Source organism: Mesorhizobium sp. C432A (genome assembly GCF_030323145.1).
Classification (GTDB): domain Bacteria; phylum Pseudomonadota; class Alphaproteobacteria; order Rhizobiales; family Rhizobiaceae; genus Mesorhizobium.
Genome location: NZ_CP100470.1, coordinates 4,720,661 through 4,774,924 on the forward strand (window position 1 = coordinate 4,720,661; position 54,264 = coordinate 4,774,924).

General features: G+C 62.7%; 62 protein-coding genes, 1 tRNA gene and 1 pseudogene (2 of these 64 only partly in view). 23 read left to right on the forward strand and 41 right to left on the reverse strand.

Annotation, left to right across the window (positions count from 1 at the left end):
- The 3 genes in view from NLY33_RS23120 to NLY33_RS23130 are tightly spaced (at most 5 nt apart) and all read left to right on the forward strand, a layout consistent with a single transcriptional unit that may run on beyond the window.
- Positions 1-551, forward strand: partial view of an ABC transporter permease gene (locus NLY33_RS23120; protein WP_023705047.1) — the 3' portion only. It extends 268 nt beyond the left edge of the window; only the last 551 of its 819 coding nucleotides appear in the window; its start codon lies off the left edge, out of view; its stop codon occupies positions 549-551.
- Between the two features lie 2 nt (positions 552-553).
- The gene (locus NLY33_RS23125; protein WP_023669393.1) at positions 554-1,300 is read left to right on the forward strand and encodes an aspartate/glutamate racemase family protein; all 747 of its coding nucleotides are present in this window, start codon (positions 554-556) and stop codon (positions 1,298-1,300) included.
- Between the two features lie 5 nt (positions 1,301-1,305).
- A complete protein-coding gene (locus NLY33_RS23130; protein ID WP_023705048.1) occupies positions 1,306-2,142 on the forward strand; it encodes a GNAT family N-acetyltransferase in 837 nt (278 codons plus the stop codon).
- 98 nt (positions 2,143-2,240) lie between these two features.
- On the opposite strand, the gene NLY33_RS23135 is transcribed toward NLY33_RS23130, so the two are convergent.
- Positions 2,241-4,457: a GumC family protein gene (locus tag NLY33_RS23135; protein ID WP_023705049.1), complete on the reverse strand. Its 2,217-nt coding sequence runs from the start codon at positions 4,455-4,457 to the stop codon at positions 2,241-2,243.
- A gap of 264 nt (positions 4,458-4,721) precedes the next feature.
- Here NLY33_RS23135 and NLY33_RS23140 point away from each other — a divergent pair, with 264 nt between their 5' ends.
- The 4 genes from NLY33_RS23140 to NLY33_RS23155 all read left to right on the forward strand — a co-directional run bounded on the left by NLY33_RS23140 (position 4,722) and on the right by NLY33_RS23155 (position 9,307).
- Complete coding sequence (locus NLY33_RS23140; protein ID WP_023682330.1) at positions 4,722-5,285, forward strand: polysaccharide biosynthesis/export family protein; 564 nt, start codon at positions 4,722-4,724, stop codon at positions 5,283-5,285.
- Between the two features lie 7 nt (positions 5,286-5,292).
- The gene (locus NLY33_RS23145) at positions 5,293-6,423 is read left to right on the forward strand and encodes a glycosyltransferase (RefSeq protein WP_023705050.1); all 1,131 of its coding nucleotides are present in this window, start codon (positions 5,293-5,295) and stop codon (positions 6,421-6,423) included.
- A gap of 86 nt (positions 6,424-6,509) precedes the next feature.
- The gene (locus NLY33_RS23150; RefSeq protein ID WP_023708658.1) at positions 6,510-8,045 is read left to right on the forward strand and encodes an undecaprenyl-phosphate glucose phosphotransferase; all 1,536 of its coding nucleotides are present in this window, start codon (positions 6,510-6,512) and stop codon (positions 8,043-8,045) included.
- A complete protein-coding gene (locus NLY33_RS23155) occupies positions 8,042-9,307 on the forward strand; it encodes an O-antigen ligase family protein (protein WP_023705051.1) in 1,266 nt (421 codons plus the stop codon). The genes NLY33_RS23150 and NLY33_RS23155 overlap by 4 nt, the downstream gene beginning before the upstream one ends.
- 63 nt (positions 9,308-9,370) lie before the next feature.
- On the opposite strand, the gene NLY33_RS23160 is transcribed toward NLY33_RS23155, so the two are convergent.
- Complete coding sequence (locus tag NLY33_RS23160; protein ID WP_023705052.1) at positions 9,371-10,354, reverse strand: glycosyltransferase family 8 protein; 984 nt, start codon at positions 10,352-10,354, stop codon at positions 9,371-9,373.
- A gap of 48 nt (positions 10,355-10,402) precedes the next feature.
- Positions 10,403-11,371 carry a glycosyltransferase family 8 protein gene (locus NLY33_RS23165; RefSeq protein ID WP_084626323.1) on the reverse strand — a complete coding sequence of 323 codons (969 nt, stop codon included), beginning with the start codon at positions 11,369-11,371 and terminating at the stop codon, positions 10,403-10,405.
- 170 nt (positions 11,372-11,541) lie between these two features.
- Here NLY33_RS23165 and NLY33_RS23170 point away from each other — a divergent pair.
- Positions 11,542-11,618: transfer RNA gene (locus tag NLY33_RS23170), tRNA-Pro, on the forward strand.
- Positions 11,619-11,687: 69 nt separating this feature from the next.
- On the opposite strand, the gene NLY33_RS29700 is transcribed toward NLY33_RS23170, so the two are convergent.
- The 3 genes from NLY33_RS29700 to NLY33_RS23185 form a co-directional block, all read right to left on the reverse strand.
- Positions 11,688-12,263: a CatB-related O-acetyltransferase gene (locus tag NLY33_RS29700; RefSeq protein ID WP_280790704.1), complete on the reverse strand. Its 576-nt coding sequence runs from the start codon at positions 12,261-12,263 to the stop codon at positions 11,688-11,690.
- The gene (locus tag NLY33_RS23180; protein ID WP_023705056.1) at positions 12,260-13,048 is read right to left on the reverse strand and encodes a hypothetical protein; all 789 of its coding nucleotides are present in this window, start codon (positions 13,046-13,048) and stop codon (positions 12,260-12,262) included. The genes NLY33_RS29700 and NLY33_RS23180 overlap by 4 nt, the downstream gene beginning before the upstream one ends.
- A 94-nt stretch (positions 13,049-13,142) precedes the next feature.
- On the reverse strand, positions 13,143-13,601 hold the full coding sequence (locus NLY33_RS23185) for a YbaK/EbsC family protein (RefSeq protein ID WP_023705057.1): 459 nt from the start codon (positions 13,599-13,601) through the stop codon (positions 13,143-13,145).
- A 247-nt stretch (positions 13,602-13,848) separates the two neighbouring features.
- On the opposite strand from NLY33_RS23185, the gene NLY33_RS23190 reads away from it, so the two are divergent.
- Complete coding sequence (locus NLY33_RS23190) at positions 13,849-14,301, forward strand: cupin domain-containing protein (RefSeq protein ID WP_023708661.1); 453 nt, start codon at positions 13,849-13,851, stop codon at positions 14,299-14,301.
- Between the two features lie 77 nt (positions 14,302-14,378).
- Here NLY33_RS23190 and NLY33_RS23195 read toward each other — a convergent pair whose 3' ends face one another.
- Complete coding sequence (locus NLY33_RS23195) at positions 14,379-14,825, reverse strand: helix-turn-helix domain-containing protein (RefSeq protein ID WP_245262868.1); 447 nt, start codon at positions 14,823-14,825, stop codon at positions 14,379-14,381.
- Between the two features lie 143 nt (positions 14,826-14,968).
- On the opposite strand from NLY33_RS23195, the gene NLY33_RS23200 reads away from it, so the two are divergent.
- Both NLY33_RS23200 and NLY33_RS23205 read left to right on the forward strand, forming a co-directional pair.
- The gene (locus NLY33_RS23200; RefSeq protein WP_023705058.1) at positions 14,969-15,583 is read left to right on the forward strand and encodes a hypothetical protein; all 615 of its coding nucleotides are present in this window, start codon (positions 14,969-14,971) and stop codon (positions 15,581-15,583) included.
- 161 nt (positions 15,584-15,744) lie between these two features.
- Positions 15,745-15,942, forward strand: coding sequence for a hypothetical protein (locus tag NLY33_RS23205; RefSeq protein ID WP_084013643.1), 198 nt, complete (start codon positions 15,745-15,747; stop codon positions 15,940-15,942).
- A 234-nt stretch (positions 15,943-16,176) separates the two neighbouring features.
- On the opposite strand, the gene NLY33_RS23210 is transcribed toward NLY33_RS23205, so the two are convergent.
- Positions 16,177-16,380 carry a hypothetical protein gene (locus tag NLY33_RS23210; RefSeq protein ID WP_023669377.1) on the reverse strand — a complete coding sequence of 68 codons (204 nt, stop codon included), beginning with the start codon at positions 16,378-16,380 and terminating at the stop codon, positions 16,177-16,179.
- Between the two features lie 413 nt (positions 16,381-16,793).
- Between NLY33_RS23210 and NLY33_RS23215 the strand changes: the two genes are divergently transcribed.
- Positions 16,794-17,063 carry a hypothetical protein gene (locus tag NLY33_RS23215; RefSeq protein ID WP_023669376.1) on the forward strand — a complete coding sequence of 90 codons (270 nt, stop codon included), beginning with the start codon at positions 16,794-16,796 and terminating at the stop codon, positions 17,061-17,063.
- A 72-nt stretch (positions 17,064-17,135) separates the two neighbouring features.
- On the opposite strand, the gene NLY33_RS23220 is transcribed toward NLY33_RS23215, so the two are convergent.
- The 7 genes from NLY33_RS23220 to NLY33_RS23250 form a co-directional block, all read right to left on the reverse strand.
- A complete protein-coding gene (locus NLY33_RS23220; protein WP_023705060.1) occupies positions 17,136-17,438 on the reverse strand; it encodes a hypothetical protein in 303 nt (100 codons plus the stop codon).
- An 84-nt stretch (positions 17,439-17,522) separates the two neighbouring features.
- Complete coding sequence (locus NLY33_RS23225) at positions 17,523-18,065, reverse strand: MerR family transcriptional regulator (protein ID WP_023669374.1); 543 nt, start codon at positions 18,063-18,065, stop codon at positions 17,523-17,525.
- 134 nt (positions 18,066-18,199) lie between these two features.
- Positions 18,200-18,523, reverse strand: a complete 324-nt coding sequence (locus tag NLY33_RS23230) for an integration host factor subunit alpha (protein ID WP_006201891.1) — start codon at positions 18,521-18,523, stop codon at positions 18,200-18,202.
- Positions 18,524-18,627: 104 nt separating this feature from the next.
- Entirely contained in the window at positions 18,628-19,599 is a 972-nt protein-coding gene (locus tag NLY33_RS23235) for a beta-ketoacyl-ACP synthase III (RefSeq protein ID WP_023705061.1), read from the reverse strand.
- Between the two features lie 9 nt (positions 19,600-19,608).
- A complete protein-coding gene (gene plsX / locus NLY33_RS23240) occupies positions 19,609-20,679 on the reverse strand; it encodes a phosphate acyltransferase PlsX (RefSeq protein ID WP_023689496.1) in 1,071 nt (356 codons plus the stop codon).
- A gap of 147 nt (positions 20,680-20,826) precedes the next feature.
- Positions 20,827-21,375 (reverse strand): YceD family protein, encoded by a 549-nt coding sequence (locus NLY33_RS23245; RefSeq protein ID WP_023669370.1) that lies wholly within the window; start codon positions 21,373-21,375, stop codon positions 20,827-20,829.
- 15 nt (positions 21,376-21,390) lie between these two features.
- Positions 21,391-21,933, reverse strand: a complete 543-nt coding sequence (locus NLY33_RS23250) for a ubiquinol-cytochrome C chaperone family protein (RefSeq protein ID WP_023689497.1) — start codon at positions 21,931-21,933, stop codon at positions 21,391-21,393.
- 115 nt (positions 21,934-22,048) lie between these two features.
- Between NLY33_RS23250 and NLY33_RS23255 the strand changes: the two genes are divergently transcribed.
- Positions 22,049-22,561, forward strand: a complete 513-nt coding sequence (locus tag NLY33_RS23255) for an outer membrane protein assembly factor BamE (protein ID WP_023669368.1) — start codon at positions 22,049-22,051, stop codon at positions 22,559-22,561.
- 100 nt (positions 22,562-22,661) lie between these two features.
- Here the strand turns inward: NLY33_RS23255 and NLY33_RS23260 are convergent, their stop codons facing one another.
- On the reverse strand, positions 22,662-23,702 hold the full coding sequence (locus NLY33_RS23260; protein WP_023705062.1) for a helix-turn-helix domain-containing protein: 1,041 nt from the start codon (positions 23,700-23,702) through the stop codon (positions 22,662-22,664).
- Positions 23,703-23,911: 209 nt separating this feature from the next.
- Between NLY33_RS23260 and NLY33_RS23265 the strand changes: the two genes are divergently transcribed.
- Complete coding sequence (locus NLY33_RS23265; RefSeq protein WP_023669366.1) at positions 23,912-24,826, forward strand: LysR substrate-binding domain-containing protein; 915 nt, start codon at positions 23,912-23,914, stop codon at positions 24,824-24,826.
- A gap of 58 nt (positions 24,827-24,884) precedes the next feature.
- Here the strand turns inward: NLY33_RS23265 and NLY33_RS23270 are convergent, their stop codons facing one another.
- Entirely contained in the window at positions 24,885-25,442 is a 558-nt protein-coding gene (locus tag NLY33_RS23270; protein ID WP_023705063.1) for a hypothetical protein, read from the reverse strand.
- A 74-nt stretch (positions 25,443-25,516) separates the two neighbouring features.
- The gene (locus NLY33_RS23275) at positions 25,517-25,978 is read right to left on the reverse strand and encodes an anthrone oxygenase family protein (RefSeq protein WP_023705064.1); all 462 of its coding nucleotides are present in this window, start codon (positions 25,976-25,978) and stop codon (positions 25,517-25,519) included.
- A 296-nt stretch (positions 25,979-26,274) separates the two neighbouring features.
- Here NLY33_RS23275 and NLY33_RS23280 point away from each other — a divergent pair, with 296 nt between their 5' ends.
- Together NLY33_RS23280 and NLY33_RS23285 are read left to right on the forward strand one after the other, a co-directional pair.
- Entirely contained in the window at positions 26,275-26,820 is a 546-nt protein-coding gene (locus tag NLY33_RS23280; RefSeq protein ID WP_245261196.1) for a dTDP-4-dehydrorhamnose 3,5-epimerase family protein, read from the forward strand.
- Between the two features lies 1 nt (position 26,821).
- The gene (locus tag NLY33_RS23285; protein ID WP_023705066.1) at positions 26,822-27,820 is read left to right on the forward strand and encodes a glycosyltransferase family 2 protein; all 999 of its coding nucleotides are present in this window, start codon (positions 26,822-26,824) and stop codon (positions 27,818-27,820) included.
- A 77-nt stretch (positions 27,821-27,897) separates the two neighbouring features.
- Here NLY33_RS23285 and NLY33_RS23290 read toward each other — a convergent pair whose 3' ends face one another.
- The 18 genes and pseudogenes from NLY33_RS23290 to NLY33_RS23375 form a co-directional block, all read right to left on the reverse strand.
- A complete protein-coding gene (locus NLY33_RS23290) occupies positions 27,898-30,039 on the reverse strand; it encodes a sodium-translocating pyrophosphatase (protein WP_023689501.1) in 2,142 nt (713 codons plus the stop codon).
- 260 nt (positions 30,040-30,299) lie between these two features.
- Entirely contained in the window at positions 30,300-31,067 is a 768-nt protein-coding gene (locus NLY33_RS23295; RefSeq protein ID WP_031196635.1) for an ABC transporter permease, read from the reverse strand.
- Complete coding sequence (locus tag NLY33_RS23300; RefSeq protein WP_023705068.1) at positions 31,064-32,002, reverse strand: ABC transporter ATP-binding protein; 939 nt, start codon at positions 32,000-32,002, stop codon at positions 31,064-31,066. The genes NLY33_RS23295 and NLY33_RS23300 overlap by 4 nt, the downstream gene beginning before the upstream one ends.
- The gene (locus tag NLY33_RS23305) at positions 31,999-33,162 is read right to left on the reverse strand and encodes an ABC transporter permease (RefSeq protein ID WP_023689504.1); all 1,164 of its coding nucleotides are present in this window, start codon (positions 33,160-33,162) and stop codon (positions 31,999-32,001) included. The genes NLY33_RS23300 and NLY33_RS23305 overlap by 4 nt, the downstream gene beginning before the upstream one ends.
- A 316-nt stretch (positions 33,163-33,478) precedes the next feature.
- Entirely contained in the window at positions 33,479-34,390 is a 912-nt protein-coding gene (gene osmF, locus NLY33_RS23310; protein ID WP_023689505.1) for a glycine betaine ABC transporter substrate-binding protein OsmF, read from the reverse strand.
- A gap of 178 nt (positions 34,391-34,568) precedes the next feature.
- Positions 34,569-35,785: pseudogene (locus NLY33_RS23315) on the reverse strand (MFS transporter).
- Positions 35,782-36,282: a transcription antitermination factor NusB gene (gene nusB, locus NLY33_RS23320; protein ID WP_023682390.1), complete on the reverse strand. Its 501-nt coding sequence runs from the start codon at positions 36,280-36,282 to the stop codon at positions 35,782-35,784. Before nusB ends, NLY33_RS23315 begins: the two are co-directional and overlap by 4 nt.
- On the reverse strand, positions 36,279-36,773 hold the full coding sequence (ribH, locus tag NLY33_RS23325; RefSeq protein ID WP_023693260.1) for a 6,7-dimethyl-8-ribityllumazine synthase: 495 nt from the start codon (positions 36,771-36,773) through the stop codon (positions 36,279-36,281). Before ribH ends, nusB begins: the two co-directional genes overlap by 4 nt.
- 78 nt (positions 36,774-36,851) lie before the next feature.
- Positions 36,852-37,031, reverse strand: coding sequence for a hypothetical protein (locus NLY33_RS23330; RefSeq protein ID WP_033002371.1), 180 nt, complete (start codon positions 37,029-37,031; stop codon positions 36,852-36,854).
- Entirely contained in the window at positions 37,031-37,648 is a 618-nt protein-coding gene (locus NLY33_RS23335) for a riboflavin synthase (protein ID WP_023708666.1), read from the reverse strand. The genes NLY33_RS23330 and NLY33_RS23335 overlap by 1 nt, the downstream gene beginning before the upstream one ends.
- Position 37,649: 1 nt before the next feature.
- Positions 37,650-38,780: a bifunctional diaminohydroxyphosphoribosylaminopyrimidine deaminase/5-amino-6-(5-phosphoribosylamino)uracil reductase RibD gene (gene ribD, locus NLY33_RS23340; RefSeq protein ID WP_023708667.1), complete on the reverse strand. Its 1,131-nt coding sequence runs from the start codon at positions 38,778-38,780 to the stop codon at positions 37,650-37,652.
- Positions 38,781-38,782: 2 nt separating this feature from the next.
- Positions 38,783-39,277 carry a transcriptional regulator NrdR gene (gene nrdR / locus NLY33_RS23345; RefSeq protein WP_023669351.1) on the reverse strand — a complete coding sequence of 165 codons (495 nt, stop codon included), beginning with the start codon at positions 39,275-39,277 and terminating at the stop codon, positions 38,783-38,785.
- Positions 39,278-39,415: 138 nt separating this feature from the next.
- Positions 39,416-40,000 carry an invasion associated locus B family protein gene (locus NLY33_RS23350; RefSeq protein WP_023708668.1) on the reverse strand — a complete coding sequence of 195 codons (585 nt, stop codon included), beginning with the start codon at positions 39,998-40,000 and terminating at the stop codon, positions 39,416-39,418.
- Between the two features lie 80 nt (positions 40,001-40,080).
- The gene (gene glyA / locus NLY33_RS23355) at positions 40,081-41,394 is read right to left on the reverse strand and encodes a serine hydroxymethyltransferase (protein ID WP_023708669.1); all 1,314 of its coding nucleotides are present in this window, start codon (positions 41,392-41,394) and stop codon (positions 40,081-40,083) included.
- Between the two features lie 359 nt (positions 41,395-41,753).
- Positions 41,754-43,007 carry a L,D-transpeptidase family protein gene (locus tag NLY33_RS23360; RefSeq protein ID WP_023708671.1) on the reverse strand — a complete coding sequence of 418 codons (1,254 nt, stop codon included), beginning with the start codon at positions 43,005-43,007 and terminating at the stop codon, positions 41,754-41,756.
- 378 nt (positions 43,008-43,385) lie between these two features.
- Positions 43,386-43,901, reverse strand: a complete 516-nt coding sequence (gene ldtR / locus NLY33_RS23365; protein WP_023672997.1) for a transcriptional regulator LdtR — start codon at positions 43,899-43,901, stop codon at positions 43,386-43,388.
- Between the two features lie 203 nt (positions 43,902-44,104).
- Positions 44,105-44,527 carry a DUF6163 family protein gene (locus tag NLY33_RS23370; RefSeq protein ID WP_023682398.1) on the reverse strand — a complete coding sequence of 141 codons (423 nt, stop codon included), beginning with the start codon at positions 44,525-44,527 and terminating at the stop codon, positions 44,105-44,107.
- On the reverse strand, positions 44,524-45,561 hold the full coding sequence (locus NLY33_RS23375; RefSeq protein WP_023708672.1) for an enoyl-CoA hydratase/isomerase family protein: 1,038 nt from the start codon (positions 45,559-45,561) through the stop codon (positions 44,524-44,526). The genes NLY33_RS23370 and NLY33_RS23375 overlap by 4 nt, the downstream gene beginning before the upstream one ends.
- A 180-nt stretch (positions 45,562-45,741) precedes the next feature.
- Between NLY33_RS23375 and NLY33_RS23380 the strand changes: the two genes are divergently transcribed.
- The 3 genes from NLY33_RS23380 (at position 45,742) to hemB (ending at position 47,387) form a co-directional block, all read left to right on the forward strand.
- Positions 45,742-45,990: a pyridoxamine 5'-phosphate oxidase family protein gene (locus NLY33_RS23380; RefSeq protein WP_245261198.1), complete on the forward strand. Its 249-nt coding sequence runs from the start codon at positions 45,742-45,744 to the stop codon at positions 45,988-45,990.
- Positions 45,950-46,243: a hypothetical protein gene (locus NLY33_RS23385; protein WP_245260449.1), complete on the forward strand. Its 294-nt coding sequence runs from the start codon at positions 45,950-45,952 to the stop codon at positions 46,241-46,243. The genes NLY33_RS23380 and NLY33_RS23385 overlap by 41 nt, the downstream gene beginning before the upstream one ends.
- A gap of 88 nt (positions 46,244-46,331) precedes the next feature.
- Positions 46,332-47,387, forward strand: a complete 1,056-nt coding sequence (hemB, locus tag NLY33_RS23390) for a porphobilinogen synthase (protein WP_023693252.1) — start codon at positions 46,332-46,334, stop codon at positions 47,385-47,387.
- Positions 47,388-47,390: 3 nt separating this feature from the next.
- Here hemB and NLY33_RS23395 read toward each other — a convergent pair whose 3' ends face one another.
- Positions 47,391-48,155, reverse strand: coding sequence for an imm11 family protein (locus tag NLY33_RS23395; protein WP_084565866.1), 765 nt, complete (start codon positions 48,153-48,155; stop codon positions 47,391-47,393).
- Between the two features lie 140 nt (positions 48,156-48,295).
- Positions 48,296-48,622 (reverse strand): DUF1330 domain-containing protein, encoded by a 327-nt coding sequence (locus NLY33_RS23400; RefSeq protein WP_023708674.1) that lies wholly within the window; start codon positions 48,620-48,622, stop codon positions 48,296-48,298.
- Between the two features lie 176 nt (positions 48,623-48,798).
- On the opposite strand from NLY33_RS23400, the gene NLY33_RS23405 reads away from it, so the two are divergent.
- Both NLY33_RS23405 and NLY33_RS23410 read left to right on the forward strand, forming a co-directional pair.
- Complete coding sequence (locus tag NLY33_RS23405; RefSeq protein ID WP_023682403.1) at positions 48,799-49,494, forward strand: winged helix-turn-helix transcriptional regulator; 696 nt, start codon at positions 48,799-48,801, stop codon at positions 49,492-49,494.
- 109 nt (positions 49,495-49,603) lie between these two features.
- Complete coding sequence (locus NLY33_RS23410; protein ID WP_023708675.1) at positions 49,604-50,248, forward strand: dihydrofolate reductase family protein; 645 nt, start codon at positions 49,604-49,606, stop codon at positions 50,246-50,248.
- 189 nt (positions 50,249-50,437) lie between these two features.
- Here the strand turns inward: NLY33_RS23410 and ppk2 are convergent, their stop codons facing one another.
- Positions 50,438-51,358 (reverse strand): polyphosphate kinase 2, encoded by a 921-nt coding sequence (ppk2, locus tag NLY33_RS23415; protein ID WP_023705076.1) that lies wholly within the window; start codon positions 51,356-51,358, stop codon positions 50,438-50,440.
- 244 nt (positions 51,359-51,602) lie between these two features.
- On the opposite strand from ppk2, the gene NLY33_RS23420 reads away from it, so the two are divergent.
- Positions 51,603-52,646: an aldo/keto reductase gene (locus tag NLY33_RS23420; RefSeq protein ID WP_023689518.1), complete on the forward strand. Its 1,044-nt coding sequence runs from the start codon at positions 51,603-51,605 to the stop codon at positions 52,644-52,646.
- A 20-nt stretch (positions 52,647-52,666) separates the two neighbouring features.
- On the opposite strand, the gene NLY33_RS23425 is transcribed toward NLY33_RS23420, so the two are convergent.
- The gene (locus NLY33_RS23425; protein WP_023689519.1) at positions 52,667-53,638 is read right to left on the reverse strand and encodes a glycosyl transferase family 90; all 972 of its coding nucleotides are present in this window, start codon (positions 53,636-53,638) and stop codon (positions 52,667-52,669) included.
- A 178-nt stretch (positions 53,639-53,816) separates the two neighbouring features.
- Here NLY33_RS23425 and NLY33_RS23430 point away from each other — a divergent pair, with 178 nt between their 5' ends.
- Positions 53,817-53,975: a hypothetical protein gene (locus NLY33_RS23430; RefSeq protein WP_023673009.1), complete on the forward strand. Its 159-nt coding sequence runs from the start codon at positions 53,817-53,819 to the stop codon at positions 53,973-53,975.
- A 72-nt stretch (positions 53,976-54,047) separates the two neighbouring features.
- Here the strand turns inward: NLY33_RS23430 and NLY33_RS23435 are convergent, their stop codons facing one another.
- Positions 54,048-54,264, reverse strand: the 3' portion of a protein-coding gene (locus NLY33_RS23435) for a DUF982 domain-containing protein (protein WP_245259900.1). It continues 17 nt past the right edge of the window; only the last 217 of its 234 coding nucleotides appear in the window; the start codon falls outside the window, past its right edge — the gene reads right to left on this strand; its stop codon occupies positions 54,048-54,050.

Consider the following 54,264-nt stretch of genomic DNA (forward strand, 5'->3'; position numbering starts at 1 on the left):
TGCTGGCAGGGCTCGCTTTCCGGCAAAAATTTCGTGGCGCCACCGCTTTGTTCTACCTGGCGGTCGCCAGCCTCGTAGTACCCTCGATCATCATTTCGCTCGGCATCGGCGTCGTCTTCCAGCAGGTCGGCTTCCGCCCAGCCTGGTACACATCGGCCTTCGGCGCGCACCTGACCTGGACCTTGCCCTTCGGCGTGCTCATCATGTTCGCCGTCTTCAACCGCTTCTCGCCCGCCTATGAGGAAGCCGCGCGTGACCTGGGCGCCAACTCCTGGCAGACCTTCGCCCATGTCGTGCTGCCGATGATCGCGCCGAGCCTGATCGGCGTCGGCCTGTTCGGCTTCACGCTGTCCTATGACGAGTTCGCCCGCACGCTGATGACGTCGGGCACCTTCAACACGCTGCCGCTCGAGATCTACGGCATGACCACCAATGTCACGACGCCGGTGCTCTACGCGCTGGGCACGGTGACCACCGTGTTCTCCTTCCTGGTGATCCTGGCCACACTGGGCGCCATCCTCTATGTTGGCCGCAGGCGGGCCAGGGTTTGATTGTGCAGATACTGGTGGTGAACCCCAACACGACGGCGAGCATGACCGAGACGATCGCGGCGGCGGCGCGCGGCGTTGCCGGCGCCGGGACCGAGGTGATCGCGGTCACCTCCTCGATGGGCCCGGCCTCGATCGAGGGCTATTATGACGAGGCATTGGCCGTGCCCGGCCTTTTGATGGAGATCGCCGCCGGCGAACGTGCCGGGGCTCAGGCCGCCATCATCGCCTGCTTCGACGATACCGGCCTGGATGCGGCACGCGCCATGGCCTCCATTCCGGTCATCGGCATCTGCGAGGCCGCACTCAGTGTCGCCTCCTACATTGCCCAGCGCTTCACAGTGGTGACGACCACCGAACGCTCGCGTGTCCCTGTCGAGGGGCTGGTGCAGCGCTATGGCATGGCCGGGCGTGCCCGCGTGCGCGCCGCCGACATTCCCGTACTCTCGCTTGAAGACGCTGCTTCCGGCGCTGTCGAGAAACTGCGCGCCGAGATCGCCCGCGCCATAGCGGAAGACCGCGCCGAGGCCATCGTGCTCGGCTGCGCCGGCATGGCCGACCTGGCACACCGGTTGCAGCAAGAGTTCGACCTGCCCGTCATCGACGGCGTCGGCGCCGCCCTCAAACAGGCCGAGGCGCTGATCGCATTGGGCCTGTCGACCTCGAAGCGCGGCTCCTATGCCAGTCCGCTGGCCAAGCCCTATCGCGGCGTGCTGAAATCCTTCTCGCCGGGGGTGGTCGCCGCGGAGTGAACGCTATGAAGCCTACCGTCCGCGCATTGTCTCCGCCGGAACTTACCGTTCTCATCGACTGGGCGGCGGCTGAAGGCTGGAACCCTGGCCTTGACGATGCCGCGGCGTTCCGGCCAACCGATCCTGAAGGGTTCATCGGCGCTTTTGTCGACAACGAGATGACCGCCGCCATCTCGGCTGTCGCCTATGGCGGCAACTTCGGTTTCATCGGTCTCTACATCTGCCGACCAGACATGCGCGGCAAAGGCCATGGCAAAGCAGTCTGGAATGCGGGCATGGCCAGGCTGGCCGGCCGAACGGTCGGCCTCGACGGGGTCGCCGCGCAGCTGGCGAATTATCGCCGCACGGGATTCAGCTCGGCGTACGAAACCATCCGCTTCAGCGGCCGTATCGCGACCCCGCCCGTCCGAAGCGAAGGGGTGCGCATGATAACCACGCAACTCGTGCCCGACATCATCGTCTATGACGCCCGCTGTTTCCCCGCGCCTCGACGAGCCTTCCTGCACCGCTGGGCGCAGCCGCCGCATTGCGGGTTCGCCGCGATCAGTTCACTCGGCACCATAGGCTACGCCGTGGCTCGTCCCTGCCGTTCGGGTTACAAGATCGGCCCGCTGTTTGCCGACGACACCGAGACGGCGATGCAGCTCATGGGCAGTCTGGCTGCCGCATGCGAAGGTGGCGACCTGCATATCGACGTTCCTGCCGAAAATTTCGATTTCACCAAGGCGCTTGCAGCGATTGGTTTCAGGCCGACCTTCACCACCACGCGCATGTACAAGGGCCCGCCTCCGAAGGTCGACTCGCGCCGAATATTTGGCGTGACGACCCTGGAGTTGGGGTAGATCCCGGCGCCGGCTGACAGGCTTGGTTTTTCGGGAGCCGGCGGGCGATGGACGAGCCGATCCGTAGTAGCGCCGCCTAAGTCGAATTGTCTGATGTCTCAGGCGGCGCTACGTCGTCCCGGCACGGGGTTACCCGGCGTCTCGTGGCCGATCGGCGTCACCAGAGTGAGGTCGGGATAGCCGCTTTCGATCAGCTCGACGGCGGCCTGCGCCACCTCATCGTCCGCCTGCAGCATGGACATGAAGACCTCGGTGCTGTCGCCGACCAGTCGGCTGATGCCTTGCGCATCGGCCGGTCCGCATTCGACGATGACCAGATCATAGGCGGTGGTCAGCGACTGCATGATGATCGGCAGCCGGTCGGCGGCGCGCATGGCGCGCACCGGATCGGCGGTGCCGACGGGAACGACGTGGCAGTCCGAATAGAGGTCGGCGTGGATGACGTCGCTGAACTGCGCTTCCGAAGCCAGCAGATTGGTGATGCCGGGGAAAAGTCCGCTGTCCAGCATCGGCCGCGACGCCGCGCCCGATGCGGTCAGATCGAGCAGCAACACGCGCAGGCCGGCGTCGGAGACTTCGCGCGCTACCAGCACTGCCGAGGCCGCCGCCTCATCGCCTTCGGGCGAGACGAAGATGGCGCGCGCAGCACCGCTGGCGATCAGCTTCTCCGCCGCCTTCTCGACATCGATCTCGCCAAGGCTGGAGCGGACAGGTTCAGGTTCGGCTTGCGGTTCGGAACCGGCAGCCGCTGCTCCTTCCAGCACTGAAGGAGCCGGCTCGGGCTCTGGCACCAGTTCAGACTCCACGGTCGTCGGCTGATCGTCCACTTCCACGACCTCAGGAGCCGGTTCCGGGTGGACGACCGGCGCCGACATTGCCGGCATCGCAACCTGCTCGATACGCTCGAAGCGCGCCCCTGGGGCCGGACGCATGGCGCGGCCGGAAAACAGCTCCTGCAGCAGCGTGATGACCGACATCAGCAGCAGCGAGCCGACTAAGGCGGCGCCGACGATCGGCACGAGCTTGGGGAAATAGGGTTCCGACGGCACGCGCGCCTCGGAAAACACGCTGGCATCGACCGGCAGGTAATTCTTGCGCGAGGACACTTCGCGGAAGCTCGCCATATAGGATTCAAGCTGCTGGCGCCGGACGTTCGCCTCGCGCTGCAGCGCATCCAGCTGGACCTGCTCCTCGCCGGCCCGCGACGACGCCGCTTTCAGCTTGTTGACGTCCGATATCAGCTGGTTTTCGCGCGCCTGGGCGGTCTGCGCCTGCGTCAGCAACCCGCGCATGATTTTTTGCGCTTCGTTGCGGATCTGGCCGTCGAGATCGGCAAGCTGCGACCTCATCGCCCGCAGGCGGGGATGGTTGTCGAGCAAGGTGGTGGAAAGATCGGCGATGTTGGTTCTGAGCTCGATCTGACGCTCACGCAGCCGCTGGATCAGATCGGAAGACAGCACTTCGGGTACAGCGTCCAGCGAACCGCCATTCTGCAAAGCCTGGCGCACCCTTTCGGCCGTTGCCTCAGCCGAGGCGCGGCTGGCGCGCACACGCGACAGCTCGCTCGATAATTCGGACAATTGCTGTGTCGCCAGCACCGAATTGTTGCCAGCCATCAACAGGTCCGACTGAGCGGAGCGGAAGGCCGCGACCTTGGCCTCTGCATCCCTGACCTGCTTCTGCAGCTCCTCGATCTCCGGCCCGAGGAAGGCGGTCGCGGCGGCGTTCGACTTGGTCTTGGCATCCGCCTGGTAGGCCAGGTAGGCCTTAGCAATGGCGTTCGGAATGTCGGCGGCAAGCTGGGGATCTTCAGAGGAAAATTCGACGGCGATGACGCGGGTCTTTTCCACGCCATAAACATTGAGCTTGTCGCGCATCTTCGTCAGCACGCGCTCTTCGAGCGGAATTTCTTCCGGATCGCTCTTCAGCCCGGCAATGACCAGGAGCCGGGTGACCGGCGACATGCCGAGCGCATCGTTGAACTCGGGCTTGTCGCCCAGCTTAAGGTCGGCAGCCACCTGCTTGAGAATGTCGGACGAGGAAATGACCTGAACCTCGGTTGCTACACCTTCCGCATCGAGCACAGGTTTGTCGTCTTCATTGGTGCCGGCAGGCCGCGTATAGGCCGATTCGCTCAACTGGATTTTCAGCTGCGTCGTGGCCTTATAATGCGGCGTGGCAAGCCACGCGAACGCGAAGGCGAGACCAGTGACGAGAAGCGTGATCACAAGAATGCGCAGCCAGTTCCGCGCCAGGCTGGCGAAGAGCTGTCTCAGGTCGACATCGACATCTGCGGCCGCGGACTGGTCGGACATGCATTCCTGCTCCGGACATGAGGCTAGATGGTAGCGTAAACAACTATGGTAACTCAGCCGTTAAGATCGCGGTAAGCAGCTGTTAGGGTTTGCTGACATCCGGTAAACAAAGCCAGCAAAACTATACGGCTTTTTGTCGATTGCCGCCAAATCGGCCGCGTCCCTTTACCGGCCATTAACCCTAACAGGATGATAACGAACCCAGATCCTTAAGGTTTGCCGCCGTGTCCTGGCGGCCATAGCGACGAAGGTGTGTGTCCGATCATGAAAAGCGCTGCTGGTCTGTTTCGCGCTCTGCTGGCCGTGTCGATCCTCGCCGGCTGCTCCAGCTACCGGCCGACGCCGGCGGCCTTCCACGAGGTACTCGACCAGCCCTATCGGCTCGGCGCCGGCGACCGTGTCCGCGTCACCGTGTTCGAACAGGACGGTCTGACCAACACCTACAGTGTCGATCAGTCCGGCTACATGTCCTTCCCGCTGGTCGGCGCGGTGCCGGCGCGCGGCCACACGGCCCAGCAGCTGGAAAAAGCGCTCGCCGACAAACTGCGCCAAGGCTATCTGCGCGACCCCGACGTGTCGGTCGAGATCGATCGCTACCGGCCGATCTTCGTCATGGGCGAAGTGGGCGCCGCCGGCCAGTATTCCTACGTGCCGGGCCTCACCGTGCAGAAGGCCATCGCGATTGCCGGCGGTTTCTCGCCGCGCGCCAACCAGGAAAGCGTCGACATCACCCGCGACATCAACGGCAAGGTGATGACAGGCCGGGTGGTTACCTCCGATCCGCTGCTGCCGGGCGACACGGTCTACGTTCGCGAACGCCTGTTCTGACATCAACGTGGCGGACCAGCTCAGGATCGTCCACTGCTTTCGCTCACCCGTCGGCGGGATCTTCCGGCATGTGCGCGACCTGACGGAGGCCCAGCTCGCCGCCGGACATGTTGTCGGCATCGTCTGCGATTCGACCACCGGCGGCGAATACGAGGAACGCCTGTTCGACCAGATGAAGGACAGCCTGGCGCTCGGCATCCATCGCACGCCGATGCAGCGCCATGTCGGGCCGGGCGACTTCGCCTCGGCCTGGCGCACTTACAGGATCATCAAGGAATTGCAGCCGGACGTGTTGCACGGACATGGCGCCAAAGGTGGCGCCTATGCCCGTCTGTTCGGCTCATTGTTGCGGGTATCTAGGTCTCGCGTAGCCCGCCTCTATTCGCCGCATGGCGGCTCCCTCCACTATGATGAAACGACGACGACCGGGAAGCTGTTCTTCGCGCTCGAGCGCTTCATGGCGCGCTTCACCGACTGCCTGCTGTTCGTCTCCGACTATGAGCGGCGCACCTATCGCAAGAAGGTCGGCGAACCGCCTATCCCGAACACGCTGGTCTATAACGGCCTGCGCGCCGCCGAGTTCGAACCGGTGGTCGCACAGCCCGACGCAGCCGACCTGCTCTACATCGGCATGATGCGCGACCTCAAAGGACCTGACATTTTCATCGACGCGCTGGTGCTGGCCGGGTCCCAGCTTGAGCGCCGCTTGACCGCGGTCATGGTCGGCGATGGCGACGACCTGCCGCGCTACCATGCGCAGGTGAAACGGCTGGGGCTCGAAAAACAGGTCCGCTTCTTGCCGCCTATGCCAGCCAGGGAGGCCTTTGCACTGGCCGACCTCGTGGTTGTGCCGTCTCGCGCGGAAGCCATGCCCTATATCGTGCTGGAGACGCTGGCCGCAGGCAGGCCGATGATCGCCACGGCCGTCGGCGGCATTCCCGAAATCTTCGGTGAGGGATCCCCTGCCCTGATCCGTCCCGATCCGCGCCAACTCGGCGACAAGGTGGGTGAAGCGCTGCGCGATCTCGACGCATACCGGCGCGTCATGCCTGACACCGCCAGGCTCAGGGCGCGATTCGGCGCCGATGTGATGGCCGCCGAAATCGAAAAGGCCTATTTCGCCGCGCTCAACAGGTAGACGACCGTCCAAAACCACAAGTTGTTCTCAAGGTTTTTTTAGCTCTCTTTCTGCTATCGTCATGGCGGAACCTTGTGGGAAACCCGATGAACGAGACCGACCCCACGCGCCGCTTTTCGGCCGATGCGGTGCGCAAATTCGGCAGTCCTGCCGAGAGCCCCACGCCCGGCGGCATGAACAGTGTTGCCCGCCAGGTCGCCTCGCAATACCGGCGCGATACGATGTCGCCGGTCATGGTCAGCGGCGTACTGCGCATCGTCGAATTCGGCTTGCTGTTCCTGTCGGGGCTCGCGCTCTACTTCCATTTTGTCGGCTTCTTCAACTATCTCGCCTGGCAATATCCGCTGACCATTGCCGCGGCGTCATTCGTGGCCGTGGTGCTGCTCGACGTCAGCGATTGCTACCAGATCTCCGCCTTGATGCGACCGATCTCCAATCTCGGTCGCGTGCTGATGGTCTGGGCCGGCACCTTCGCGCTGATGGCGCTGACGGCCTTCATCATGAAAATGTCGGAGGATTATTCGCGTCTGCTGTTCGGCACCTGGTTTGTCGTCGGCCTGCTTCTGCTGTTCGGCCTCAGGCTGGTGATGTCGAAGCTGATCCGGCGCTGGGCGCGCAACGGCCGCATGGAACGCCGCGCCGTCATCGTCGGCGGCGGCAAGGCGGCCGAGATGCTGATCCGCTCGGTCGAGAAGCAGCCAGACAACGACATCCGCATCTGCGGCATCTTCGATGACCGCGGCGACAAGCGCTCGCCGCCGATCGTGGCCGGCTATCCCAAGCTCGGCACCATTTCGGAGCTGATGGAATTCGCCCGCATCGCGCGCATCGACATGCTGATCGTGTCGCTGCCGCTGACTGCCGAAACGCGCGTGCTGCAACTGCTGAAGAAGCTCTGGGTGCTGCCGGTCGACATCCGGCTCTCGGCGCATTCGAACGCTTTGCAGTTTCGCCCGCGCGCCTATTCCTACATCGGCTCGGTGCCGATGCTCGACATCTTCGACAGGCCGATCAACGACTGGGATTCGGTCGCCAAGCGCGCCTTCGACATCGTCTTCTCGCTGATCGGCATCATCCTGTTTTCACCGGTGATGCTGGCGACTGCCATCGCCATCAAGCTCGACAGCAAGGGTCCGGTGCTGTTCAAGCAGAAGCGGCACGGCTTCAACAACGAGATCGTCGAAGTCTACAAATTCCGCTCCATGTATACCGATCGCTCGGACCCGACCGCCAAGCAGACGGTGACCAAGAACGATCCGCGCGTCACCCGCGTCGGCCGCTTCATCCGCAAGAGCTCGATCGACGAGCTGCCGCAGTTCTTCAACTCGCTGTTCGGCACGCTGTCGCTGGTTGGCCCGCGCCCGCATGCGATTGCCGCGCAGTCGCACAACCTTCTCTACAACGAGGTGGTCGACGGCTATTTCGCCCGCCACAAGGTCAAGCCCGGCGTCACCGGCTGGGCGCAGATCAATGGCTGGCGCGGCGAGATGGACACCAATGAGAAGATCCGCATGCGCACGGAATACGACCTCTATTACATCGAGAACTGGTCGATGCTGTTCGATCTGCGCATCCTGCTCATGACGCCGCTGCGGCTGCTCAACACGGAAAACGCCTATTGAGCGCGATTTCCCATGATTTGTCGCAGGCTGCGGTCAACAAGTTGCCGCCCTCGGCGGTCAATGCCAAGCTGATCGCGCTGATATCGTCGGGCGCGGTGTTTTTCGGCGTCTTCCTGTCAGGCTTCGTCATCGACGAGCCGGCGCCTTACGATCTTTTCATGGTCGGGCTGATCCCGGTGTGGGGGCTGTTTGGACTGCGCATATCGCGTGCCGCCGCGCCGCTGCTCGTGCTGCTGATCACGATGAACATCGGCGGCATGATTGCCATGACGCAGATGGCCGATCTCGCCAACACACCGCTCTATCTCGCCGTGTCGCTTTTTCTCGCTTTCACCGCGGTGTTCTTCTCGTCGGTGACTGCGGTGCAGCCCGGCCTCTACCGGCTGATCTTCATCGCCTATGTCGTCTCCGCGGTGGTGACCTCGCTGCTCGGCATTGCCGGCTATTTCCACGCTTTCCCGGGCGCTGAAATCTTCACCAGATACGACCGCGCCCAGGGCGCCTTCCAGGATCCGAACGTGTTCGGGCCGTTCCTGGTGCTGCCCGGCATCTATCTGCTCTATCTCCTGTTGACCGGCTCGATCGCGCGCATGCCGCTTCTGGCGGTGCCGCTGCTGATCATCACCGCCGGCATTTTCTTCTCCTTCTCGCGCGGCGCCTGGGGCATGTTCGCCGTCTCGGCCATCCTGCTCACCGGCGCCCTGTTCCTGCAAAGCAACAGCGGCAAGTTCCGGCTGCGCGTCATCATCATGAGCATTGCCGCCGTCACCCTGCTGGTGGTCGCCATGGTCGTCATCCTGCAGCTGCCCGGCGTCGGCGAGATGTTTTCCAGCCGCGCCCAGCTCGAACAGAGCTACGACACGGCGCGCCTTGGCCGCTTTGCCCGCTACACGATCGGCTTCGAGATGGCGCTCGAACATCCGCTCGGCATCGGCCCGCTGGTGTTCGGCACCATTTTCGGCGAAGACACGCACGACATCTGGCTGAAGACGCTGATGGATTATGGCTGGCTCGGCTTCGTCTCGTTTCTGTCGCTGACGCTGTGGACGATCGCGGCCGGCTTCCGCATCCTTTTGCGCGACCGGCCGTGGCAGCCCTATCTGCTCTGCGCCTACGTCGCTTTCATCGGCAATATCGGGCTCGGCACATTCATCGATATCGACCACTGGCGCCATGTCTACCTGCTGCTCGGCCTGATCTGGGGCGCGATCGCGCTGGAATACAGGCATCAGCGCGGGTTGCGGGCGGTGGCGGCAAGCTAAACCGACGGGAACGCCGCCGAGTTCGGATGACCCCGCCCTGCTGACGGATTGTCGGGATTTCCTCTATCTCGCGATGCCGGCAACCCGCTCGGGGTATTGCACTGCCAGCATCGATTTGTCGGCGTGATCGGCGAAGATAGCGCTGACCTTTTCGGCGTCGAACCGCGCCCGTCGCTTGCGCTTCTCGTCGTTGAGCAAAATCCCGCTGATGGCGTCGAACTTGCGGCCGAGGTTTTTCAGTATGCCTCTCTTGATCGGCCAGCTGCTGCTGAAACGGCCGGCCCAGGGAGTGCCTTTCGCCAGATCGCGATAGATCGCCATGGCGTCGACCTCGACACCGATCGGCGGACGGTCCCAGGGCTTGCCCCAGGCGAAGTGGCGGGCGTAGCAGCGGCTGAAAGGGATCTGGCTGGTGTAGTTGGTCATCACGTTCCAGAACGGGTGCATCGTCTGCCACCTGCCCTCGAAAGCCACGTTCAACGCACCTTGATCCATCCCGTAAGCCTGCTCGGAGGCCAACTGCCGGGTACGCTCCAGAAGCCCCTCCTGCCTGACCAGCGGCATGTTGAACACCAGCACGCCGGCATTGAACTTCGGCGCCCCTGGCTGCATCGGCAAATGCTGTCGATACTTTACGTCGAAATAGGTCTGCTCGTCGTGTGCGGCCAGCAGCGGAGCGTTGAGCGGGGTGTTGCAGAGATCTGCTATCGATCGGTTGAAAAGCACATCGGCGTCTGAATAGGCGATGCGGTCGTATGGCTCGAATTGAGGCAATTGATCGGCGAACAGCCTGATGTAGGTCGCAAGCGTGGGATGCGTTCCACGATTGAAGTTCGTCGCCTCCATGAACTTCGTTACGTCGATGATGCCGATCCTCCCCTCGAGCAAACGCTCACCGGCAGACCGGTCGTCACTGGGAATGACGCCGGTGTGCAAAATAAAGCCGTCGACGGCGCCGGACAAATCCAACACACGGCGCGCCGCCAAGCAGGTGTACGGAAAATACCTTTGATCGGCGGCGAAAAAGAAGCATGGCTTTTGCGACACAGTCTAATTCTCCTGCCCTGCGCCTTACGGATCAAAGTCGCGAATATCTCAAGCGAAACCGCCGAGTATTTCAGGAAACTGCACGGCCATCGCACCGGCAAGGGCATGCTCGGCATAAATCCTATGCACCTTGCTTCCATCATACCTTGCCCGCCGCCGATACCGATCCTTGGCAGGCAACATCCCCATGATGCCGTCGAATCTGCGAGCGAATCGCCTCATGACGCCTCGCTCGAAGGGAATGCGCTGCCGGAAGGGCTGGAGCCAAGGCGTATCCCTTGCCAGACCGCGCCAGACGGCAAGCGCCTCAAGTTCCACGTCGACCTGGCTCCCCCACGGCTTGCCGCCGGCGAAATGCCGGGCATAGGCTTGGGCGAACCGAAATTCCTTCGTATTGTTGGACATCAAATTCCAGTTCGGATGCATCGTCTGCCACTTGCCCTCGAAGACGATGTTCAGCGCGTTCTGATCGTTCATCTGCCCGGCAACGGCGACATCTCTGGCGCGGTGCAAAAGTCCCTGTTCACGCACCAGCGGCATGTTGAAGACGATGATACCGGCATTGAAGTAAGGCGCTCCCGGCTGCATCGACAATTTGTGCCGGTAGCCTGGGCGGAAGTACATATAATCGTCATGGGCGGCCAACAATGGGGCATGAAGTGTCTGGCCCACCAGGTCACCTATATCCCGATTGAAGAGGACATCACAATCAACATGGGCGATGCGGTCATAGTCCGCGAACTGAGGCAGTTGGTCGGCGAAAAGCCGAACAAAAGTGCCGACATTGCTTGGCCGGAAAGTATGACCGGCCTGCGCAAACAACGCCGATACGTCCATTATGCGAAGGCGATTCTTCAGCAGGCGTTCAGCAACACGCATATCGGCATCGCGTGCGCCGAAATGCAGGATGAAGCCTGGCGTTGCGTCTCCCGAAACGTCCAGAATTCTGCGCGCCGCCAAGCATGCATATGGGAAATAGTTGGCGTCGGCCGCTAGAAAAAAACAGGAATTTGCCACGCGCAGTCCTTCTTATCGGTATTGGGCGAGCCATACCGTCTCGGTATTGGGCGAGCCATACCGTCTTGGCGTTGCGCCGACAAGGCCGGATGCCTCGCGATTTTTCCGGTCCAACGCGCCGTTTTAGCGCTTGCACCATAACCCTTGAAAATATATGGCTTTGCGCGGTCCGGAGTGTAGCGCAGCCCGGTAGCGCACTTGACTGGGGGTCAAGGGGTCGTCGGTTCGAATCCGGCCACTCCGACCAAACAAATAGTTGGCCGCTTCCCCCAAGGTGGCTACCGTCTTTTCGACTTCCCGCAAACAAGGTGCATTCTTAAGCCGCCATGCTGGCGTGCCGCTCGATAAAGAGTTCGATGGGACCTGTGAGAAAAGCAGCCTCCTGCTTGATCTTCTCGTCGCTCCATTCCCACCACCGGATCGCCAGCAATTTCGCAATAACATCCTGTGAAAAGCGATACCGGATAAGCTTGGCCGGGACCCCGCCGACGATCGCGTATGGCGGCACATCCCTGGTGACAATGGCGCCGGCCGCAACAATAGCGCCATCCGCGATGTGGACGCCTGGCATGATCAGCGCTTGGCGGCCGATCCAGACATCATTGGCGATGGTAATGCCGACGGGTTTGCCGCCGTGCGAATTGAGATCGGTCGCGTTCATCATGCGGCTGTGGATCGGAAAAGTGGTTGCAGCCCAAGGCACGTGGCTTCCCCCGGAACATTCAAAGCTCACGTTGCCGGCGACCGAACAGAACGCCCCAAGGGCCAACGGAGTGGCGGCAGACGCTCCAAGCACCTTCTTCCGGCTCACCCCATAGGTGTGACGTCCAACGGTCACGCTTGGGGGCAGCTTGGATCGAAACAGATTCCTCATGCGCAGCCAGCCCGTCACAGTGACCTCTTAAGCTTCTGGAGCAAGAGATCCGCGGGAGTCCGCCATAGACGATATCGACTGGCCTTTGCAACCTGCTGGCCGACTGGCGCCATGCCGTACGCGTTAAAGAACGCATGAACACGCGGCTCAGCGAACTGCTTTTTGCCTCGGGTATTGTAGTGTCGGATCGGCAGGCTATGAGGGCTTATGATTCGGCCGTTTTGAGAAAGGGCTACCCCGAGGCAGAACTGCTCGGGCGCCCAAGTGTCGGTCACCTTATGAACGGCCTTGATAGCGGCGAAGGCGTCCACCATGGCTGTGAGGTTGTCCCGGTGGATCCCGACGATGCCGCTGTTCCACATCGGTTCCTGGCCGGTCAGGACCTGGCCGCCGACGCTGATGTTCTTGCCCGGCAGCGCGTTCTGATAGATGCGATGCGGCCCTTCGCACAGGCGCATAGTGGAATGGGTCGCAGAGATCGAGCGGAAGCCCTTCGACGGGTCACCCACCGGGTACATGTCGGTGTCCATGAAAAGGAGCCGATCTGCTCGCTGCAAAAGCTCACGCATAGCCCCGGCCTTGATACCGAAATGGTAGCTTCCGCCGAAAGACCACTGGTCTTTCTGTTCGGCCGTTATGAGCATTGTCTCAACAGGATAAGCGCGAAATAGGTCAGTCCTGTCCGTTGCGACGACTATTCTGGCGGTCGGGCAATGGTGCAAAAGCTTGAGGGCGCTGAGTAGCGCGCCGCGATGGTAAAGCTCGTTCTCACCATAGGCGATGTAACCAAAAACGTCGTTCATTCCGCCACGTATAATGAGTCGTTCAATCTTCTACTAGCTGCGCTCGCAGTCGTTTTGCTCCCAGAAATCTCCTGCTGAAATCAGCCGACGATTACTACTGGCACACATCGACCCATTCGGCATCGACAATCTGTGCCATGCGCTCAGGGCTCAGCCGCACCGCGGCGTTGGTGGCGCCGGCCGCGGGCACGACTTCATCGAAGGCGCGCAGCGAGACGTCGCAATAGACCGGCAGCGGCGCCGGCAGGCCGAACGGACAGACGCCGCCGACGGGATGGCTGGTAATCGCGACAACCTCATCGGCGTCCAGCATCCGCGGCTTGCCGCCGAAGCGGTCCTTGAACTTGCGGTTGTCGAGCCTCGACATGCCCCCGGCCACGATCAGCATGGTCTCACCGCCGACGCGCAGGCAGATGGTCTTGGCGATCTGCGCCGGCTCCACGCCATGCGCCTCAGCCGCCAGCGCCACCGTCGCCGAACTCGCTTCGGTGACGAGCACTTCGACATCGGGCGCATGGGCAGCCAGGAAGGCGCGCACGGTCTCAAGGCTCATCTCGGCATCGTCCCATTCGAAAAATGCGGTTAGCGTTCACACTGGATAGCTTCACGCTCGGTCGGCGGCAACCTCCCCGCCCCTCGACGGCTGCAGCGGTACCAGGCCAGGCGGGCCGCGCCGCATGTCGGCAATGGAAGGCGCATCCCCCGTGCGGGAGATGTGTTCGGGCTGCTGCCTTGGTAGGTCGCAATGGACCAGGGCCGGCGCTGATGCTGTGCTCCCACGACCAACCGGAGAGATCATCATGCTCAAGCTCGCCTCGGCTCTGGCGCTGCTGCTTGTCGGGACGGCGCCGCTGCTTGCCGACGACATGCCGATAAACGCGGACGCCATCAAATGGGGCCCTGCTCCTGCTGTCCTGCCCGCCGGCGCGGACATGGCTGTCATCGCCGGGGACCCCTCGAAGGATGGCATCTACGTGCTGCGGTTGAAGCTGCCGGCCGGCTACAGGATTGCCGCGCACAACCATCCCACCTCGGAGTATGTGACGGTGATTTCCGGCAATTTTCATATCGGCATGGGCAACAAGCTCGACGAGACCAAAGGCATCGAACTGACCGCCGGCGGCTTCGGCGTAGCCCCACAGGGAATGAACCATTACGCCTGGACGACAAGCGCTACGATCGTCCAGGTTCATGGCGAGGGGCCGTTCGCGATCACCTACGTCAACCCGGCGGACGATCCTAGCAAGAAGTGACATTCGCCATTGGGCGAATGCAACAAGCCCGCCAGGGCAAACCATGGCGGGCTTGTTGAACGACGCTTGGCCGTTGTTTATGAAACGGACCGGTTTTCCACAGGCGCCGTGGGCGCCGGGGCATCGATCAGGGCCGTTTCCGGCAATTGCAATGCTGCGGCGATCCGGCGAAGTTTCGTCGGATCGGTGTCCTTGCCGCTCTCTATGTCGGCAATCTCGCTGGTCGACAGACCGCAGGTCAGGGAAAGCTCTTCAATACTGTATCCCTTTGTCTCCCGGATGGCTTTGAGGCCGGGGTGCTCAAGCGCTACATCGGCCGCAACATCGGCCGCCAGCCTGGAGAAGGGTTCGTGCTTTGCAGTTTGGGGCATTGGCAACTCCATGGGGCTAAAGAGTTTTGGATCAAATGATAGGGTGTTGCCTGAGAGCCGGGACAATGCCCGCTTGACGGCGATTTGCCAAGGCCCAAACCGACCGTCACAGCATCGTGAACCGGCGTCAAAACCGCAGGCGCCAGGGCACATATAGGATCTCCGCCCCGATCTCCCAATCAAGTTCTTTTGAAGGGCCGCACGCCGAAGTGTTCAGCGGTTTTGCGCCGCTCGCGCGTTAGCCTGATGTTGCTGGCAGTCGCATCGGGCCAGCTTTTCCCAAGAGGATCAGATCCATGACATTCAAGACATCAGCCATCGTGCTCGCCACGATTTCAGGCCTCGCCGGCGCGAGCATGGTCGCGGCGCAAGCCGCCGAGGCCGTGCGCATTCGCGGCACGGTGACCGCCTTTGCCGGAGCGACGCTGACGGTGAAGACCCGCGAAGGCGCTACCGACGCCATCGCGCTGGCTGAAGGGTGGAAGATTTCCGGCGTCGCCAAGGCGGATGCCGGGGATATCAAGCAAGGCGATTTCCTCGGCATTGCCTCTGTTTCGAAGGCCGATGGCGGCAGCGGCGCGCTTGAGGTGGTGATCTTCCCGGCCGCGCTCAAAGGCGCCGGCGAAGGCGACCGCCCGTGGGATCTCGAGCCCAACAGCCGGATGACCAACGGCACGGTCGCCGATGTCACCGAGATTGCAGGTCGCACGGTGACGCTGACCTACGACAATGGCCAGAAAAAGCAGATCGCGATCCCGCAGACGACGCCGGTGGTGACCTTCGCGCCGGCGACGCCCGCCGACCTCAAGCCTGGCTCTGTGGTGTTCGTCAACGCCGAGCGCGGCAGCGACGGCAAGCTGACCGCGGGCCGGGTCGTGGTCGGCACCAACGGCGTCATTCCGCCAATGTAAGTTGCCGACGAAGCGGCCAGACACAATCCAGAAACAAAATTCTACAGTCCGGAAAAACTGTCGAAAAGTTCGGAGGCGATAGTCATGACTGCGGGGTTCACCGGGACCGATCTTGCTCGGTGACGGTCAAATTCAGCCCGCGCAGAAAAGGAAACGAAGTCATGAAGAAGTCCCTCCTGTCGGCTCTCGGGCTGGCTTTTGCCCTGGCTGTCTCTCTGCCCCTCATCGGCGCCAGCAGAGCCGACGCAGCATCGCTGCACAAGAAGCATCACCATCATCATCATCACAACAAGCATCACCGCCATCACCATCACCACCACCACCACCACCACAACAAGGTGGAGGCCAAGAAGGCCTGACACGGCCGACTTGCCCAACGGGAAGGCTGGCCCTGGAGTCCTCGCCAAGGCCGCCTTCCCGTTTGTTTTTGCCAGGCGACATGTGGAAAAGCTGAAGGCAGGATTCGATGGCGCCGATGCGCCAGAACGCGAGCAACCACAGCGCACCCCAACGAACGTATCAGGCGCAAGGCCGACAACACAGCGGTTGCCAGTTGCAGGACACCACGGGTCTCTCAATGCTGTCGGAACCCGCTAGGACGGCGCCGCGAACGCGAGCACTATTGCGATCAAAATCAAAAGCGGTCCCATCCATTTGAAATGCTTCGCGACCTGCAGCCACCATGGCTGCTGACCTTTCTGGGCCTGAAAAGGACTTTGGAGCAGCCCAAAACCAACGCCTGTCATCCACAGCCCAGCGCAGAACATGATGAACTCGTCGATGTAATTTGCGACCACGCCCGTCTCCTCCGCCGGTACCTTTGGACTGGCGTTATAGTCGCAGCCGGGAGTGGCAGAAAGCGCGGTGCCAAGTGGCGGCAATGACTGCTGCCGCCACCTGACAAGAGCCGGGCGCGGACTCGGTCTTGGCCGGCCATTTGGGCACGCCACGGTGTGACCTTCGCATGGGATGCCGCGCCGCTACCTCAGCGGCCTTCACGCGAAAATGCATGGTCGATGCCGGCCCCGCCAGGCGCCGTCCGTTGGCGAAGGCTAAAAATCGACGTCGCGAAAAAACGCGAAGAAAATTCGAACCACGCATGAACCTTTGCTTTGGAGGCCGCACTAACCGGCATGGACGCCGAGAAGGCGATCCCAACACAGAAGGACGCCATGGTGGCGATCCTCGATCCAGAGAAGGAAATGCTCAAATGACCAACTTCAAGCGCATCACGCTCGCCGCGGCCCTCATCGTCTCGGCCTTCGGTTCGGCTTCCGTTCCGACCTCGGCTTTCGCCAACGGCACGCATCCCACGGGCGACGGCGGCGCGGTTTGCAAGGGCTCCGGTCATTGCCTGGTGCTCTCGATCGAGTGCAAAGGCACCTATACCGACGCCACGGACAAGAATGGCACTGTCTATGGCAAGTGCAGCCAGACCGCGCAGGTTTCGCCGCAGGCCAAGATCAAGCTCGCCAAGTAATCGGCCGCAGATCAGGGAAATGCGGTCGTCCGCGGGACGGCCGCCATTTTCTTTTTGTTTTCGTGAATTGTTTTAGCGCCGGCTGAGCAACAAGCTGGCGAGAAGGCCGACCACGACTAACCCAACAGCAGCGGCTGTTGCCGGACGATCGCGCGCCGTCTTTTCGATCGCCCTGCCCTGCTTCCTGATCGCCGGCAGCGCATCGCTGACAAGGTCGGCAAGCTGCCCATAATAGTCCGAAGCGGCATCGCGCCCGTCCTCGTAGTAAGCACCGCCGCGTTTGGCCACGACTTTGCGCAAGGCGGCGAGCTCTTTGGAAAGGGTCGCGACCTGCTTTTCGAGATCGAGATCGGAGAGGGTCGAAAGCGATGCCATGATTGTTTTCCTTCTTTTTGAGAGAAGGCCAAACGCATGGCCGCAGAACCGGTTCCGGTCTGCTTGCCCGAGGCAGCGGAAAGGTTAGCGCACCTGGTCGAGCAGGCGCTTGCACTCCAGGAGGTCAAACAGCGCCTCCTGCAGCAAGGCCCGGTTGTCGCGCGACAGTTTCGATGCGCCGGGCTGGACCGGACCTTCCTCCTCGGTCTTGCCCAGGCCGAAAAAGCGGCGGCTGGGTTTTACCTTGGGCTGGCCGACCAGCATCTCGTCATCCATGCCGCGCGGCTGGGCGGCTGGCGTCAGCGGCACCTGATCGGCCTGCCTGCGCTGCGAGATCGCTTCGACGGCAGCCATGTCGCCATTGCCGATGGCGACCAGGAAATGGTTGCCGTTCTCGCGCAGCAGTTTCTGCACGCCCTTGATCGTGTAACCCTGGTCGTAGAGCATGTGGCGGATGCCCTTGATCAGTTCGACATCCTGTGGCCGGTAGTAGCGGCGGCCGCCGCCGCGCTTCATCGGCTTGATCTGGTTGAAACGGGTTTCCCAGAAGCGCAGCACGTGCTGCGGCAGATCGAGATCCTCCGCGACCTCGCTGATGGTGCGGAAAGCGTCGGGGCTCTTGTCCATGGGCGAAATCCTCACGCTGGACGGCGATCCGGCCCAGTCTGCCGAATCGGGTATCATTTCAGCGGTTTATGAAACAATATTCAAGCCCGGCGTCAAAACGGCCCGGCGTTTTCAACCGAAGCCTGCGGCAGAACCTATTTGCCGCCCTTGGCCTTGCTGTTCTGGTGCGAGCGCAGGATACGGCTTTTCAGCACGTTCGACGACTTGAAGGTCATCACCCGGCGCGGCAGGATCGGCACTTCCTCGCCGGTCTTGGGATTGCGGCCGATGCGTTCGTTCTTGGAACGGACGTGGAAGGTGGCGAAGGACGACAGCTTCACCGTCTCGCCGCGTACGATGGCTTCACAGATTTCGTCCAGCACCGCTTCGACGAGTTCTGCCGATTCAGTGCGTGACAAGCCGACCTTACGGTAAACAGCTTCGGCAAGGTCGGCGCGCGTAAGTGTCTTTCCCCCCATGCGACCGTCCCATCAGTTCAAAAAACATAAATCGATACAGGTAAAGGCAGAGCCTAAGTAATTGATCCGGCAAGGTCAAGGACCGAAACCGGACCGTTCGGCACTTACCAGCGAACGAGAACCGCGCCCCAGGTGAAGCCGCCGCCCATCGCTTCCAGGAGCACGAGATCACCCTTCTTGATGCGACCGTCGGCGACAGCCACCGAAAGCGCCAGCGGCACGGAAGCAGCCGAGGTGTTACCGTGCAAATCGACGGTGACCACCACCTTTTGCTCTGCAATCCCGAGCTTCTTGGCCGAAGCGTCAATAATGCGTTTATTGGCCTGATGCGGCACGAACCAGTCGAGGTCGCCGGCGGTTATGCCGGCCTGCGAAAACGTCGCCTCGATGACATCGGTGATCATGCCGACGGCGTGCTTGAACACTTCGCGGCCTTCCATCCTGAGATGGCCGACCGTGCCGGTGGTCGAGGGACCGCCATCGACGAAAAGCTTGTCCTTGTGGGCGCCGTCGGAGCGCAGGCTCATCGCCAGCACGCCACGGTCGGCAATGCCGCCGGTGCCCTCATCCGCTTCCAGCACCAGCGCGCCGGCGCCGTCGCCGAACAAGACGCAGGTCGAGCGGTCGCTCCAGTCGAGGATGCGAGAAAAGGTCTCCGCGCCGATCACCAGCACGCGCTTGGCGAGGCCGCCTCTGATGTAGAGGTCGGCGGTGGTCACCGCATAGACGAAGCCCGAGCACACCGCCTGCAGGTCGAAGGCAAAGCCGTGATGCATGCCGAGCCGGTTCTGGATCTCGACGGCGGTCGCCGGAAAGGTGTTGTTGGGCGTCGAGGTCGCCAGCACGATCAGGTCGATGTCGGCAGGCGTAAGACCAGCATTGTCGAGCGCTGCGCGCGCCGCCGCCTCGCCCAGCGACGCCGTCGTCTCGTCATCGGCGGCTATATGACGCTGGCGGATGCCGGTGCGCTGGGCGATCCACTCGTCCGAGGTCTCGACCATGCCTTCGAAATCGGCATTCTTCATGATGCGGCGGGGCAGCGCAGCACCGGTGCCGCGCACGACTGATCTGATCAAAGCTCTTTCCTATTCCTTTTCGTCGACGGTGGCGTCGGATTTCCTGCTTGCCTGGGCATGCGGGTTGCGCGCATGGAACAGGTCGAGATCGGCCTCGATGCGGTCGATCAGATTGTTGCGCACCATGTCATAGCCAAGCTCGATGGCCGCCGCGAAACCGTCCGAATCGGCGCCGCCATGGCTCTTTACCACGATGCCGTTCAGACCCAGGAAAACACCGCCATTGGAGCGGCCCGGATCGAGCTTTTCGCGCAGGCGGTCAAAAGCGCCCCTGGCGAAGACATAGCCGATCCTGGCCATCAGCGTGCGGTTCATCGCGGCGCGCAGATAGCCTGAGATCTGGCGCACAGTGCCTTCTGCCGTCTTGAGCGCGATGTTGCCGGCGAAGCCCTCGGTGACTACCACGTCGACCGTGCCCTTGCCGATGTCGTCACCCTCGACGAAGCCATGATAATTCATCGAGGCCATGTTGGCCTCGCGCAGCATGCGCCCGGCTTCCTTGACCTCTTCCTGTCCCTTGATCTCCTCGACGCCGACATTGAGCAGGCCGACTTTCGGCCGGTCGATGCCGAACACCGAGCGCGCCATGCCGGTGCCGAGAATGGCAAAGTCGATCAGCTGGTGCGCATCGGCGCCGATGGTGGCGCCGACATCCAGCACCACGCTCTCGCCGCGCATCGTGGGCCAGATCGCCGCGATCGCCGGACGATCGATGGTCGCCATCGTGCGCAGGCAGAACTTCGACATCGCCATCAGCGCGCCGGTATTGCCGGCCGAAATGCAGGCCTGCGCGCTGCCACTCTTGACTGCTTCGACAGCCTTCCACATCGACGACTTCCAGCGGCCGTGGCGCAGCGCCTGGCTCGGCTTGTCATCCATCCTGACCGCGACTTCGCAATGGTGGAACTCGCTGACCTCGGCCAGTTTGGGAAATTTGGCGAGTTCGGGGCGCACCAATTCCTCGCGCCCATATATGACGAAGCGGATGTCGGGACGCCTGACGGCGACCGTCATGAGTGCCGGGATGACCACGTTTGGCCCGTGATCGCCACCCATGGCATCGATGGAAATCCTGATCACGCGGTCTTTATCTCACTAGCTTGGGCCAGGGCACATGGCCCGCGAAAGAAATACTAAACTCGCGAAATTCGGGGGCTCGCGAAGGTTCGGCGAAAATAGCGGTTTTGGGCTGCCGCACAACCGGCTTTTCTCCGATCGCTTCGTGTTTTAGGATTTTCCAAGCAAGGATCGCAGCTTTTGCTGGAATTCATTCTCGACGGGCTCGTCCGGGCCGGCGGCATCGAGAGAGGCGCCTGCCTTGCGCGGATAGGGATCGATCGCCAGCCCGAAGAACTGTTCGGCGAGCGCGCCGACGTCGATCGTGTCGCCGGAGAATGTTTCCGGGCCGTCTGGCCCGTCGGCGTCGAGCAGGATCTCGCCGCCGCCTTCGAAACCTTGCCGTCCGAGTTTGGATTGTTCGGGCAAGAACAGCGCCTCGACCTCCTCGTCGATATGGGCCGCGACCGGCTCAAGGGTGACGATGCAGGCCTGGGTGATATCAGCCTCGACGCGGCCGCTGACCTTGACGCCATTGCGCTTCCACGGCGCCACCAAAAGCTCAGCACGGTAGTTTTCGACCGAAAGCAGCTCGTGCTCGCGCGCAAGCATTGCGCGCTGCGCGGCGTCGGCGTCGATCACCACCTGCAAACCTTTGTGCGGCAGGCGGCCGACATTGGCCGCGAATGAGACCGGGCTAGGCGTGTCCACATGTTTCATCTTGGTCTCCCCTCCTCACTCCGCTTTCGCGACGGGAAACGCCACGGCACCGGAAACGATCGATTCGGACGGCTGTGCTTCAAGCTGCCTGGCGGCATCGATTACATAGGACGCCAGCGGCAAGGCTTGCGGCCAGGCGCCGGCATCGGGTCTGACATTGCGCGCCAGGGCGGCAGCAAGCGCGTCGCGGTCGCTGCGTCCCAGCGCGTCGTCATAGGCGGCGGTACGGCCGTAGAACATTTTGGCCAGCCTCTTCATGCGCTTGGGCACGCCGACATCGCCAACGCCCAGTTCCCGCAGCGAATGCTCGACATCGAGAAAGAACTCGTCGATCAGCACCTGCGCGACCTCTTGCGCGACGCCCTCTTCGCCGCGCAGCCGGTGCTGAAACAGGAACATATGCAGCGACAGCATCTCGAAACGGCCGAGCGGCGTATCCGGCACATTCCAGTGGGAATAAAACACGGTCTGCCGCGCCGCCGCCACGATTTGTGCGTAAAGCGCCTCGGTGATAGCGCGGTTGGCGTTGCGTTCGCGGCCAAAAAGGCGCTGGAACATTGAGGGTGGTCTCCTGGGGACCGATTGTTTGAATGGGCCTTGTTGCATCGGCAAGCAAGCTGGTTTACCGGTTTTGCCGCCCAGCGCAAGTTGCGGCCAGCTAATGGAGTTGTTGTTGCGCGCGCTGAAATTCAAGTCGACTTTTCTGCCTGGGGCCACCGCCGCGGTTTCGCTGGTGCTGGTGGCTTCCGCGCTGTCGGGCTGCAATTCGTCCAAGATGTTCGGCGACCTTAACCCTAGCGAGACGCTGACGCAGGGCTATGTTATCGACCAGCAGGCGGTCGATTCGGTGCCGGTGGGCTCCAGCCGCGAACAGGTGCTTCTGGCGCTCGGCACGCCATCGACGAAAGCCACCTTCGACAATGAGGCGTTCTATTACATTTCGCAGACGCGCAAGCGCTATGTCGCTTTCGACAAGCCGCGCCTGGTCGACCAGAAAGTGCTCGCGGTCTATTTTGGCGAGGACGGGCGCGTCACCCAGATTGCCAATTACGGTCTGAAGGACGGCAAGATTTTCGACTTCATCTCGCGCACCACGCCGACCGGCGGCAAGGACCAGAACTTCCTCAGCCAGATCATCAAAGGCGCCAGCAAGCTGGCGCCCCCCATTCCTGGCGGCGGCGCCTAAGAAGCGACCGCCTTCCTCAGATTTTTGCTTCCCCCGAAGCGACACCATCTCAGGCGACCAAAAGCCCGCGGGAGCGATCCTGCGGGCTTTTGTTTTGAGGTCATGCGGCCGCAACACCCGTCGCGCTTTGCCGCGCGTGGCCTGTTCGGCCGCCGGGCTCCAGCGAGGCGCGGTGCACAGCCGCACTCTGCCGCGCTTCCGAAGGCGTCATGCCGAAATGCCGGCGGAAGGCGTGGTTGAAGGTCGAGAGATCGCCGAAGCCGGCGTCGAAGGCGATGGCGCCGATGGTGCGGTGTGCCAGGCGCAGGTCGGATAGCTTGCTGCAAACCAGCGCCAGCCGCCGGCCAAGCACGAACTGCGACAGCGAGGTACCCTCACCCTCGAACAGCTTTCTGATATAGCGCGCGCTGACGCGGTGGCGCCCGGCCAGCGCGTCCGACCCGACATCGCCGGAAGCCAGATTGCTTTCGATATCGGCTTTGATGGCGCGAAGCCGCGCGGCGCGTATGCCGCGGCCTGCGGCGACCTCGGTGGCGTCCTGCGTTGCCCCGACCACGACCGCGACAAGGTCCTGTATGTGCTTGGCGGCAAGCCAGCGCAATTCGGACGCGGCCAGGTTCGGCTCCTGCATCAGCAGACGGACATAGCTGGTCAGCAGCAAGAACTTTTCGCCCACGCATGACATCGGCGTCATCAGGGCGGCATCCGCATTCGCAGCCATGGGCCCGAGCGCTGCCTTGGGGATGGTGATGAAGAGATGATGCGACATCGCCCGCTCGATCACATGCGGATCAGAGGAGGACAGAAGGATTGCCTGGCCGGCCTCGATGCTGGCCTCGCGGCCGAGATGCGAGAAGGTGGCAGCGCCCTCCAGACACATGAAGAAAATGTAATCATCGGTCCCCTTGGCCACGGCGCGGGAACGGATGGTGCGGAAGGCGGTGGTCCTCGAACCGGCAATGCCGACGCCCGGCAGCCGCAGGATGGTCGCGTCGACGGAGAGCTTTTCCTCCGTGACGTTAAAATCCATGTCGGTCACCATCCGGCGCAACAGGTCGCAATAGACGTTTCGCCATTCCGCTCGCGGCCACATGGCGGTCGAAAAGCGCGCATGCGCAAACTCGGGGGGTCGAATAGTCATGGGGTACTCCCAAGCGATTGTCTTCATTTCACTGTCGTTCGTAAGTCGAGGCTCGTTCCATGAACGGCCTCTCATCCGACGGCGGCAATCGGGGGGCAGTGGATGGCTACAATGATTTGCGCATTTGGACAAAAGACTATTTACGAAGCTATGGATGAGCTTTGTTCATTCATGCTAAGGAACCCATGGGCGGGATCGGGTAACGGCAAATGACAAGACGGCTTCCACAACTGGAATCCATTCGTGCTTTCGAGGTCATTGCCCGGCTGGGCAGCTTCAAGCGCGCCGGCGATGAGCTGAATGTTACGCCAAGCGCGCTCAGCCACCGCATCGCCGATCTCGAAGCCGATCTCGGCGTGCTTCTGTTCACCCGCCATGTCCGCCGCGTCGAACTAACGCTTGAAGGCGAAAGATTGTCCGCGGGCGTGCGACGCGCATTGCTGGAAATCCAGAGCACGATCGCGAGTGTCGCGCGCAACGAGCGCACGAGGCTGAGGGTCACTGCCATTCCTTCGCATGCCGTACGCTGGCTGGCCCCGCGTCTGCACAGGTTTCGCAAAAAGCATCCCGAAACAGAGATCGACATCAATGCGGATCTTGCAGTCGTCGACCTTTCGCAGCGAACAGTCGACATCGCATTGCGGTTCGGCGGCGGACACTATCCGGCCGTCGAGACCGAATGGCTGATGGCAGATGCGATCTTTCCTGTCGTCAGTCCCGACTATCTCGCCGCCAACGGCCCGGTCAGAGACCAGCACGATGTGCTGCGACTGTTTCGCATCCTCGACACGACGGCCGAAAATGACGAGAGCGGCGCCAATTGGCGCCACTGGTTCGAGAGAAACAATCTGCCGCTGGATACGGTTGGCGACGGCATGAATCTGAACGGAACCTTGCTGGCGGTCGAAGCGGCGGCGAGCGGTCTGGGCGTCGCCATCGCGAGGAAGTCGCTGGTCGAGAGCGATTTGCGCACAGGCAGGCTCGTCCGCCTCCTGACAACGGACATACCGACGAACTGGAACCACTACGTCGTCGTCCACCCGTCCATCTCCGCCTGGGAGCCTGCCAGATCATTCATCAACTGGCTGAAGGCGGAAGCCGGCGACAGCGCCGGCGCCGGTTGACCTCGGCGGCCGTTTGGGAACTCTCCTCGGGAGGTCAGCAGAAGGCGCCCCCCGGTGCTCACGGACTCATTGCACCGGCCGGTTGGTCATCCTTGCGGCCCGACTGGTTCGCGGCCTTGGCGGCAAGCGCTGCCGCCATCTGGCTCTCCAGCTCGCGCAGCTTGGCGTCGAGTGTCGCCATGCCGCCCCAGCCGAATGTCGCGCGGTACAGCGGTGCGATCTCGGGCGTCAGGAATTCGACGAGGGTTTCGTCCTCGACCCAGACCTTGAGCACCTTGAACAGGCGCGCATCGATCAGCTCGCTATGCCAGCCCATGCGGGCGGCAATGCCCTGGATGGTTTCGGTCGAATTGGGCGTGCTGAGCAGCACATGCGAGCCGGAGCGCAGGCGCATGTTCGGGTCGAAGCCGATGCCGAGCGGCGCTTGCTGGTCCAGAACCGTGCCGCACGGCAGGATTTCGATCAGCGAGCCGAAATCGTCGCCGAGGCAGACGAACCATGCTCCCTCAGGAAATGGCGGCGACGGCGCACGAACCGCGGTGGCGACAAGCATTTCGGCAAGGACGCTGGCGACGGCCTGCGGATCGCGGGCGTTGAATGAAGCGTGGTGCAGCATGGCAATACTCCTGTTTCAACGGCGGCGGCCGGCAGAAGTGCCGACCCATGCCGCGGCGTTCCGCGAAAACTGAATCACCGGCTGAGCGTCAGGATGACCGCGGCAAACAGGCAGGCGTATTCGGCCAGTCCAAGCACAAGGCGCAGATTGTGGTTGGCCGCCCAGCTGTCGCGCGTCTGCGCCCAATCATCGGGGATGGTCACCGGCGTCCAGCTCAGCACCTGTTTGTTGAGCGGCACCTGACGGCTGACGGTGAAGCCAATGTCGATCACCACCAGCGCCGCGGCGACGATCGTCAGGATGCGCGGCAGGCCGGCATCGACCGCAAACATCGCCGTCGCCGCGATCAGCACCAGCGTCGTCAGCCTGACGACCGGCATCACCCGGGTAAACGTCCGGTCGCGCATCTGATGCATGGCCATGTACTGGCCGGCGGTAAGATCATCGATGCGAAAATCATGGATTACGCCCGAGACGTAGATGCCGGCAATAATTCCAGCCAGCGCAAGCGAAGCCGTCATCAAAAACATGTCCATGTCTTTTCCTGCCGAAATGCCTTTCCCTGCCCGAAATCGCCGCGAGGGCGAGCAGACACCGCGTCGATCGCAATGTCCTGGCCATGGCCGGGGTATTAAAGCAGGCGAACGGTCCGGGCTTGGGCAGAACGGAACGATGTTTTGGGCAATGCGGCCCTCCGATTGCATCAAAACATCAAGTGCCGTGAGATCGAAACCCATCAGCAAACCTTGACGCGTACTTGCCAGCGACCGGTCAAATTCGTATCAGACCGTGCTGGCCAATGGCGCATCACGCTGAATTGGGAGTAGCATCCGTGCCGGAAAAAACCCGGACAAAACCGACAGGCTGGATGGCGACCGGAACGGCTGACAGCCAAGTGGTCACGCCTGACTGGATGCCCATCGAGCAGGTGACGATCGATGGCGTGAGGGTCAAGGAGATCAGGCCGGTCGCAACCTCCACCGGCTATCTGACCGAGATCTTTCGCGAGGAGTGGGAGCTCGATTCGGAGCCGGTCGGCCAGGTCTTCCAACGCACCTTGTATCCCGGCGCGGTGACGGGCTGGCATGCCCATGCGGTGACGACCGACCGGCTGTTCTGCTGCGTCGGCAGCGTTCGCATTTCGCTGTTTGACGGACGCAAGGCCTCGCCGACCTTCGGCGCCGTCTGGCACAAGATTATCGGCCCGCTGCGCCCGGCGGTCGTCATCATTCCGCCCGGCATATGGCATGGTGTTGTCTCGCTCGGAGCGGAGACGGCGGTGCTGCTCAATCTCGTCGACAAGGCCTATGCCTACGATCAGCCCGACCATTGGCGCCTGCCGCCAGACACCGACCACATTCCCTACAAACTGGTGTAGCGTGGAAGCATCGGCGCAGCGCGACCAGGCCGGCGGCGAACCGCTGGTCTCGATCGTGATCGCGACGCACAACCGGCCGGCAGCGCTGCGGCAGGCATTGACCAGCGTCATGCGCCAGACGTTGCAAGACTGGGAAGCCTTGGTCATCGGGGACGATTGCAGGCCGGATACGGCGGCCGTTGTCGCTGAATTTGACGATGCCCGCATCGTCTACATCGATCTTCCCGTCAATTTCGGCGAACAGTCCGGTCCCAACAATATCGGCTTTGCCAGGGCGCGTGGCCGCTTCGTCGCCTTGCTCAACCACGACGATCTGTGGTTTCCCGACCATTTGGCGGCGACGACCGGCTGGATCGACGCCACAGGCGCCGACGTGGTGCTGGCGCGCGGTGCCGTCATCCAGCCGCCGTCGGCGGCCGGCAATCCTGTCAATTCGATCTTCGGGATCGGCAAGGATGGTTTTTACGACCCCGTCACGACGGAAGGATTTGGCTCAGCACACATGTTTCGCCGCGCTTCGTTCAGCCTGCTCGGACCTTGGCGACCCGCCAGCCAGTGCTTTTGCGAAAGCTCGCAGGACTGGCTGTTTCGGGCATGGCGAAAGGGCGCGGTGATCGCGACGATGCCGCACCTCACGGTGATCAAGCTGCATTCCGGCATACGCAAGGGTTCCTATCTCGGCGACAATGCGCAGGAACAGAAGGATCTTCTGGACGCCATGCAGACGCCGGACGCCTTGCGCGTGAAAATCCTTGGCTGCGCGGGCGAACCCATTCGCCTGGCGGCATCGAGTTATCTCAGGCGCAGGCTGATGGCGGCTCTTGGCATCCATCCCCGCGCCCGCGCCTTCCGCCGCAAGTATAAGCGAGGCGCCTTCCTTGCCAAGCTGCGGCGCCTGCGTGGCCTGGCGCCGATGCCTGAGCGCGAACCTGGCGTGAGCGAATTGCTCGATCGCTACAGCAAGCGCGGCGATGCCGGCACCGAGCCGGATGAGGGTTGACTGCCACCAGCGTAAATCTCAAACAAAAACCCGCGGGATCGCTCCCGCGGGTTTGTTCCTGAAGCAGTGGCGTTGCCTTAGCCGTGCGCGAGCACGGCCAGCAGCAGAAGCGCCACGATGTTGGTGATCTTGATTGCCGGGTTGACCGCCGGGCCGGCGGTGTCCTTGTAGGGATCGCCAACCGTGTCGCCGGTGACCGAAGCCTTGTGCGCTTCGGAGCCCTTGAGGTGCTTGACGCCGTCCTTGTCGACAAAACCGTCCTCGAACGACTTCTTGGCATTGTCCCAGGCGCCGCCGCCCGAAGTCATCGAGATGGCGACGAACAGGCCGTTGACGATGACGCCGAGCAACGAGGCGCCGAGTGCCGCAAAGGCGGACGCCTTGGAGCCCGAGATCAGCTGCACGCCGAAATAGACGACGAGCGGCGCCAGCACCGGCAGCAGCGAGGGGATGATCATTTCGCGGATCGCCGCCTTGGTCAGAAGGTCGACGGCGCGGGCATAGTTCGGCTTGGAGGTGCCGGCCATGATGCCCGGGTCCTCGCGGAACTGCTTGCGCACCTCCTCGACGATGGCGCCCGCCGCGCGGCCGACCGCCGTCATGGCGATGCCGCCGAACAGGTACGGGATCAGGCCGCCAAAGATCAGGCCGGCGACAACATAGGGATTGGAGAGGTCGAAGGAGACATCGCCCATGCCCTGGAAGTATGGATATTTGTCGCCATTGGCGGCAAAGAACTTCAAATCGTTCGAATAGGCCGCAAACAGCACCAGCGCGCCAAGACCGGCCGAACCGATGGCGTAGCCCTTGGTCACCGCCTTGGTGGTGTTGCCGACCGCGTCGAGCGCGTCGGTGGAGTGGCGCACTTCCTTGGGCAGGCCGGCCATTTCGGCAATGCCGCCGGCATTGTCAGTGACCGGGCCGAAGGCGTCGAGGGCGACGATCATGCCGGCAAGGCCGAGCATGGTGGTGACCGCGATCGCCGTGCCGAACAGGCCGGCGAGCTGGTAGGTCGAGATGATGCCGCCGACGATGACGATTGCCGGCAGTGCGGTCGATTCCAGCGACACCGCAAGTCCCTGGATGACGTTGGTGCCGTGACCGGTCACCGAGGCCTGGGCGATGGAGTTCACCGGGCGCTTGTTGGTGCCGGTATAGTATTCGGTGATCACCACGATGAGACCGGTCACAACGAGACCGATCAGGCCGCAGATGAACAGGTTCTTGCCGATGATGGTCATGCCGGCGACGGTGCCGACCTCGCCCCAGCCGACGGTTGCCGAGGTAGCGACACCGAGACCGACGATCGACAGCAGGCCGGTGACGATCAGGCCTTTGTAGAGGGCGCCCATGATCGAGCCGTTGGAACCGAGCTTGACGAAGAAGGTGCCGACGATCGAGGTCAGGATACAGGCGCCGCAGATGGCGAGCGGATAGAGCATCGCCGCACCCAGAGCGGCGGTGCCGCCGAAGAAGATGGCGGCCAGCACCATGGTGGCAACGACGGTCACCGCATAGGTTTCGAAGAGGTCGGCGGCCATGCCGGCGCAGTCGCCGACATTATCGCCGACATTGTCGGCGATGGTGGCCGGGTTGCGCGGATCGTCTTCGGGAATACCGGCTTCGACCTTGCCCACGAGATCGCCGCCGACGTCGGCGCCCTTGGTGAAGATGCCGCCGCCCAGACGGGCGAAGATCGAGATCAGCGAAGCGCCGAAGCCGAGCGAAACCAGCGCATCGATGACGATGCGGTCATTGGGCTGCAGGCCCATCGGGCCGGTCAGAATATAGTAGTAAATCGACACGCCGAGCAGCGCGAGGCCAGCCACCAGCATACCGGTGATGGCGCCCGACTTGAAGGCGATGTCGAGACCGGCGGCGAGGCTGTTGGACGCCGCCTGCGCGGTGCGCACATTGGCGCGCACCGAGACGTGCATGCCGATGAAACCGGCGGCGCCAGAGAGCACGGCGCCGATCAGGAAGCCGACCGCGGCGGTGATCGAGAGCAGCCACCAGGCGAGCACAAGCACGACCACGCCGACGATGGCGATGGTGGTGTACTGGCGCGCCAGATAGGCCTGCGCGCCTTCGCGGATGGCGGCGGAGATTTCCTGCATGCGTGCGTTGCCCTGATCGGCTGCAAGAACCGATCGTGTCGCCCAGATGGCGTAAAGGATTGAAAGCAAGCCGCAGGCGATGACGGCAGAAATGATGGTCATTGCCGAATTTTCCTCGATTGATGGCCCAAAAGAACCCCTCCCTGGGCCGTTGGTGCGGGGAGCGGATAAAGCCTAGGCGGAATCCGTCCTTCGCAGCGGTGTATGCGAAACAGGGCTCGGAACGTCAAGATATTGTTCGGTTTTTGCCCCGCTTTCAGCCAAAAGTTTAGGCCAGAACATTCCCGTGGCCGATGCCCTGCTATTAGATCGGTTGAAATGACGCCGCGTCAGTCAATGCTTTGCCCGCAGTCCAGCGAAGGTCAGTCGCCAGTCTCCTGCCCCATCTTGCGCGCGGTGTAGCGCTCGATGGCGGACAGTCCGTCATAGATCAGCACCGCCAGCGCCGCGACGATCAGGCCGCCTTGCAGGACGAAGGCGAGATTGTTGGACAGCAGGCCGGCGATGATCACCTCGCCCAGCGTCTTGGCGGCAACCGTCGAGCCGATCGTCGCCGTGGCCAGGCTGATCACCACCGACAGCCTTATTCCGCCCAGAATGATCGCGGCGCTCAGCGGCAATTCGACCTTGACCAGTCTTTGCCAGCCCGTCATGCCGGCGCCGCGCGCGGCCTCCATGATGTTGCCCGGCAGCGTTGTGAGGCCGGTCAGCGCGTTCTCGAAGATCGGTAGCAGGCCGTAGAGGAACAGCGCAATCAGCGTCGGCTTCTCGCCGAAACCGACGGCGGGCACCGCCAGCGCCAGCACCGCCACCGGCGGAAAGGTCTGGCCGATATTGACCAGACTGCGCGACAGCGGCAGGAATTCGGCGCCCGCCGGCCTGGTCACCAGGATGGCAAGCGCCACGGCAACGATGGCAGCGGCGACGGTAGCGATCAGCACGGTCCTGAGATGCAGCAGGGTCAGCGTCAGCAGGCTGCCCTGATTGTAGATCGCCGGCGCATTGTTTTCGGTCAGCGGCTTCAACAGCGGCTCGAACCAGCCGGGATTGGTGACGAAGGCTATGAGAAGCACCACCAGGGCAAGCCTGAGCAGCGAAGGCAGCCAGGCTTTTAGACCGGCCCCTTTCATGCCGGCCTCGCCGCGCGCTTCACCAGCCCGTCGACGGTGACGCGGCCGAGCGGCTTGCCGTCTTCGCCCTTGACCGGCAGCGCCGGCCGGCCCGACCACAGAAGCTCGGCCAGCGCGTCGCGCTGGCTGGCGTCGCCTGGGATCGCCTCGCCTTCGGCAGACCCCTTTTCCACGGCCTCGCGCACGCGGCCGAGCGACAAGAGCCGGAACGGCTTTTCGCTGGCGCCGACCAGGGTTTCGACGAAGGCGTTCGCCGGCCGCGCCAGGATCTCTTCCGGCTTGGCGTATTGCACCAGCTTTCCGGCATCCATGACGGCGATCTTGTCGCCCATGTGGACCGCCTCCTCCATGTCGTGGGTGACGAGGATGATGGTGGTGCCGAAGCGCTTCTGGATTGCCAGCAGGTCCTCCTGCGCCTTGGTGCGGATGATCGGGTCGAGTGCGCCGAACGGTTCGTCCATCAGAAGCACATTGGGCTCGGCGGCGAGCGCGCGGGCGACGCCGACACGCTGCTGTTGCCCGCCGGACAGTTCGTGCGGGTAGCGCGGGCCATAGGCCTCGGGGTCGAGCTGGTAGAGTGTCATCAACTCATCGACGCGGGCCTTGATGCGGTCCTTGTCCCAGCCCAGCAGGACCGGCACGGTGGCGATGTTCTGCGCAACGGTGCGGTGCGGGAACAGGCCGTGGCCCTGGATAGCGTAGCCGATGCTGCGGCGCAGCTCGTAGCCGGGCAGCGTGCGGTTGTCGTTGCCGTCGAGCTTGATGACGCCGGCGGTCGGCTCGACCAGCCGGTTGATCATTCGCAGCAGCGTCGTCTTGCCGGAACCGGAGGTACCGACAATGACGCAAACCGTACGCGGCTCGACGACCATGGACACGTCGTCGACCACGGTCGTCGCGTCATAGCGCTTGGTAATGCCTTCGATCTCGATCATGCCGTTTCAACCCTGCGCCTGGTGGCGGTCATTTCGATCACTGCGTCGAGGATGATGGCCGCGGCGAAGGCCAGCGCCACCGTCGGCACGGCGCCGAGCAGCACCAGGTCCATTGCGGTCTGGCCGACGCCCTGGAAGACGAAGACGCCAAAGCCGCCGCCGCCGATCAGTGCGGCGATGGTGGCCAGGCCGATGTTCTGCACCAGCACGATGCGGATGCCGGTGAGGATCACCGGAAAGGCCAACGGAAACTCGACGCCGAACAGGCGCTGGCCATCGGTCATGCCCATGCCGCGCGCTGCATCATTGGCCGCGCGGGGTACGCCGGCAAGCCCGACCACGGTGTTGGCCACCACCGGCAGCAGCGAATAGAGGAACAAAGCCACGAAGGCGGGCGCGGTGCCGATGCCTCTGATACCGAGCGCTGCGGCACCCGGAACATGCGCGGCGACCCAGCCCAGCGGCGCGATCAGCAGGCCGAACAGCGCGATCGAGGGTATGGTCTGGACGATGTTGAGCACATTGAGCACGCCGGCCCGCAACCGTTCGACGCGGTGGCACAGGATGCCGAGCGGCAGGCCGACGATCACCGCCGCCGCCAGCGACCCCAGCGCCAGCGTGATGTGCTTGGAGCCTTCGGCCCAGAAACTATCGGCGCGGTTTGCATATTCCTTGAGGATCGACAGGCTGTCCCACTGCCCCGATATCAGCAACAAGCCGATGGCCAGCGCCGCGAGGACGAGCACGCCGACGCGGGCCGGTGGCGACAGGTTGAGCCTGGTCAGCACGTCGGCGAGCAACAATGTGAAGGCAAAGATCAACAGCCAGAACCCGGAAGCCGGCGAGATGCGGGCGAAGGTGTTGCCGGCCGGCGTCAGGAAGGTGCCGGCGACACCGATCAGGATGGCAAGGGCGGCGAGCGCCACGACGCTTGCGGCCAGGCGCAGGACAAGCGGGGTTTTCAGCAAGGCAACAATTGCGGCCACGACGACGATCGCCAGCAGTAGCGGCCCGACTGTGGCCGGCAGCGCCTCCAGGATCGAGCGCGCCTGACCGGGAACGATACGATTGGCGCGGAAGGTGGCGAACGGAGCCAGAAACGCCGCATAGGCAACAATCGCCGCGATAACCATGCCGAGCTTGTCGAAACGCAGGGTCATGGATGCCCCTCATGAGGAGCGATTTTCCACGTTGCGCAGACTACGCTGGTGATCGGCGAAAGCCGACGCGAAATCCGATCTCCCCCTTTGCGGGGGAGATGGCCGGCAGGCCAGAGGGGGGTGTGAAGGATCGCCAGCTTTCGAGCGTCGGCATGTTCAGAAGCAACCCTGTCGAGGCACGCACCTGCTACCGGTTGTGAGGTCGGCGGGACAGCACCCCCCTCTGTCCTGCCGGACATCTCCCCCGCAAGGGGGGAGATCAGCAGCTTCCAGAGAGGGGTGTCTCGCACCAGCGTCACGATCAGCTATGCGCTGACTACTTCAAAAACCCGTTCTTCTTCAAAAAGTCCTCGGCGACACCCTTGACCGGCTCGCCGCCGACCTGGACGCGGCCGTTGAGTTCCTGCAGCGTGACGAGGTCGAGCTTGGCGAACACCGGCTTCAACAGCGTCTCGATCTCCGGATGCTCTTTCAGCACCGCTTCGCGGATGATCGGCGCCGGCTGGTAGACCGGCTGCACGCCCTTGTCGTCGGCGAGCACGACCAGGCCGGACGGCGCGATGCCGCCGTCGGTGCCGTAGACCATGGCGGCGTTGGCGCCGTTGGTCTGGTTGGCGGCAGCACCTATTGTCGCGGCGGTGTCGCCGCCCGAAAGCGTGATCAACTGCTCGGGCTTCAGCGTGAAGCCGTAAGTGGTCTGGAACGCCGGCAGGGCTGCCGCCGAATTGACGAACTCAGCCGACGCCGCCAAAACCACCGTGCCGCCGCCGGCGACGTATTTGCCGAAGTCGGTCAGGGTCGCCAGCTTGTTGGTCTCGGCAACCTCCTTGCGCAGCGCGATCGCCCAGGTGTTGTTGGCCGGTGACGGCGACAGCCAGACGATCTTGTTGGCGTCATAGTCGAGCTTCTTGGCGGTCTCATAGGCCTTGGCGGCATCCTTCCAGACCGGATCGTCGGCCTTCTCGAAGAAGAAAGCGGCATTGCCGGTGTACTCGGGATAGATGTCGATCTCGCCGGCAGTGATCGCCTTGCGTACCACCGGCGTGCCGCCGAGCTGGATGCGGTCGGTGGTCTTGATGTTGTTGGCGTTGAGCACAAGCTGGATGATGTTGCCGAGCACGCCGCCCTCGGTGTCGATCTTCGAGGAGACGACCACCTGGGCATTGGCGGAGGCGGCCGTGATGCCGAGCGCCAACGCCGCGCCGGCCAGAATCTTGACTGAAAACATTGTGAAAACCCCTTGCTTTGGACCGAAATGCGGTGGCCGCATATGAGCATGGCTTCAACGCCCCGTCGGGGCACACGGTTTCATAACAATGGGTACAGACGCAATAATTTTGTGCGGTCGCCGCGATTTCGGCCGCCGCCATGCTGACACGTCGTGCCAAGCCAAAGATAGAACCGGATCAGGCGCGGGCTTTGCGCGATCCGGTCAGTTTGAGCGCGCCAAGGGCGACGAAGCAGAGGGCGACGACCGGGAAAACCAGCCAGTTCAGCATCTCCCAGCCCCAGGCATTGTAGATGGCGCCCGACATTAGCGAGGCGAAGGCGACGGAGCCGAACAGGACGAAGTCGTGGAAGCCCTGCACCTTGCTCTTTTCGGACGGATGGTAGCTGTCGGCGACCATGGAGGTGGCGCCGATGAAGGCAAAATTCCAGCCGAGGCCAAGCAGGATCAGCGCCGTCCAGAACTGCCACAAATGCAGGCCGGACAATGCCACCGCGGCGCAGCCGATGAGCAGGACCAGGCCGGTTGCGACGATGCGTTCGGCGCCGAAGCGATGGATCAGCGATCCGGTGAAGAAGGTCGGCGCAAACATCGCCATCACATGCCAGGAAATGCCGAGCGTGGCGTCGTCCGTCGACAGGCCGCAGCCGACCATGGCCAGCGGCGCGCCGGTCATGACGAAACTCATCAGCGCATAGCTGCCGACGGCGCAAAACAGTGCCGCGACGAAACGCGGCCGGGTGACGATCTCGGACAGCGGCCGGGCGTCGCTTGACGCGACTTCCGCGTGGCCGGGAGCCTTGGCCGGGATGCGCAGGAATGACAGGATCATGGCGCCGGCCGCCGCCAGAACCGGAATGGCCAAGAACGAGCCGGCAAACATCACCGGCGCCAGCAATTCGCGGGTGAAGATGACGATCTGCGGCCCGAGGATCGCGGTGATGACGCCGCCGGCCAGCACGAAGGAAATGGCGCGCGCCTTGATTCGGGCGGAGCATTATCGGCGGCGGCGAAGCGGAACTGCTGGACGAAGGCGCCGCCGACGCCGATCACCAGCAGGGCGAAAGCGAACAGCCAGAAGCTGGCGTGGAACAGTGCCAGCGTGGAGATGACGCCGCCAAGCGCGGTCACGATGGTGCCGGTCATGAAGCCGCCGCGCTGGCCGAGCCAGCGGATGATGGCCGCGGCCGGCAACGCGCCGAGCGCCACGCCGATGTTGAAGCCGGTGATTGGCGCCGTTGCCAGCGACTTATCGGGGCCAAGCAGATATTGCCCGGCCAGCCCGCCCATGGAAATGGCAATCGGCGCGGCCGAACCGATAATCGCCTGCGACGTCGCCAGGATGATCGCCGTGCGGCGCGCTTCCCTTGCTGCGCCGGCGACGGTGCCGGTCACAATGCGTCCTTGCCGCGCCCCTCGCCCCGCACCCGGCGCGACACACGGTCGAGCACGGCGTTGGTCAGCTTCGGCTCGTCTTCCTCGTAGAAGGCCTTGGCGATGTCGACATATTCCGAAACGATGACGGCCACCGGCACGTCGTCTCGCTTCATCAGTTCGTAGACGCCGGCGCGCAGGATGGCGCGCAACGTCGAATCGAGTCTGGACAGCGGCCAGTCTTCCGTCAGCGCCTGGCGTATGATCGGATCGATGGTCGTCTGGTTCTCGACGACGCCGGCCAGGATGGCGCGGAACCACTGCGCGTCGGCCTCGCGATAAAGCGCGCCGTCGACTTCCTTGCCGAGCCGGAACGCCTCGTATTCGGCGGTGATCTCGAAGACGCCGCTGCCGGCCACGTCCATCTGGTAAAGCGCCTGCACGGCGGCCAGACGGGCGGCGCCACGCTTGTTGGCGTGGCGTATCGCGGGCTGGCCGGGCGAAGCGGGTTCGCTCACGATTGCGCTCCCAGCTTCTCCTTGAGCGCGATCATGGTCAGCGCCGCGCGCGCGGCAAAGCCGCCCTTGTCGCCCTCCGAGCGCTTGGCGCGCGTCCAGGCCTGCGCGTCGTTCTCGGTGGTCAGGATGCCGTTGCCGATCGCAATCGCTTCCTGCACCGAGAGATCCATCAGCGCGCGGCTCGATTCATTGGCGACGATGTCGAAATGATAGGTGTCGCCACGAATGATGGTGCCGAGCGCGACAAAACCATCATAGTCCTTGCCGCCCTCGCCCATGCCGTCGAGCGCAAAAGTGATCACTGCTGGAATTTCCAGCGAACCGGGAACGGTGACGACGTCATAGGTCGCGCCGGCTTCGTCGAGCGCGCTCGTCGCGCCGTCGAGCAGCGCGTCGGCAAGATCGTCATGAAAGCGCGCCTCGATAATCAGAAGGTGGGCCTTCTTCTTCGGGCGAATGAACGCTTTGCCGTGTTGGGATGTGCCTGCCATGAATGTCTCCGGGGGTAGCCGGTGACTTAGGCCGAAGCCGGTTTGATCGCAAGCGGAAGATTGCTGGAGGTGAGGCCGTCAGATACCGGTAGCCTCGCGATACCGACGCACTGTATCGCGAAGACGATCGTTTATGGGCTGAGCATTGATCAGAGCTTCAGGGAAAACCTTGCGATCGTTGACCGACAAACTGAGGCCGAGCGCGTCCTCAGTGTGGAGCTCTTCCCGCTGCCCGAAGTGAATTTCGTCTTTTGTCATCACAAACCTTCCTTCGCGGCCTCGACCAGCCGCGCGGCGTAGCGGGCCATGGTGTCGATCTCGAGGTTGACCTTGTCGCCGACCTTGCGCTCGCCCCAGGTGGTCACGGTCAGCGAATGATGGATCAACAGCACGTCGAAACGGGCGCCTTCGACCTTGTTGACGGTGAGTGAGGTGCCGTCGAGTGCGACGGAACCCTTGGGCGCGATGAATTTCGCCAGTTCGCGCGGCGCCTCCAGCGTGAAGCGAACGGCATCGCCTTCATCCTTGCGCTCGGCGATTTCGGCCATGCCATCGACATGACCCGACACGATGTGGCCGCCGAGTTCGTCGCCGATCTTCAGTGCCCGCTCGAGATTGACCTTGGTGCCTGATTTCCAGCCCGACGCCGTGGTCAGCCTCAGTGCCTCTTCCCAGGCTTCGACCTCGAACCAGCGGGCGTTCGAGCCGCCGTCTGGCAGCGCCGTCACCGTCAGGCAGACGCCGCCGCAGGAGATCGAGGCACCGATGGCGATCGTCGCGGGGTCATAGGCGGTGTCGATGCGCAGGCCGACGCCTTCGCTCAGCGGCTTGACGGCCGCGACGGTGCCGATATCGGTGACAATTCCAGTGAACATTTCAGATATCTCTCACCCATTCGGCATAGCTGTCTTCCCCGAAGCGCATCTCGCGCAATTTGCGGAAGCCTGCCGGGATATGGTTGGCGTCGATGGGCGATGCAATGCCGCCCTCGCCGATCGCTTCCGGTCCCTGGAACAGCACGATGCGGTCGATCAGTCCTTCGGCGAGGAAGGCGCTGGCTACCTTGGCGCCGCCTTCGACCAGAACGCTGGCCATGCCGAGCGCGCCGAGATCCTCGAGCAGTTCCGGCAAGGCCACGCCGCCTTCATGGGTTTCGGTGCCGATGAAGCGCACGCCGGCACGCTCCAGCACCGACCGCCGTAGCGGATCAGCCTCCAGGCTCGCGGCGACATAGAGCGGCACCCGGTCGGTGCCGGAGACCAGCTTCGAGGCTTCCGGCAGCCTGATCTGGCGGTCGAGCACGATGTGCGCCGGCGAGCGGTTCTCCAGCCCCGGCAGCCGCACGGTGAGCGCGGGATCATCCTCCAGCGCCGTGCCGATGCCGACCAGTATGCCATCGGCTTCGGCGCGCATCAGATAGACTTCGCGGCGGGCGATATCGCCGGTGATCGCGACCTGGCCGGCGCCATGCCTGCCGATCTTGCCGTCGCTGGAAAGCGCAAGCTTCAGAGTCACTTCCGGACGCTTTTTCATGGATCGAATCAAATAGCCGGCCATCTGCTCGGCGGCTTCCTCGACCAGCACCTTTTCGACCACTTCGATGCCGGCGGCGCGCAGGATGGCATAGCCTTTGCCGGAGACGCGCGGATCGGGATCGCTGGCGGCCCCGACGACCCGCGCCACTCCGGCATTGACCAGCGCGTTGGCGCAAGGCGGGGTGCGGCCATGGTGGGCGCAGGGCTCCAGCGTGACATAGGCGGTGGCGCCGCGCGCCAACTCGCCGGCTTCAGTCAGCGCCTCGGTCTCGGCATGCGGCCGGCCGCCAACAGCGGTGACCCCTGTGCCGACGATCATCGGGCCGGCGCCATCGTCGCGAACGATTATGGTGCCGACGGAAGGGTTGGTCGAGGTGCGGCCGGCATTTCTGCGCGAGAGCCTCAGCGCCGCGGCCATGAAGCGGCGATCGAGGGCCTGCTGATCGGCCTTCCCTGACGTTTGGCTTGCCATGCTCAGCCGGCGTCCTCTTCGCTCTTCAGCTCGTCGCCTTTGAGTTCGTCACCTTTGAGCTCACCCAGCACGTCATGGAAGTCCTTGGCCTCGCGGAAATTGCGATAGACCGAGGCGAAGCGGACATAGGCGACGTCGTCGAGCGACTTCAGCGCTTCCATGACGAGCCGGCCGACCTCGCCCGAGGCGATTTCAGTCTCGCCGGAGCTTTCGAGCTGGCGCACGATGCCGGTGACGGCGCGGTCGATGCGCTCGGGATCGACATTGCGCTTGCGCACCGCGATCTCCACCGAACGCAAGAGCTTGTCGCGGTCGAACGGCACCTTTCTGCCGGACTTCTTCACCACCACGAGGTCGCGCAACTGGACGCGCTCGAAAGTGGTGAAACGGCCACCGCAATCGGGACAGACGCGCCGCCGGCGGATCGCCGCGCCATCCTCGGCGGGGCGCGAATCCTTCACCTGCGTATCTTCGGACTGGCAATAGGGACAGCGCATGGAGAGCCTTCAGGTTGGCGATTCTGGCGGAACGATAGGCTTAGAGGTTTTTGCCGGGACGGCAAAGGTTCGGCAACGGCCGCTCGCGCCCTCAGAGATAGCGAGGCGGGAGGAAAATTGCCAGCCGCGCCAGATATGTCAGGGCGCGACGTCCTTGGTCGGGAAGCCGCAGGACGTTCCGAGGTTGCGGTAGGCCTTGGTGAAGCCGTCCATAGGGATGCTGGCGACGGCTTGCTTGCCGAACGTCACGTCGAGCGAGATGACCTGGCGCATGGCCCGCAACAAAGCGAGACTGGTCTTGGCCTGGTTGTCGACGGTCCAGCTCGGGCGGCCGGCATCATTGGAATAGACGGTCGCGGAAACCTTGACGCCGGGGTCGCCAAAGGTCGCGGCGATCTTCTTGCCGGTCGGCAGCTCCTTGTTGGCGATGGTGAACATGATCGCCGGATAGGCATCGGGCGGCAGGGCGTCGCCAGTCGAGATCGAAAGCGTCAGCGTGCCGGCATTGCCGTTGCCGTCGACAAAGGCTGTCGAGGCCGCACAGGTCTTGTGCGAATCCTGGCCGGTGTCGAGCGCATCGATGATCGTGGTCCACCTGCCAAAGGTGCTGGTGGCCGGGATATCCGTGCCCGGCTGCGTCTGCTCCTCGGCGATCGCGCACGACACAGTGAAGGTGGCAAGCAAGCCGAGGAAGGCCAGAACGGCAGGATGGAACATGCGCATCGTCAGATCTCCACAGGCCGCGCCGCCCCGGACAGCAAGCGGCGCAGAGCGCGGGATAAAAGACGATGCGCCGCTGGCGGTCAACCGAGATAGGGATAGAGCGGGAAACGATCGGTCAGCGCCACGACCTTGGCCTTCACGGCTGCTTCCACAGCCGCATTGCCTTCGTCGGAATTGGCGACCTTCAGCCCGTCCAGCACCTCGGCGATCAACTTGCCGATCTCGCGGAACTCGGCCTGGCCGAAGCCGCGCGTGGTGCCGGCCGGCGTGCCCAGACGCACGCCCGAGGTGACGAAAGGCTTTTCCGGATCGAACGGGATGCCGTTCTTGTTGCAGGTGATGTTGGCGCGGCCGAGCGCTGCCTCGGCGCGCTTGCCGGTGGCGTTCTTGGGCCTGAGATCGACGAGCATCAGATGGTTGTCGGTGCCGCCGGAGACGATGTCGAGGCCGGTTTCCTTGAGGCTCGACGCCAGCGCCTTCGCGTTGGCGGCGACACTCTCGGCATAGAGCTTGAAGCTCGGCTTCAGCGCCTCGCCGAAGGCGACCGCCTTGGCGGCGATGACATGCATCAGCGGGCCGCCCTGCAGGCCGGGGAAAACCGCCGAGTTCATCTTCTTGGCGATGTCCTCGTCATTGCACAGGATCATGCCGCCGCGCGGGCCGCGCAACGATTTGTGCGTGGTCGTGGTCACGACATGGGCGTGCGGCAGCGGTGACGGATGCACGCCGCCGGCAACCAGGCCGGCGATATGGGCCATGTCGACCATCAGATAGGCGCCGACCGCATCGGCGATCTCGCGAAAGCGCTTCCAGTCCCAGATGCGCGAATAGGCGGTGCCGCCGGCCAGGATCAGCTTCGGCTTGGTCTCATGCGCGGTCTTTTCGATCGCGCCCATGTCGAGCAGATGGTCGTCCTTGCGCACGCCATAGGAAACGACCTTGAACCATTTGCCGCTCATATTGACGGGCGAGCCGTGCGTCAGGTGGCCGCCGGAGTTCAGGTCGAGGCCCATGAAGGTATCGCCCGGCTGCAGCAGCGCCAGGAAGACCGCCTGGTTCATCTGGCTGCCGGAATTCGGCTGGACATTGGCGAAGTTGCAGCCGAACAGCTTTTTGGCGCGCTCGATGGCGAGTTCCTCGGCGACGTCGACGAACTGGCAGCCGCCATAATAGCGCTTGCCCGGATAACCCTCGGCGTATTTGTTGGTCATGATCGAGCCCTGCGCCTCGAGCACGGCGCGCGAAACGATGTTTTCCGAGGCGATCAGCTCGATCTCGTGACGCTGGCGGCCAAGCTCGTTGCGGATCGAGCCGAAGATCTCCGGATCGGCATCTTCCAGCGTGGTTTCGAAGAAGGATTCGAATTTGTTCGACGCTGCCGCTGCAGTTGCCATGGCCTGAAATCCTTCGGTTCGGGGCATTTATCTATGCATATCGTTGCCCCGAAACCGCTGCACGGTTCCGGGCGACATGCATTGCCGCGCCATTAACACAGTTGTTTTCGCCTCGCCACGTTTGCAGCGCGAAATTTGCTGGCCGGATTGCGCCAGAGCGGCCCTGTACCGCTATTTTCGCTCCTGCCGCCCCTGCAGCAAGGCTTCGGTGAGCGTGATCTCGGTAAACAGCGCCCGCGCCGTATGGTCGTTGATCGCGCCGCTGCTTAACATGTCGCGCACGGCGATGCGCTCGGCGTCATGGGACTTCGAACGGAAAGGCCACCTTGCGGTGGCCTTTCCTAAAACGAGATCAGCCGCTAAAGCGAAGAGGTGATCTGCAGTTCGCTGGCGCCATCGAGCGCGTAGACGTCGTCGCGGAACTGCACGACGCCCGGACCCGTCGACCAGGCCGACACATAGAGGAAGTGGACCGGAACCGGGTTGACGACCTGCACCGGCGTGTTCTCGCCGGTCTTGATGGTCGCCTCGAAATGCTGGCGGTCCCAGCCGGGTGTGTCGCGCAGGATCCATGTGACGAGGTCGCGCACGTTCTGGACACGCACGCAGCCCGAAGAATCGAAGCGCATCATCTTGCCGAACAGGCTTTGCTGCGGCGTATCGTGCATGTAGACGCCGTCGGGGCTGGGGAAGTTGATCTTCACCGAGGCCATGGCGTTGCCGGAACCCGGATCCTGGCGGAAGCGGTATTTTGCGGCATCATCCGTCGACCAGTCGACAGTCATCGGATCGACTTCGCTGCCATCAGGCGCAAACAGCCGGATGTGGCTGTCCTTGAGATAGTCGGGGTTCTTCCGCATCAGCGGAATGATGTCCTTGCGCACGATCGAGACCGGCGCGTTCCAGTAAGGATTGACGATGATCTCGTTGATCTTGGAATTGACCACCGGGGTCTGGCGGTCGATCTTGCCGACGATTGCGGTGTGGCGCAGCACGACGCGATCGTTCTCGACCGCCTCGATCTGTGCCGCCGGGATATCGACCAGCACATAACGGCTGCCCAGCGTGCCGGCCTTTTCGCGCAGGCGCTCCAGGTTGGTCTGCAGCTGACCGAGGCGGATCTGCGCCGAAACGTTCATCGCAGCATAGGTGTATTTGCCCATGGCGCCGTCGGCCGGCAGGCCATGGCGCGCCTGGAAGCGCTTGACCGCGGCGTCGACGTAGGAATCGAACGACGTCGAAATGCCGGCGCTCTGCGCCAGGTCGCCCGAAACCATCAGCCGCTTGCGCAGCGGCACCACGTCCGGATCGTCGACGCCAAGCTGCAGCTTCTTGGTCGCCGGCACCTCGCCCCAGCCGCCCTGGGCGACGATGTTCTGATACTGCGCCACCGCCTGTTCGGTGAAGGCGACCGTCTGCAGGCTGAAGATCGGCAGCGTCGAGGCGACCTTGCCGCCCTCCGAGGCGCGGGCATCGAACTGGTCGTCCCAATTGCCGCGGCCCGACGATTTCAGGATATCGTCGATCACATCCTGCGCGCTGGCGGCATTGGCAACCATGGCAACGGCGAGCGCGGAAGCTCCGGAAAGGAAAAGGCGGCGGCTGGTTCTCATGGACGTTCCAGACATTCTTGTCGTGTTTGGCTTCTAGCGTTTGGCTGTTGCAGCGTTCGGCTACGTGCTCGATCCTGGGCGATATCGCCCGCACTCTAAAGTTGGCACTGTTAACAATTAGCCAACCATGACCTGCATCACTGAGCCGTGAAAAGCGGACCGCGATGCGACATTACAGGCGCGCGAACAGCTTTCGCCGCCGCATCACCCGCATCCCCGCTTCCACCGCGAATATGGCGGCAACGTGGCTTACGCCGAATTTGGAAGCGCCGGCGGCTCGAAAAGAAAAGGCCGGTGCTTTTCGGCACCGGCCTGTTGGCTGAGACTTTCCTCCGGCCGCGCTTCTTCCGGCGCAGCTGCTATTCAATGGCCCGCTGATTACATCCGGTAGGCGATGGTGTCGTTCCAGAAGCGGTCGAGGCGCTGCAGCGCGCGGTTCATCTGCTTGAACTCTTCGCTGTTGATGCCGCCGACCTGTTCGATCGAGCCGACATGGCGCTCATAGAGACCGGCGACGACTTCCGCCACTTCATTGCCCTTCGGCGTCAGCGAAACGCGGACCGAACGGCGGTCGATGCGCGAGCGCTGGTGGTTGATGAAGCCGAGATCGACCAGCTTCTTCAGATTGTAGGAGACGTTCGAGCCGAGATAGTAGCCACGCGAGCGCAGCTCGCCGGCGGTCAATTCGGAATTGCCGATATTGAACAGAAGCAGCGCCTGGATGGCATTGATGTCGGAACGGCCGTTGCGGTCGAACTCGTCCTTGATCACGTCAAGCAGACGGCGATGCAAACGCTCCACCAGCTGCAGCGATTCCATGTAAAGCGAACGGATAGCCTCGCGGCGATCGTCGGATACGTTGGCGGTCTTCGCCGCCGGACGCGAATTGATCATTGTCTTTGCCTCTCGTTTGTCGCCCTGGTGATTTTTTGTTTTTCACCTTGATTGCGACACTATCGAATACTCATAAAATTCGACTTAAACGCTAGGGCTAACAAGAGCTTACCGGTAATAGGTTTCGCAAGACGCTTAACGAACGGTCACCCGAGCAAGGATAATTAACCTAAAGATTTAGCCAATGGCTGCGGAGCGGCGTTTCAGGCGCGCGCGGGGCGCTTGCGCATCCAGATAACGACGCGGAAGGCGATGTAGAGCAGCGCCACCGCGGCATGCGAGAAGACGATCAGCGGCCGGTGGCCGTAGAGATCGGGGAAGCCGGCATACATGATGGTCTCGGTCACCGCGCAGATGAACCAGATCACCGGGCCCCATGACGCCAGCATCCACAGGCCGGCGGCGGCGAAGGGGAAGAACACGGCCAGCATCACCGCCACGACCTGCCAGTGCACCGGCATCAGGTCGAAGCGCCACAGCGGGCCGGGATAAAAGCCGATCAGCCGGATCCAGTACAGGATGCCGAACAGCAGGCAATAGCCCGCTATGACGCGCTGGAACCAGGCGAAGATGATCTCGACGCCCGAGGGCTGCAGCACGATGCGCCGCGACGTGACCTCGCTCACAGTTCGAGTTCCCGTTCGAGCGGCGCGAAATAGGCGTCCACCGAAGCAGCGTCGACCTCGGCCAGGCTTGCCGGCCGCCACTGCGGCGTCGAACCCTTGTCGACGAGGACGGCGCGGATGCCTTCATAGAAGTCGTGCCCGGCCAGCATGCGGTTGAGGATGCGGAACTCCATCTTCATGCAGGCTTCCATCGACAGCGTCAGCCCGGCGCTGATCTGGCGCCACGCGACATTGAGGCTGGTCGGCGAGCGGGTGCGGATGGTGGCCAGCGTCTTGGCGGCAAACTCGTCGGCGCCTGCCGCCCGCTCCAGGCTCTCGAGGATTTCGGCAAGCGACGGTTGGGAAAAATGCCGGGCAATGGCTTCCAGCACCGGCTGGCCGGTCTCCCGCCTGGCCGGCACGAAAAAGCCGCGCAGCACCGATTCCGGATCGCCATTGGCGCAGAGCCGATCGAGAAAGGCAGCCTGGTCGGCGGCCTTTATGGTGTGGGTGGCCAGGCCAGACCACAGCGCATCGCCATAGCGGATGCGGTTGCCGGTCAGCGCCAGATACATGCCGAAACTGCCGCCGAGGTCAGGCAGCAGATGGCTGCCGCCCACGTCGGGGAAGAAACCGATGCCGACTTCGGGCATGGCGAACTGGGCGTTCTCGGTCAGCACGCGCTGCGAGCCGTGGAAAGAGATGCCGACGCCCCCGCCCATCACGATCCCGTCGATCAGCGCGACATAGGGCTTTTTGTAACTGTTGATGCGGGCGTTGAGCCGGTATTCGTCGGCGAAGAACTCGACCGGCGGCTTCCCGGCGCGGGCCTCGTAGACGTGCATGATGTCGCCGCCGGCGCAAAACGCTCTGCCCTCGGCCTTGACGACGACGACATCGACGCCGGTATCGCGTTCAAAAGCGTCGAGCGCCTTGTCCAGCGCCTTGATCATGCGATGTGTCAGCGCATTGAGCGCCTGCGGCCGCGTCAGCGTGACGACGCCTGCCTTGCCCAACCGTTCGAAGCGGATCTCGTCGCCGCCGCCAAAATCCATCGTCAGAGAATCCCTCCCCGCGCCTGCGGGACTGAAGTGCTAAAGGTGGCGCATGGGTGCGTCAACCGGCGGGCGCGGTTTGGATTTTCGCAAGGGAACGCGACCGTGCTTTGCCCCCGACAGAAATGCGCGCAAAATTGCCGGGCAAAACAGCCTTTCTTCTGATGCAGGGACAAACGCATGACGCTTGAAACCGCAGCCGAGCCATGGCTGGGAGATGCCGAAAAGTTCGACCCGGATGATGTTCTCAGCCGCCCGCTGATGGCCAATCTGGCGACCGTGACGCCTGACGGCGCGCCGCGCAACGCGCCGATGTGGTTCATCTGGGAGGACGCTGCGATCTGGCTGCTCGGCTCGACCGGGGCAAGTGCTGTCAAACACCTCGAACGTGACCCGCTGCGCCGTGGAGATCGTCCATTTCGACAATGAGGCCGGCATCCTGCTGCATCTCGGCCTGCGCGGCGTCGCCACCATCGAAGCGATGGCGCCGAACCGCTTCAAACGGCTGCTGCACAAATATCTCGGCCCGGAGGCGACCTGGAACCGCTGGTTCATCGACAATGTGGCCGACATCGACCATCCGGACGGGCGCCTGATCCGGCTCGCCCCGGAGAGCATCTTCACCAACAATGTGTCGTTCTTCAAAACCGGCCCCGAGCTGGCGTGGCCGCCGAAGCCGTAAGCAGCGCGTTATCGACTGGCACAATCGTGTCGCATTGGTCAGCGGCAAGGCCTCGTGGTAAAAGCCGCCCCGACCCGGAGTTTTTGCGATGAACAAATTCACCCCCGCGACGAGCAACAAATTCGCACCGGCAAAGCCCGCCGGTGCGCGCAGCGTCGACGAGATCACCGGCAGCCGCCGCTTGCGGCGCATGCGCAAGGCCGACTGGTCGCGCCGCCTGGTGCAGGAAAACCGGCTTACGGTGAACGATCTGATCTGGCCGATCTTCGTGATCGACGGCAAGAACACGCGCGAGCCGATCGCCGCCATGCCCGGCGTCTTCCGCCTGTCGCTGGACCTCGCCGTCAAGGAGGCCGAGCGGGCCGCTAAGCTCGGCATTCCGGCGATCGCCACCTTCCCCAATGTTGAACTCAGCCTGCGCGACCAGACGGGATCGCACATCCTCGACCCGGAAAACATCATCAACCGCGCCACCCGCGCCATCAAGGACGCGGTGCCGGAGATCGGCATCATCACCGATGCGGCGCTCGACCCGTTCACCTCGCACGGCCATGACGGCATCTTGCGCGACGGCATCATCGTCAATGACGAGACGGTGGAACAGGTGACCGCCGCGGCCGTCATCCAGGCGGCGGCCGGCGCCGACATCATCGCGCCGTCCGACATGATGGACGGCCGCATCGGCGCCATCCGCGACGCGCTCGACGCCAATGGTTTTCAGGATGTGGCGATCATGTCCTATGCGACGAAATTCGCCTCCGCCTTCTACGGCCCCTACCGCGAGGCGGTCGGCACCGCCGGCCTGCTCAAGGGTGACAAGAAGACCTACTATCTCGACCACGCCAATTCCGACGAAGCGGTGCGCGAGGCCGAGCAGGACATCGCCGAGGGCGCCGACATGCTGATGGTCAAGCCCGGTCTGCCCTATCTCGACATCATCCGGCGGTTGAAGGACGAGTTCCAGATGCCGACCTTCGCCTACCAGGTTTCGGGCGAATATTCGATGATCAAGGCGGCGGCTGCCAATGGCTGGATCGACGGCGAGAAAGCGATGCTGGAATCGCTGCTCGCCTTCAAGCGCGCCGGCTGCGACGGCATCCTGACTTACTTCGCGCCGGAAGTGGCGCAGATGCTGAAGGGATAAATTTCACTCCAGCACATAACTCTCTTTGACATTTCTTGTTTCGAAATCCAGCCGACCGCTCCCGTAAACCGACATGTCTTGGAACAAGTCGGGATTCTTGATGCCTGCTTCAACACAGGCTTCTCTCAATTTGGGGGTGCAAATGACAATGCCCATGTTCTTCTGTTTGAAGATATGCGCATCGCCAACAATCTCCTCCTTGAAATAGAAGCAGGCGCCTCCGGCGCGGTCGTAGTGGACGCCTCCATTCTCGCCGATCAAAAGCCTAAACTTCGACGATTCGAGATCCACGGCATCAATCTTGCGAACGATGTCGCAAAGGTAGTGCTTTGGTTCGATCGGCTTTCCGCTCAAATAGAATACGTCGCAGTCGTTAAACACGACCCCATCGGGGTCGACTGACTGCAGAACGTCCTTCAGGCGCTCGGATACAAGCCAGTAACAATGAAAATCTTCTAAGTCTTTTGGTGGCCTGCAATAGTCTGTCGCTTCAGGCCGTAGCCTGGGCGTCTCCGGGTACTCAGGAAAGCCGTATCCCCCAAACTCCGTCGGCCCGAGCAGTATGCGGGATGGCGGCACCAAAGCTTGGGCGTTTTCCAGCTGAAGACAATGGGACCCGCCGCGATATGTCGGTCCGATCTGGAAGAATCCTCCATGTTTCTTGAATTTCGCCTCTTTGCGGAAAACCCGCTCTGGGACTTGAGCTGGCCTATTCTGCGGGCGGTTCCGGTTGGCAAACAGTTTTGCAATGAGTGAAATAATGGTCACGTGCGCGCCTGCTCAGTTTACCGACTTTCGAGTTCAAGACTAAATCGCGTGAGAGTACCCGTCCACCTGCTTCGCGCCGGAAGTGGCGCAGCTGCTGAAGGGTTAGCCGGAACCTGGATGCTCCGGGTTCCGGCTTTTCCTCACGCCTTTGGCAAATAAGGAATCGTTCCGGCGAGATCGGTATCGTCGATCAGTTGGAAGCGGCTGTCGCTGCCCTTCTGACGCTCCGCCACAAACGGAGCGTATTGCGGATCGTTGGTGAAGGCTTCGGCTGCCTTTGCCGACGGAAACGCCATGATGGCGATCAGGCTGGTGTCGAGCGGCTTGCCCTCCAGCGTCTTCACATTGCCGCTGCGGGCGAGATACTTGCCGCCATGCTTGTGGACGAGGTCATGCACCGAAGCGGCATAGGCCGGCACCCATTTGTCGTCCTTCACCTTGATGTCTGCGATCACGTAAACGGTCATTGTCCAACTCCTCATGGATCGGCACCGGACTGCCCGGTGACGTGACCGCTGCCTCGCATGGCGGCGCCGGACCGCTCCAGTCACAGAACTGTACCGGGGGTGCCAGTACAGCTTCTGTACTGGCTGAACTCAGGTTTTCTGAATAAGGTCCGGCAACATCTTTTGGAGCTCACCACATGACACAAGCCGGTTACAAGCAATTCTGCCCGCTCTCCATGGCCGCCGAGCTGCTCTGCACACGCTGGACCATGGTGCTGCTGCGCGAACTGGTGGCGGGATCGACCCGCTTCAACGATTTGCGCCGCGGCGTGCCGAAAATGTCGCCAACCCTTCTGTCGCAACGGCTCAAGGACCTCGAGGCCGGCGGCATCGTCGAGCGGACCGAGATCGCGACCGAGAAGGGCGTGTTCGAATACCGGCTGACCGAGGCGGGCCGGGATTTGCGCCCGGTTGTCGAGGCGATGGGGTTTTGGGGCCAGAAATGGGTCGAGGCCAGGCTGTCGCTCAAAAACCTCGATCCGTCGCTGCTGATGTGGGACATGCGGCGCAATCTGAACCCCAGTCCGCTGCCGGACGGGCGCACCGTGATACAATTCCTGTACCATGACCTGCCGGCGTCAAAACGATCGTGGTGGCTGATCGTCGAAAAGCAGGGCGAGGTCGATCTTTGCTGGTACGATCCGGGCTTCGACGTCGATCTCTACGTCTCGACCGATCTGTGCACCATGACCTCGATCTGGATGGGGCTGACGACAGTTCACAAGGAACGCGACAAGATCAGCCTGACCGGCGATCTCGACGTCGCCGGCAAGATGCAGATCTGGCTTGGGCTCAGCCCGTTTGCGGTGATGCCGAAGCGCGTGGCGGCTTGAGGTCCCTGCGCATTCCACAGATCGCTTGCCTCTAAAAATACTAGTTGCAAAATGCAATCAGTTTGAATACTGATTGCAAATCACAACTGGTCACCAAAGGGAGTCTTCCATGTCCAAACTGCGCGTCAATGCCTTCACCTTGTCGCTCGACGGTTTCGGCGCCGGTCCTGACCAGGACCTGCAAAATCCGCTCGGCGTTGGTGGCGAAGATCTGCACAAATGGATGACCGGCACCCGCACCTTCCACGAGATGGTCGGCAAGGATGGCGGCAGCACCGATGTGGACGACCGGTTCACCGTCCGCAGCTTCGACAATGTCGGCGCCTGGATCCTCGGCCGCAACATGTTCGGCCCGATCCGCGGCGAATGGCCGGATGAGAACTGGAAGGGCTGGTGGGGCAACAACCCGCCCTATCACGTGCCGACCTTCGTGCTGACCAATCACAAGCGCGACCCCATTGTGATGGAAGGCGGCACCATTTTCCGCTTCGTTACCGGCGGCATCCACGCCGCGCTCGAACAAGCAAAGGCTGCGGCCGGCGGCAAGGATGTCCGCGTCGGCGGCGGCGTTTCCACTATCCGGCAATATCTCAAGGAGAAGCTCATCGACGAGTTGCATCTGGCTGTGTCGCCAGTGTTGCTCGGGAGGGGCGAGAGCCTGTTTGCCGGGCTGGATATGCTGAAGCTGGGTTACCAGTGCACCGAGCAGGTGGCGACAGCGCTCGCCACGCATGTGACGATCAAGCGGGTGTAGTGGCGAAGTGACAGGCGCAGGCTTCTTTCTCCCCGTTCTACGGGGAGAAATGCCCGGCAGGCAATGAGGGGCAGCGCTGCTTTTGGAGGTTAGCAGCGTCCGACGACTGTGAATTCGCCGATGCCGGCGCTGCCCCTCATCCGCCCTTCGGGCACCTTCTCCCCGTGAAACGGGGAGAAGGAAAAGTGCTCAATACTTCTCCGGCACGTAAAGCTCGCGCGGCAGGACCTGGCGCTCGTACTCCGGGTTGAACACCCGCTCGGGCAGCGTGATTTCTTCGTGCGGCACGTCCTCATAGGGCAGCTGTTTGAGGAGATGGTCGATGCAGTTCAGCCGCCCCCGCTTCTTGTCGTTGCCTTCGACGATGTACCACGGTGCCTCTGGGATGTTGGTGCGGGCGAACGTCTCTTCCTTGGCCTTGGTGTACTGCTCCCAGCGCACGCGCGACTGCAGGTCCATCGGCGACAGCTTCCACTGCTTCATCGGATCGTGGATGCGCATCATGAAGCGCATCTGCTGTTCCTCGTCGGTGATCGAGAACCAGTATTTGACCAGCGTGACGCCGGAGCGGACCAGCATGCGCTCGAACTCCGGCACGTCGCGGAAGAACTCTTCGACCTGATCGGGTTCGGCAAAGCCCATCACCCGCTCGACGCCGGAGCGGTTGTACCAGGAGCGGTCGAACAGCACGATCTCGCCGCCGGCCGGCAGATGCGGCACGTAGCGCTGGAAATACCATTGTGACTTTTCGCGCTCGGTCGGCGCCGGCAGCGCCACGACGCGGCAGATGCGCGGGTTGAGGCGCTGGGTGATGCGCTTGATGACGCCGCCCTTGCCGGCGGAATCACGGCCCTCGAAAACCACCACTAGCTTCTTCTTGTGGTAGGCAACCCAGGACTGCAGCTTGATCAGTTCCGACTGCAAGCCGATCAGGTCGCGGAAATACTGCATGCGATCGATCGACGGCGGATGCGCGTTCTTGTAGATCTTGGCGATCTCCAACGACAGCGCCGGCTCCGAGATTTCCAGCTCATAGTCCTCGTCGAGCGTGTCGGCGAGTTCGGCTTCCAGCCAATCCCTGGCCGCAGAATTCTGCTTTAGCTCATTCATTTCCACTGCTCCGCTTGCCGGCTGACATGAAACCCTGAGCCGACTTGATATAGGCCGGCAATGACGGTTTTATTGCAAGCCGCCGGCCAGCCGGTCTTCACTGCAAAGCAGCGAGGCATTGCCGATCCAGCGCCCTGGCATGGCGACAAGCCGCTCAAATTGTCCTACAAATAGCGGACCCGTTCGGGCTTCCCCGCCCTTTCCTGCTAAAACCGCCTCCCCACCAAAACTACGAGGATCAGACATGGAATACCGCACGCTTGGCCGTTCCGGCTTGAAAGTTTCGGCGCTGACCTTGGGAACCATGACCTTCGGCGGCAGCGGGCCGTTCGCTGCCGTCGGCAATTCCGATCTCGCGGAGGCCTCGCGCATCATCGACACTTGCATCGATGCCGGCATCAATCTCATCGACACCGCCAATGTCTATTCCAACGGTCTGTCGGAAGAGATCATCGGCGAGGCGCTCGGCGGCAAGCGCAAGAACGACGTGCTGATCGCCTCCAAAGCGCGCATGCGGATCGGCAAGGGCCCCAATGACGAAGGCCTGTCGCGCCATCATCTGATCCGCGAATGCGAGAAGAGCCTGAAGCGCCTCAGGACCGATGTCATCGACATCTATTTCCTTCACGAATGGGACGGCGCGACGCCGCTCGAGGAAACCATCGCCGCGCTCGACACGCTGGTTGCCCAGGGCAAGATCCGCTATGTCGGCTGCTCCAACTATTCCGGCTGGCAGGTCATGAAGGCGCTGGGCATCAGCGACAGCCAGCACCAGCCGCGCTTCGTCACCCAGCAGATCCACTACACGCTGGAAGCACGCGAGGCCGAGTATGAGCTCTTGCCGATCTCGGTCGACCAGGGCCTTGGCGTGCTGGTGTGGAGCCCGCTCGCCGGCGGCCTGCTGTCGGGAAAATACCGCCGCGACAGCCCGACGGCGCGCCAGATCGGCGGCTGGTCGGAACCGCCGATCCGCGACGAGGACCGGCTGTGGCGGATCGTCGATGTGCTGGTCGACATCGGTGCGGCACGCGGCGTTTCGGCGGCCCAGGTGGCGCTGACCTGGCTGCTCGGCCGGCCAGCCGTCAGTTCGCTGGTGATCGGCGCACGCAATGAGTCCCAGTTGAAAGACAATCTCGCCGCGGCAAGCCTGACGCTGTCCTTTGATGAACGCCAGCGTCTCGATGCCGTCAGCCGGCCGCCGGTGCTCTATCCCTACTGGCACCAGCAGTTCACCGCGAAGGACCGCTTCGGCCCGGCCGATCTGGTTATGGACCGCAGCGTCATCTGACTTAAGGGCGCCGGAGGCCGCTAGCCCGCGATAAACCGCCAGACCTGCGGATCGGTCTCGATCTGGCCGCTGAGCACGAAATATTTGTAGAGCACGAGCAGGCAGATCGCCTGCTCGGCCCGCTCGTCGGCGAATTTGCGGCAATAGGCGTTGGCCGCCGCAACGATGCGCTGGGCCTCGGCCGGATGTTTCTCGAGATGGTGCACGCGCTCGGCCAGATCGCTGAAGTCGGGCGCCAGCGGCACATAATGGACATCGGGCTCGAGCTGCCCTTCCGCGAACCAGGTCTCATAGGTCGGCGGCGGCATCAGGCAGAGCGAGTTCGAGCTCATGATCCATTTCAGATTGGTCGCGACATCATTGCCTTCGAGCGAGATGATATAGCGGTAGCGGCGCTGCTGATCGATGCTGAGATAGGGCTTGCGGTATTCCGCAGGTGCTGTCGCCCTCGGCGTGCCGACATCGCAGAACGGCAGATTGCGGGCTGCATCCAGCAACAAGGTGCGGATCGGATTGTTGAGTTCGCCGCGCCAAACGACGAGCGGATGCTTGTCGGCGAAGGCGACATCGTCGGCCGGCATGTAGAAATGACGGAACTTGTTCAGCTTGAACAGGACGCCGTTGCCGTTGTCGCCCGCTATCGGCCGGTCCTTGACGATCGACGGCATCTTCGGCACTTCGATGACGTCGCCGAATTCCAGGTCGATGCGCAGATCTGGGTCGAAATAACGGGTGAACTCCTTCAGATCGTAATAGTACATGCTGCGGTCCGACGGCAGCCGGCTGACCGGCACGGCCTCGGGGCTGGGGCTAAAAGGCTCCCGCAGCGTGTTGTAGTAATTGAGCCGCTGGCGGACCGATGCGTCGGAAAGCCTGGCCTGATCGAGCAGCCGGCCGAGCCGGCGCCGGAAAAGAACCGGCGGCGCGATGTCGCGCATGGCGTTGCGCGCATAGTAGATCAGCTTCTGTGCGTTTCTTTGAAGCGTGGCCATCGGTCGTTTTGATTCGAAATCGGTCGGCGGCGGCTCCAGCAACTGTCCCGCAGCCTTTTCTAAACCATTGTGTTCGCCATCACGCAAGTCCAGAACCGCTGGCATCTGCCCTCGCGGCGCTGTTGTGTTTGCCGGCCAATGCTTCTAGGCAGGATCAGGCACAGCGAAAGGAAACGATATGGCTCGACCACCGAATTACGGTCAGGAACGCAAAGAGCGCGACCGGCAGAAGGCCGCCAAGAAGGCGGAGAAGCTCGCCGCCAAGGTCGCGGCCAAGGAGCGCGCCGAGCCTGAGAACGAGGCAAGTTCCAAAACCGACACCGAGACAGAAAAATAGGCAAGACAGGATCACCGGCCCGCGAAACGGGCCGGATCCTGGCAAAATGCCGGTGTGATCAGGCCGATGTGATCAGGCCGGGGCCTTGTCGCTGACGAAGACGTTGACCTCGCGCGCGGCGGCGATGAAGGCGCGTCTTGCAATCATCGCCGGCTTGTCGCCGGCCAGCGCGTCATGGCAGGCCTGCAGCGCTTCGCGGTGCTTGGGGCTGCGCTTGCCGGGCCAGCTGTTGAGCAGGTAATCGGAAGCCTCGCGCACCGTACGCAAGAGCTGAGTGCTTCCCTCCGTG

Bases quoted from the DNA above. Each gene is read 5' to 3' on its own strand.
- NLY33_RS23245 (WP_023669370.1), bottom strand. From the start codon at position 21,375: ATGAAACATGTGGACACGCCTAGCCCGGTCTCATTCGCGGCCAATGTC.
- NLY33_RS23265 (WP_023669366.1), top strand. From the start codon at position 23,912: ATGACAAGACGGCTTCCACAACTGGAATCCATTCGTGCTTTCGAGGTC.
- NLY33_RS23425 (WP_023689519.1), bottom strand. From the start codon at position 53,638: ATGGCCACGCTTCAAAGAAACGCACAGAAGCTGATCTACTATGCGCGC.
- NLY33_RS23140 (WP_023682330.1), top strand. From the start codon at position 4,722: ATGAAAAGCGCTGCTGGTCTGTTTCGCGCTCTGCTGGCCGTGTCGATC.
- ribH (WP_023693260.1), bottom strand. From the start codon at position 36,773: ATGGCAGGCACATCCCAACACGGCAAAGCGTTCATTCGCCCGAAGAAG.
- NLY33_RS23275 (WP_023705064.1), bottom strand. From the start codon at position 25,978: ATGGACATGTTTTTGATGACGGCTTCGCTTGCGCTGGCTGGAATTATT.
- NLY33_RS23230 (WP_006201891.1), bottom strand. From the start codon at position 18,523: ATGGGGGGAAAGACACTTACGCGCGCCGACCTTGCCGAAGCTGTTTAC.
- NLY33_RS23410 (WP_023708675.1), top strand. From the start codon at position 49,604: ATGTCCAAACTGCGCGTCAATGCCTTCACCTTGTCGCTCGACGGTTTC.
- NLY33_RS23180 (WP_023705056.1), bottom strand. From the start codon at position 13,048: ATGAACGACGTTTTTGGTTACATCGCCTATGGTGAGAACGAGCTTTAC.
- NLY33_RS23430 (WP_023673009.1), top strand. From the start codon at position 53,817: ATGGCTCGACCACCGAATTACGGTCAGGAACGCAAAGAGCGCGACCGG.
- ribD (WP_023708667.1), bottom strand. From the start codon at position 38,780: ATGGCAAGCCAAACGTCAGGGAAGGCCGATCAGCAGGCCCTCGATCGC.
- NLY33_RS23330 (WP_033002371.1), bottom strand. From the start codon at position 37,031: ATGACAAAAGACGAAATTCACTTCGGGCAGCGGGAAGAGCTCCACACT.
- NLY33_RS23190 (WP_023708661.1), top strand. From the start codon at position 13,849: ATGCTCAAGCTCGCCTCGGCTCTGGCGCTGCTGCTTGTCGGGACGGCG.
- NLY33_RS23250 (WP_023689497.1), bottom strand. From the start codon at position 21,933: ATGTTCCAGCGCCTTTTTGGCCGCGAACGCAACGCCAACCGCGCTATC.
- glyA (WP_023708669.1), bottom strand. From the start codon at position 41,394: ATGGCAACTGCAGCGGCAGCGTCGAACAAATTCGAATCCTTCTTCGAA.
- NLY33_RS23270 (WP_023705063.1), bottom strand. From the start codon at position 25,442: ATGCTGCACCACGCTTCATTCAACGCCCGCGATCCGCAGGCCGTCGCC.
- NLY33_RS23375 (WP_023708672.1), bottom strand. From the start codon at position 45,561: ATGGATTTTGGCGGCGGCGACGAGATCCGCTTCGAACGGTTGGGCAAG.
- NLY33_RS23195 (WP_245262868.1), bottom strand. From the start codon at position 14,825: ATGTGCCCTGGCGCCTGCGGTTTTGACGCCGGTTCACGATGCTGTGAC.
- NLY33_RS23225 (WP_023669374.1), bottom strand. From the start codon at position 18,065: ATGGACAAGAGCCCCGACGCTTTCCGCACCATCAGCGAGGTCGCGGAG.
- NLY33_RS23400 (WP_023708674.1), bottom strand. From the start codon at position 48,622: ATGACCGTTTACGTGATCGCAGACATCAAGGTGAAGGACGACAAATGG.
- NLY33_RS23220 (WP_023705060.1), bottom strand. From the start codon at position 17,438: ATGGCATCGCTTTCGACCCTCTCCGATCTCGATCTCGAAAAGCAGGTC.
- NLY33_RS23215 (WP_023669376.1), top strand. From the start codon at position 16,794: ATGACCAACTTCAAGCGCATCACGCTCGCCGCGGCCCTCATCGTCTCG.
- NLY33_RS23405 (WP_023682403.1), top strand. From the start codon at position 48,799: ATGACACAAGCCGGTTACAAGCAATTCTGCCCGCTCTCCATGGCCGCC.
- NLY33_RS23205 (WP_084013643.1), top strand. From the start codon at position 15,745: ATGAAGAAGTCCCTCCTGTCGGCTCTCGGGCTGGCTTTTGCCCTGGCT.
- NLY33_RS23350 (WP_023708668.1), bottom strand. From the start codon at position 40,000: ATGCGCATGTTCCATCCTGCCGTTCTGGCCTTCCTCGGCTTGCTTGCC.
- NLY33_RS23185 (WP_023705057.1), bottom strand. From the start codon at position 13,601: ATGAGCCTTGAGACCGTGCGCGCCTTCCTGGCTGCCCATGCGCCCGAT.
- NLY33_RS23295 (WP_031196635.1), bottom strand. From the start codon at position 31,067: ATGAAAGGGGCCGGTCTAAAAGCCTGGCTGCCTTCGCTGCTCAGGCTT.
- ppk2 (WP_023705076.1), bottom strand. From the start codon at position 51,358: ATGAATGAGCTAAAGCAGAATTCTGCGGCCAGGGATTGGCTGGAAGCC.
- hemB (WP_023693252.1), top strand. From the start codon at position 46,332: ATGAACAAATTCACCCCCGCGACGAGCAACAAATTCGCACCGGCAAAG.
- NLY33_RS23305 (WP_023689504.1), bottom strand. From the start codon at position 33,162: ATGACCCTGCGTTTCGACAAGCTCGGCATGGTTATCGCGGCGATTGTT.
- NLY33_RS23200 (WP_023705058.1), top strand. From the start codon at position 14,969: ATGACATTCAAGACATCAGCCATCGTGCTCGCCACGATTTCAGGCCTC.
- NLY33_RS23150 (WP_023708658.1), top strand. From the start codon at position 6,510: ATGAACGAGACCGACCCCACGCGCCGCTTTTCGGCCGATGCGGTGCGC.
- NLY33_RS23135 (WP_023705049.1), bottom strand. From the start codon at position 4,457: ATGTCCGACCAGTCCGCGGCCGCAGATGTCGATGTCGACCTGAGACAG.
- ldtR (WP_023672997.1), bottom strand. From the start codon at position 43,901: ATGATCAATTCGCGTCCGGCGGCGAAGACCGCCAACGTATCCGACGAT.
- NLY33_RS23300 (WP_023705068.1), bottom strand. From the start codon at position 32,002: ATGATCGAGATCGAAGGCATTACCAAGCGCTATGACGCGACGACCGTG.
- NLY33_RS23130 (WP_023705048.1), top strand. From the start codon at position 1,306: ATGAAGCCTACCGTCCGCGCATTGTCTCCGCCGGAACTTACCGTTCTC.
- NLY33_RS23290 (WP_023689501.1), bottom strand. From the start codon at position 30,039: ATGACCATCATTTCTGCCGTCATCGCCTGCGGCTTGCTTTCAATCCTT.
- NLY33_RS23380 (WP_245261198.1), top strand. From the start codon at position 45,742: ATGACGCTTGAAACCGCAGCCGAGCCATGGCTGGGAGATGCCGAAAAG.
- NLY33_RS23335 (WP_023708666.1), bottom strand. From the start codon at position 37,648: ATGTTCACTGGAATTGTCACCGATATCGGCACCGTCGCGGCCGTCAAG.
- nrdR (WP_023669351.1), bottom strand. From the start codon at position 39,277: ATGCGCTGTCCCTATTGCCAGTCCGAAGATACGCAGGTGAAGGATTCG.
- osmF (WP_023689505.1), bottom strand. From the start codon at position 34,390: ATGTTTTCAGTCAAGATTCTGGCCGGCGCGGCGTTGGCGCTCGGCATC.
- NLY33_RS23360 (WP_023708671.1), bottom strand. From the start codon at position 43,007: ATGAGAACCAGCCGCCGCCTTTTCCTTTCCGGAGCTTCCGCGCTCGCC.
- NLY33_RS23260 (WP_023705062.1), bottom strand. From the start codon at position 23,702: ATGACTATTCGACCCCCCGAGTTTGCGCATGCGCGCTTTTCGACCGCC.
- NLY33_RS23420 (WP_023689518.1), top strand. From the start codon at position 51,603: ATGGAATACCGCACGCTTGGCCGTTCCGGCTTGAAAGTTTCGGCGCTG.